The sequence below is a fragment of the Bradyrhizobium sp. genome, from assembly GCF_049586575.1.
In the GTDB taxonomy this organism is placed as follows: domain Bacteria; phylum Pseudomonadota; class Alphaproteobacteria; order Rhizobiales; family Xanthobacteraceae; genus Bradyrhizobium.
On the sequence record NZ_JBAVCF010000551.1, the window covers coordinates 1 to 46098 of the forward strand.

The following is a 46098-nucleotide window of genomic DNA, read 5'->3' on the forward strand; positions in this document are numbered from 1 at the left end:
CGATTCTCTCGGGCGGCGAACTCACCGTCACGGTGCGCGGCCAGGGGCGCGGCGGTCCCAACCAGGAATACGCGCTGGCGCTCGCCGAGTTCTTGAAAGAGACTTCAGGCATTTCCGCAATGGCCGCCGACACCGACGGCGCGGATGGAGGTGCCGGCAGCGCCAGCGATCCCGCAGGCGCCGTGATCGACCAGGGAACTTTCGCGAAAATGAAATCGCTCGGGCTCGATCCGAAGGCCTATCTCGCCAACAATGACGCGACCGCGTTCTTTGCCTTGACCGGCGATCTGCTCCTCACCGGCCCGACCCTGACCAACGTCAACGACGTCAGGGTAATTTTGGTGGATTGACGAAGGCGCTCAAAACTCGTCGGCAATCCTGGTCAGCATTGTAACCAGCGCGGCGCGGTTATTAGCGCCCAGCAGTTCATTGAGGCGCGCCTCGTGCTTGGCGGTGACGAGTTTCTTCGCTCGCGAAAGCACCGCCTTGCCCTTGTCGGTCAGAATGAGATGGTGCGAGCGCCGGTCGTTGACCGACCGCACCCGCGTACATAATTCGCGGCTCTCCAGGCCGTCGAGCATCGCCACGAAATTCGGACGGAGAATGCCAAGCGTATTGGCGATCTCGGTCTGGTTACGGCCGGGGTTGCGGTCGAGCAGGAGAAGCACGGAGAATTGCGCCGGCGTCAGTTGCAGCGGCGCCATGCAGCGCAAAAAATCCTCGAAAATTTTCAGTTGCGCGCGCTTCAGCGTATAGCCGAGCAAATCGGACAATTCGCCCAATTCGATTCGTGCGTCCTCAGCCTGCTTGCGGGCGGGACGCTGGGCCTTGACGGCGCCGGCGGCGGCTCTGGAAACGGTCATCGCTCGGTATTCGCGCTATGCTCGCAAAGCCGCGGCAGGGCGGCCAAGGCTTGAGGTTATATTTGATAATTGTTATCAAGTATATCAAACTAACCAGGCGGATTTCAACCGCCGTGACGCGAGGGATGAGGGAGCGGCCTGCTTGAACACGACCATCGTGCTGTTCCTGCTTCAGGATGGCATCACCAATGGCGCAATCTATGCCCTCCTCGGCTTGGCGCTGGTGCTGGTCTTCGCCGTGACGCGCGTCATTCTGATCCCGCAAGGGGAATTCGTGACCTTTGGCGCGCTGACCTATGCCACGCTCGCCTCCGGCCAGGTGCCCGGCACCGCGCGGCTCGCGCTCGCCATGGGCGTCGTGGCCTTCGGCCTTGATCTCTTCATGCGAAGGCGAAGCCTGCGGCCCGCTCTGGTCGGGCGGAGCCTGGCGATCAACGTCCTGTTGCCGGCGGCGATCCTGGCGCTGACCTTGACGCTTGCCGGCAAGCAGACGCCGATCGCAGTCGACATCGCGCTTTCGCTTTTGATCGTCGGCGCCATCGGCCTTTATCTCTATCGCATCGCCTTTGCCCCGATCGCGCACACCTCCGTGCTGGTGTTGCTGATCGCAGCGGTTGGCTGCCATCTGGCGCTGCAAGGCATCGGCCTGGTCTTCTTCGGCGCCGAGGGCCAGCGTGGGCCGCCGCTGTCCAATGCCGCCTTCACCATTGCTCCCCTGCGTTTCACCGGCCAGAGCATTGCCGTCTATGCGGTGACGCTGATCCTGATCGCCGCGCTTTGGCTGCTGTTCAGTTTCACGCTGTACGGCAAGGCGCTCCGCGCCACGGCCGTCAACCGGCTGGGCGCGCGCCTGGTCGGCATTCGGACTGCGTTGTCGGGACAAATCGCGTTCCTGCTCGCGGCCGTGATTGGCGCCATTTCCGGCATCCTGATCGTGCCGATCACCACGCTTTATTACGACACCGGTTTTCTGATCGGCCTCAAGGGCTTTGTCGCCGCCATCATCGGCGGCCTCGTGAGCTATCCCTTGACGGCGGTCGCCGCGCTTCTGGTCGGCGGCGTGGAAGCCTTTTCTTCGTTCTACGCGAGCAACTTCAAGGAAGTGATCGTGTTCGCGCTGATCATTCCGGTGTTGCTGCTGCGATCGCTGGCCACGCCCACGGTCGACGAGGAAGAGGATTGACCGGTGTGGCGGTTCAATAGTTCGCAAGAGAGGGGCCGCAAAATGATACGAACCTCGGAATCGGGACACTGGTGATGGGACAGCGGCTGCCGGTTGTGCTGTTCGCGCTGGCGATGGCGGCCGTTCCGTTCGTCCCTCGCATGCCGCCATTCTGGATCGTGCTGTTGGACAATATCGGCCTTTCGGCGCTGGTCGCGATGGGGCTCGTGCTGCTCACCGGCGTCGGCGGCCTGACGTCGTTCGGCCAGGCCGCGTTTTGCGGATTCGGCGCTTACACCACGGCGGTGCTGACGACCACTTACGGCCTTTCGCCCTGGCTGACGCTGCCGCTTTCCCTGCTGGTGAGCGGCATCCTGGCGGTGGCGCTCGGCATCGTTACCGTGCGGCTATCCGGCCACTACCTGCCGCTCGGCACCATCGCCTGGGGGCTCGGGCTTTTTTATCTCTTCAGCAAGCTTGAATTTCTCGGCCGCAACGACGGCATTTCCGGCATTCCGCCGCTCGCTATCGGCTCGTTGAAAATGCTCAGCCCGGGCACGATCTATTTCGCGATCTGGGCCGCGGTCATCCTTTGCGCGTGGCTCACGATGAACCTGCTGGATTCCCGCACCGGCCGGGCGATCCGCGCGCTGCGGCGCGGCCACGTCGCGGCCGAGGCGTTTGGCATCAAGCCGCCACAGGCAAAACTTCTGGTTTTCATCTATGCCGCCGTGCTCGCCGGATTGTCGGGCTGGCTCTATGCCCATTTCGAACGCGCCGTTAATCCAACCCCGTTCGGCGTCCAGGCCAGCATGGAATATCTCTTTGTCGCCGTGATCGGCGGCGCCGGCTATGTCTGGGGCGGCGTGCTTGGCGCGGCGATCGTGATCATCCTGAAAGAGATTCTTCAGGGCTATCTGCCTTATCTGCTTCACAGCGAGGGCCAGCTGGAGACGATCGTCTTCGGCATGATGCTGGTGATATTGCTCCAGCTCGCACCCGGCGGCGTCTGGCCCTGGCTGATCCGGCGCTTGCCGCTAAAGCGGGAACGCAAAGTCACTGACCCGTCGCTGGTCTTGCCGCCGCGCCCAAGGCCGGCCCTGACCGGTGACGTCTTGTTGCGGGTCGATCACGCGCGCAAGCAATTCGGCGGCGTGATCGCGGTCAACGACGTCTCCTTCGAGGTCGGAACCCGCGAGATCGTTGCCCTGATCGGTCCCAACGGCGCCGGCAAGAGCACGACGTTCAATCTCATCACTGGCGTTCTTTCGTCTTCGGCCGGCACGATTTCCGTCCTCGGCCGCGCGATCGACCGCGCAAGACCGCAGGACATCACCCAACTCGGGGTCGCCCGGACCTTTCAGCACGTCAAGCTCGTCGCCGACATGACCGTTCTCGAGAACGTCGCAATCGGCGCGCATCTGCGCGGAAAAGCGGGCGCATTGGCCAGCATGCTCCGCTTCGACCGGGGCGACGAGTCGCGATTGCTGGCCGAGGCCGCGCGGCAGATCGAACGCGTCGGCCTCTCCGCACAAGCCCATACCCTGGCCGGAAACCTCTCGCTCGGCCAGCAGCGCATTGTCGAGATCGCGCGCGCCTTGTGCGCCGATCCGACGCTGCTGCTGCTCGACGAACCCGCAGCCGGCCTTCGCCACCTCGAAAAAGTGCGGCTTGCAAAGCTGCTGCGCGAGCTTTGCGACGGCGGCATGTCGGTGCTGCTGGTGGAACACGATATGGGATTCGTGATGGGTCTCGCCGATCGCGTCGTGGTCCTCGACTTCGGCACCAAGATCGCCGAAGGCACGCCCGAGGCGATCAAGACCAATCCCGATGTCATCCGCGCCTATCTCGGGGCTGTGGCATGAGCAGCGGCGCGCTTCTTCGGATCGCCGATGCCCATATCGCCTATGGCAAGGTCGAGGCGGTTCGCGGCGTCACGCTTGATGTTGCCGAGAACGAGATTGTCACCATCATTGGCGCCAACGGCGCCGGCAAGACCACGCTATTGAACGCCATCATGGGCATTTTGCCGCTCAGGGGACGCGCCACCTTCGCCGGGGCCGATATCCAGCGGCTCGAGATCGAGGACCGCGTCGCGGCGGGATTGAGTCTCGTGCCGGAGCATCGCGAACTGTTTGCCGCGATGAATGTCGAAGACAATTTGCGGCTGGGGGCCTTTCGGATCGCCAAGACCCTCGCGGCGCAATCGCTGGAACGCGTCTATACGCTGTTCCCGCGGCTGAAGGAGCGGCGGCGCCAGTTGGCCGGAACGTTGTCCGGCGGCGAGCAGCAAATGCTGGCGATGGGGCGCGCGCTGATGGGCGCGCCGAAATTGCTGATGCTGGACGAACCGAGCCTGGGGCTCGCACCCATCGTCGTCGCCGATATCTTTCGCACCGTCGGCGAATTGCGCGCCAGCGGCGTGTCGGTGTTGCTGGTCGAGCAGAACGCGCAAGCCGCGCTGCAGATCGCCGACCGCGCCTATGTCATGGAGCTTGGCGAATTCGTCTTGCAGGGAACGGCCAAGGACGTCGCCGGCGATGCCCGGGTCGCCGCGAGCTATCTCGGCTTCTAGGGGGTCTTCCAGCGATTTACCCCCGGTTCCGAACTCCCGCGGCGATGTCCTTAATGAAACCTTAGCCGTTAAAGCTTATTTTGGCCGGATAAGTACCAATTTTCATTGCGATTTTCACAAGGGCTGCCCGAATGTGTCGAAGCCCTAGAGGTGCCTTGTGGTGGCGACATCGGCGGCGTTACTGTCTGAACTGGACGCGATTGATGGATGGCCCCCCGAACGGTGGGCGGAAATCCTGCATCGGGTTACCAAGTTTTTCCTGAGTCACGCCGAGCGACTGACAGCCCACCAAATAGCCCTTTTCGACGACGTCTTTGTCCGGCTGATGGACCGCGCCGACAGCGAGTTGTTGGCGCAAATAAGCCAGCAGCTCACGGAAGCAAAATGCACGTTGCCCAAGGCAACCCGGCGGCTTGCCTTGCACGAAGACGAATCGGTTTCACTGCCTATCCTGAAATCCGGTCATCTGGAGCCGGCACTCCTGATCGAAGCGGCTCAATCCTGCGGCAACAAGCAACGCCTGGCGATCGCGTGCAGGCACGACGTCCTCCCCCCCGTAAGCGAAGCACTCGTGCGATGCGGGGACCAGGCCGTTCACCGCGCGCTCGCGGAGAACAAGGGCGCCAAGCTGTCTGAGGATAGTTGGGCCCGGCTGGTCAAACTTGGTGAAAGCGACCAGGGCCTCGCGGAAAGGCTCGATCGAAGAAGGAACATTCCGCTTCCGCTCAAACGCCAGCTTCATGCCAAGCTGGAAGACACACGCATGCGTGCACTCAATGCGATGCCGGGCGTCATGCGAGATCAAATTGAAAATACGATCGCTACGACCGCAATTTCGGGGAATTCGGATCTACCCGACTATACAACCGCGCACGCCAACATGGTGGAGCTCGCTCGCAAGGGCAAGTTGAAGGACTCCACCATCAACCGCTTTGTCGTCAACGGCGAATACACCAACGTCATCGCGGCGCTCGCCCTTCTGAGCGGCTCACCGGTAGAAATCATTCAACGCCTGATCGTCTGCGATAACGTGGACGGTCTCGTTGTCGCGTGCAAGGCGTCCAGGCTCGATTGGTCGACCGCCCGTGGCATCCTGAAGCATCGTCCCGGTCACCCGCCGATCTCTGCCGAAGAACTGGAAAACGCCAGGAAGACCTTCGAGACCTTTTCGCTGTCGGCCGCGCAACGGACCGTCCGATTCTGACGATGGCCGTCTCGTCCCTCCCCCGCAAGCGGGAGAGGGAGCGCACTACCGCTGCCGCCATCGTCTCACATCGCCGGAACGTATTTTCCGTTCTTCACCGTGAGGATGATGCGCGAGCGGTCGTCGAGGCCGGAGCGGTTCTTTTCCGTCCAGTTGTAGACGCCCTGGCTCGCCGCGATTTCATGCTCGCTCATCATGGCCTGGCGGATCGCTTCACGAAATTCCGGCGTACCGGGCTTGGCCGTCTTCAAGGCAACCGGGATCAAGCGCTTCAAGGCCTCGAACGCGTCGTAGGAATGGCCGGCGAACTGGCTGCGGCTGTTGGGGCCATATTTGGCTTCGTACGCCTTATCCAACGCAAGGCCCGGCTTTTTCGTCAGCGCGGAATCCGGCTGGCCCTCGGGATTCATCACCGGCCCCGACGCCATGATCACGCCTTCGGCCGCAGGGCCGGCGATCCGAATGAAATCCATGCTGGCGGCGCCGTGGGTCTGATAGATCAGGCCCTTGTAGCCGCGCTCGCGCAACGCCGTCTGCGGCAGGCCTGCAGCGGTGCCGGAGGCGCCGACCAGGACGGCATCCGGATTGGCGGCAACGAGCTTCAGCACCTGACCCGCCACCGACGTATCCGGCCGCGCAAAGCGCTCCTCGTCGACCAGCGTCATCCCCATCGGCACCGCCTGCTTGTTGAAATCCTTGAACCACAGGTCGCCGTAGGAATCGGAGTAGCCGATATAGCCGACAGTTTTGACGTTATGCGCCTTCATGTGTTCATAGAGCACCTTGCCCATGATCGGCACCGGCTGCGGCATCACTACGGACCATTTCGCGCGCTCCGGCGTCACCGGAAACGGCGCGAGGCCGAAATGCGGAATGCCGGCTTCGTTGGCGACATTGGAGACTGCAATCGTCGACGGCGTGGTCGACGATCCCATGATGATGTCGGCCTTGGATTCCGTGACAAAGCGACGTGCATTGGTCGTGGCGGTGGTTGGATCGCCACCATCGTCGAGAACGATGACCTTGAGCGGCACGCCGGCGATTTCCTTCGGCACGAAATCGAGGGCGTTGCGCTCGGGAACACCCAGCGCGGCCGCGGGGCCCGTGGTGGTAATCGAGATGCCGATGGTGATTTCGCTGGTTTGGGCGGCGGCGGGCACGGCCGGCAGCGCGAACGCGACGGCAGCGGCAACGAGAAGCATCTTGTTCATGAATTTCCTCCCCTTGAATCTTGCTATCTTAGCGCTTGGTTCTCACAGATCGAGCTATCCTTTGGTGAACTTTTCGGCCATCTCCTCGGGCATCGGCGCCGATTTCAGACGAGCGGGATCGTCGGGATGATGCCCGACCAGGACCCTGGTCTCGAACGCCTCGATCGCCAGCGCATCGCCCTTGAACACCTTGTGCGTGACTTCGAAGCTTGAGCGCTTGACGCTCTCGACCCGGCTTTCGATCGTGATCCAGTCGCCGTGGGTCGAGGCGATATAGAATTTCGCCCGCGTGTCCACCATCGGGATGCCGACCAGGCCGTACTTCCTGACGATATCCTGCTTGGAGAACCCGGCCGCCTCGAACATGATCGAGGTCGAGTCGTCGAACATTTCGAAATAGCGCGGATAATACACAATATTGGCGGGGTCGCAGTCGCCCCACTGGATCTGCACATCGCGCCGATGAACGAACATTGACTTAAAAACCTCGATAGCAGGACGACGGCAGCAGGCTCCCTCTCCCGTTGGGAGAGGGTTGGGGTGAGGAGTTACGGTCTATCGTTAGACCGATCCCCCGGCGCTTCGCGCCGACCACTCCCCACGGGAGAGGTGAGATCGAACTCGTGGCAAGCTCCAACCACATCTTATTTCGGCGCCATGCGCAGCGAGGCATCGAGCCGCACTACCTCACCGTTGAGATAAGGATTGTCGACCATATGCATCACCAGCGAGGCGAATTCCCCGGGATCGCCGAGACGGCGCGGAAAGGGAATGGCGGCGGCGAGCGAATCCTGCGCCTCCTGGGGCAACATGGCCAACAGCGGCGTCAGGAACAGTCCCGGCGCGATCGCCAGCACGCGAATGCCGAACTGCGCCAATTCGCGTGCGATTGGCAGCGTCATCGCAACGATGCCGCCCTTGGAGGCCGAGTAAGCGGATTGCCCGATCTGACCATCATAGGCGGCGACCGAGGCAGTGGAGACCACCACGCCGCGCTCGCCGGTCGCCAACGGTTCCAGCTTCGACATTTCGGTCGCCGCCAGCCGCAGCATGTTGAACGAGCCGATCAGGTTGACCTTGATCACGCGCTCGAAGTCGGCCAGAGGCATTGCCCCTTCGCGCCCGACCACCCGCTTGGCGACGCCGATGCCGGCGCAATTGATCAGGACCCGCGCCGGACCATGGGCCTTCGCCGCTGCTGCAATCGCCGCTTCCGCCGAAGCCGCATCGGCGACGTCGCACGTGACCGCCATACCGCCAATCTCGGTGGCGACGGTTTCCGCCAATTTGGTATTGAGGTCGCACACGGCAACCTTGGCGCCCTCCTTGGCGAGCCGTCGCGCGGTTGCCGCGCCCAGTCCCGACGCACCGCCGGTCACAATCGCGGCCTGATCCTTCAACTGCATGCTATCCTCCTGAAACTAGTTATTTGGCTTAAGGCGTTATCACGTTGGCGGCGGGTTGAGATGAATAAAGCATCTCGACAAGCTGGCTGCGGTGGTCGAGCACCGCGCGCTGGTTGATCGAGCCCTTGTCGGTGACTTCACCGCGATCGATCGAGAGCGGCATATCGAGTAACAGCGCGCGGGCGACCCTCGTCGAGGAGCCGGTCGCGGCCGATTGAAATGCCGCAAATCGTTGCTGTAAAGCGCTGCGCACCTGCTCGTCGCGCGCGCATGCAGCGATGTCGCTGGAACGCAGCGCCGGGTTGATCAGGCGGCAACCGTCGATGTCGAGCACGACCAGCGCGGTAATCTCGTCGCGGTTGATCCCGGCGATGACGACGTCGCGCACCAGCGGCGCACAGGCGGCGATGAAGCGGGCGCGCAGCGGACCGACACTGACCCAGGTTCCGCTTGCGAGCTTGAAATCTTCGGCGATGCGGCCATCGAAATCCAGTCCCGCTGTAAGATCGGCGGCATTGGCGGGCTTGGCGGCATCGCCGAATTTATAAAAGCCCTCATCGTCGAAGGCGGCAACGGTGAGCTGCGGCTCGCGCCAGTAACCTGGCGTGACGTTCGGTCCCTTCGCGCGAAGCTCGAGCTTGCCATTGCCCGGCACGAGCTTGACTTCGTTGCCGAGCACCGGAAGGCCGATATGGCCGGAGCGGCTGGTGCGCGGCGTCGCCAGCAGACACAGCGGCGCGGTCTCGGTCGCGCCCAACCCCGTCAAAATCGGCACCCGAAAGCCGGTCTCGCGCACCGACAATTCGTCGAGGCTGTTCCAGACAAAGGGCGACATCGCCGCGCCGGAAAAGAACATCGCCTGCAGCCTGTCGAAGAACATGTGCCGCAAATGCGCGTCGTCGCGCAGATAAGGCAGCAGCGATTCGTAGCCTTTTGGAACATTGAAATAGACCGTCGGCGAAATCTCGCGGAGATTCCGCACCGTCTCCTCGATACCGCCGGGCATCGGCTTTCCAGCGTCGAGATACATCGAGCCGCCGTTGAACAGCACGAGTCCGATATTGTGGTTGCCGCCAAAAGTGTGATTCCACGGCAGCCAGTCGACAATGACCGGCGGCTCGTCCTTCAGGAACGCCATGGTCTCCCGGATCATGACCTGATTGACGCAGAGCATCCGCTGCGTGTTCACGACCGCCTTGGGATTTCCGGTCGAGCCCGACGTCAGCAGAAATTTGGCGATGGTGTCCGGGCCGATCGCCTCGTGGGCTTCGTCGAGGCCGGGATGCAGCGGCGCCGCCATCACGTCGGCGAGCTTCGTTACCGCGCGGCCAGATAACACGCCGCGGGACACGGCAATTTCGACATCGGCGGGAACGTTAGCCTCAAGCGCGGCTGCGAATTGATCGGCGTCATCGACAAAGACAAGTCCCGGCGTCAGGAGCTTCATCAGGTAGGCGAGCTTGCCGTAGTCTTTCGAGACCAGCGAATAGGCCGGCGATACCGGACAGAACGGCACGCCCGCAAACATGGCGCCGAACGCAACCAGCGCGTGGTCGATCGAATTGCCGGAAAGGATGACGATCGGTCTTTCGGCCGAAAGACCACGCGCCAGCAACGACGAGGCGATGTGACGGCTCAGTCGCAGCAAGTCGGCGTAAGTAATCTTTCGCCATTCGCCGCCCGTACCACGCTCCGCCAGGAAGAGGCGGTCCGGCGCAACCGTCGCCCAGTAACGCAAGGAATCGGTCAGCCGGTCTGGATAGGCAGCGAGCGGTTGATCCGGCCTGAGATAGATTGTGCCGTCGGCGCGGCGCTCGATCGTGACCTTCGGATCACCGAACGAAATCGGCCGCAATGGATACGAGCTGCCGCCCGGTGACGGCAGGGCGTCGCTTGCTCGCAAGGACAGGTCGGCTTTCGCGCCCATATCCGATGTCGGTCTCCCTAATAGTTATGTATTATAACTAATTGGGGTGGAGTCAATCATGCGATCGGCGGTGCGTCCGCCACCCCTCCCCTTGCGGGGAGGTCACCTTACAGAACCTGATGTACGTCGATCACGACGCGGTCGGCGTGGCGCGCGGCGGAGGCGACGAACAGGCTTTGCATCAGCCACCGGTATTTCGCAGCTCCGGTTTCGAACCTCGGCATGGTGCGGAAATAGATTAGCGCGGGATCGACCGCCTCGCCACGGTTGAGCTTTTTCACCAGATCCGCCGGACCGCAACGAATTCCCCGGTTTTCGACGTAGATCACCGCCCCGTCGTCGCTCTCGATCGCGTATTTCGCCTCGAGATCGATCGAGGAGTCCGGACGGACAATCTGGAAATCCGCGCCGAACGCAAGCACCTTGCCATTGATGTCCTTGCCCCTCACCTCGCCGCCAACGATCGGAATGATGCGGCGCTCGCCCGTACCGATCTCGCCGGCCGAGGTGACGGCGCCGATGCGGGCCGTGATGGTGAAGACGTATCGGGTCGCAAGCACAGGTTCCATCGAAACACCCCGCGGCTCTGATCTCGCCAGGAATCGCCAGGAAAACCTAGCGGGCTATCATGTGCTGCGGCAACCATGTCGCCAGCAGCGGGAACGCAATCAGAATAATCAGACGAATGATATCGGTGAGAACGAAGGGAATCACCCCCTTGAAGATCGTCGTGAACGAAACGTCCTTGATCACGCTCTTGATGACAAAGACATTCATGCCGACCGGCGGATGAATCAGCCCAAGTTCGACCGTCATCACGATGATGACGCCAAACCAGATCGGATCAAAGCCGAGATGAGAGACGACGGGAAAGATGATCGGCACGGTGAGGATGATCATCGCCATCGCGTCCATCAGGCAGCCGAGCACCAGATACATCACCATGATGACCGCCAGCACACCGTAGCTGCCGAGGCCGAGCCCGGTGAGGAACTCCGTGACCTTTTGCGGAGTCTGCGTCACCGTGAGGAAATAACCGAAAATCAAGGCGCCGATCAGCACCGTGAATACGGCCGCCGCGGTCCGCGTCGCCTGCAGCAGCGAGGACAGGATTTTTTCCTTGTCCAGCCTGCCGGTAAAAACGCCGATCAGGAACGCGCCGGTGGCGCCGACGCCGCCGGCTTCGGTCGGCGTGAAGCGCGGCAAATATGGCAGGCCATAAAGGCCCCCGATGACGAAAATGAAGAGCAGAACCGGGGCCCAGATATCCCTAAGCGTGGTAAAACTCTCGCGCCATGATGTCTGTGTGCCCTTCGGCAGGAAGCCCGGCCTCAAATAGCCGATCAGGCCGATGGTGATCATGTACATCGTCATCGCCAGCAGGCCGGGGATGATGCCGGCGATGAAGAGCTTGCCGATGTCCTGTTCGGTGATGATGCCGTAGACCGCAAGCACCGTCGAAGGCGGCAGCATCGCGCCCAACGTGCCGCCGGCCGCGATCACGCCGGTGGCAAAGGATTGCGGATAGCCGAAGCGGCGCATCTCCGGATAGGCCACGGCGGAGAACGTCGCCGCGGTTGCGACCGACGAACCACAGATCGCGGCAAAGCCGCCGCACGCCGCAACCGTCGCTATCCCGAGACCGCCGCGCAAATGCCCGACAAAGCCATTGGCGGCGCGGAACAGGTCGCGGCTCATGCCGGAATGGCTGACGAAGCTCCCCATCAGAAGGAACATCGGAATCACGCCAAACGTATAATCGGTCACCGTGCGCATCGAGGTCTGGCCGACCAGCTTGAGCGCCGGCGTGCCGCCGACCAGGTAGCCAAAGCCGGAGACGCCGACGAGACCCATCGCCATGCCGACCGGCACGCGCAGCACCATCAGCACAAACAGCGCGACGAAACCCAGAATGGCGACGGCATCGGTACTCATGCCGCGCTCACTCCGTGCTTTTGAGTTTGGGATCGTGCATCTGTTCCGGATGGAAGATCAGCCGATAGGTGCGGATCGCGATCAGAAGCACCGCCGAGACATCGCCGATCCAGGCGACCGCGAAGAACGGCCAGGTCGGCATGTGCAGGTCGAAGGTAACGACGTGGTCCTGATAAGTGCCGCGCACCTTGTCGAACAGCGTCCAGGTTTGCACCGTCACCACGAACAACAGCACCAGCGTCGCAAATACGTCGATGATGCGCTGATATTTCGGGCCGACATTGCCCCAGATGAGATCGACGGTGATGTGGGTGCCGCGATAGCTGGTGGCGGCAATTCCCCAGAAAATCAGGATGCCGAGCATCATGCGCCCGATGTCGAATGAATCCGGAATCGCGTAGCTAAAGAGATTGCGCAAGAGAACCGAGACGAAAATATTGACGGCGACGATGCCGACGAAGCCGGCCGCAATCCATTCGATCGTGTCGATGAAACGATCCATGGCACTGCGCGTCATTTCCGCTCCCCTCGGTCTTGGCGATGGCAGGAAGGGCGCGGCAAACGCTAAGGCTGCCGCCGCCACGATGCGAGCGTGATTACGGCGTCAAGGCGTTGTACTTGGCCAATGACGCCCGCAGCTCGGAAAGCGCGGCATCGGGATCGGCGCTGGTCTTGCGGACGTTGTCAGCCCAGGTCTTGACCAGCGGCTCGGCCGCCTTCTTCCACAATACGGTCTGTTCCGGCGTGAGCGAATAGACTTCCTGGCCTGCTTCCGCCTTCACCTTGCCGAGACCTGCGTCTTCGAACTTGCCCCAGGGTTCGCCGATGCGCCCCGCGGCCTCGGTGTTGCAGTTGTCGTCGACCGCCTTCTTCTGCCGGTCCGACATTGCGTTGTATTTGTCCTTGTTCATGACAAGGACAAAGGTGGTGACGTAGAGCGGCGCGTCCATCTGGAATTTCGTCACCTTGTCGATCCCGAACAGCACCAGCGAGCCCCACGGGAAGGTGACGGCGTCCGCCACGCCGCGCTCGATGACGTCGCGGACTTCCGGTGCGGAGGATTGCACGTTGGTGCCGCCGAGCAGCGTGACGAAATTGGCGATCGTCGCGTCCGCCGGGCGGATCTTCATGCCCTTGATGTCGTCAGGGACGACGATTTTCTTGGTGCGGGAATGAAACGAAGAGGGCGCATGGATGAAGGCGAGGCAGAACTTGACGTCCTTCATCTCCTTCCCGGCATATTTGCGATACCAGGCGTCCAGGCCCATCGAGCCGCCCTTGGCATCCGACATCAGGAACGGGAGTTCGCCGGCGCCGATGATCGGGAAACGGCCGGGCTGATAGCCGGGGTTGACGTAGGTGACGTCGGCGATGCCGTCACGCGCCATATCGTAATGGTCGAAGGCCTTGCCAAGCTGCTGCGCCGGATAGACGTGGTATTTGATGGTGCCGCCGGAGGCCTTCTCGACCGCGGCTCCCCAATCCTCCAACGACTTTTGCAGCGGATGCGATGCGGGGACCCAGTGCGATATCTTGAGGTCGAAGGTCTTTTCCTGCGCGAAAGCGGGCGTCGCGCACGCCGCAAGCCACAATGCGAGCAAAGCTCTTTTCATCGTTCACTCCCTTTGGACAAGGCGCTCTTGATCAGCCGCTCTTTTATTTAACATGTTATATATGGTTTCGTTTCGGTTTCAATACGAGCTGCGAGCGAGCGAATATTCCGTGCGATATGCGAACACGAATCGTCCCCAGCCTCTTCGCACGACATCCGATTGAACTGCTGTCCTGTGCTTTTCCAAAAACGTTATATGATATAACTACCAGTGTCTAAAGGCGGCGGCCACAGACGCCGGCTTATACTATCGGGGAGGAGGAACGGAGTTGCGGACCAAAGTCGCGATCATTGGCGCGGGGCCCGCCGGTCTGCTGCTCGGGCAGTTGCTGCACACCTACGGCATCGACAACGTAATCCTGGAGCGTCACACGCCGGATTACGTGTTGGGGCGTATTCGTGCCGGCCTCCTTGAAGAAGGCACCGTCGCGTTGCTCGACGAACTCGGCGCCGGCGAGCGCGCGCACCACGAAGGCCTGGTCCACGAAGGCATCGAACTCGCCTTTGACGGGGAGCGGCACCGCATCGATTTGCATGCCTCTACCGGCAAGACGGTGATGATCTACGGCCAGACCGAAGTGACGCTCGACCTGATGAACGCACGGCGCGCGGCGGGCCTGACCAGCGTTTACGAGGCCGAACACGTCCAGCCGATCGATTTCGACACCGACCATCCCCGCCTCTCCTATGTGAAGGACGGCGTCACGCACGAAATCGATTGCGACTTCATCGCCGGTTGCGACGGCTTTCACGGTGTCAGCCGCGCCAGCGTCAAGCCTGCCGCGATCGAGACTTTTGAGCGCGTGTACCCATTCGGCTGGCTCGGCATTCTCTCCGAAACTCCGCCTGTCAGCCACGAACTGATCTACTCCAACCATGCGCGGGGATTTGCGCTCTGCACCATGCGCTCGACCAGGCGCAGCCGTTATTACGTGCAATGCCCGCTCGACGATCACATCGACCAGTGGCCGGACGACCGCTTCTGGGACGAGCTCAAGAGACGCCTAGATCAGAAGACGGCGGACGAGTTGGTCATCGGCCCTTCCATCGAGAAGAGCATTGCGCCGTTGCGCAGCTTCGTCGCCGAACCGATGCGGTTCGGCCGGATGTTTTTGGCCGGCGACGCCGCCCACATCGTGCCGCCGACCGGCGCCAAGGGGCTCAACCTCGCGGCCTCCGATGCGCACTACCTCGCGTTGGCGTTTCGCGAATACTACGACGAGAAATCCACAAGCGGCATTGACGCCTATTCCGCCAAGGCGCTGTGCCGGGTCTGGAAGGCCGTGCGCTTCTCCTGGTGGATGACGTCAATGTTGCACAAGTTTCCTGACAACGGCGCCTTCGGCGCCCGGATTCAGCTCGCCGAGCTCGACTATGTCGTGAATTCGAAGGCCGCCGCCGCTTCGCTGGCCGAAAATTATGTCGGGCTGCCTTATTAGGTGTCCGCGCTAGGTGTCCGCGAGCGCCGTTTTAAACACCGGCGCAAATTCCGTTTGAAACTTTGTAGGTGGTGATTTTCTTCCCGCACCGGTCTTCAATGGCGGCTCAGCAGAACGCGAGCCACCCATGATGCCGTCCGATATTCCCGAAGGTTTCGAACGCCAAACCCGGCCCAGCCCGCTCACCGATCCCTGGGAGCCGATCTATTCGAAGCAAACGCCTGACGCGATCATCCTCGGACTTCGACTGGCGACGGCGCATACCAACGCACGCGGCTTCGCCCATGGCGGGTTGATTGCCGCGATGGCCGACAAGGCCATGGGCCACAGTTGCGGCCACAAGATGCGCGGCGCTTATTCGCTGGTGACGGTCAGCATGTCGATCGATTTCATCAGCAGCGGCCAGATCGGCCAGTGGCTCGTGGTCGAGAGCGAAGTGATCAAAACCGGCGGCACGCTCTGTTTCGCGCAATGCCGCGTCACCGCCGACGGTGGGTTGATCGCACGCGCCAACGCGACGTTCCGCGTGGTCAAGAAAGACCCGCCACCCTAGCTGAAATGCCAGTCGCTGATTTCGACCACGAGATCGATGAAGGTGCGCACCTTGGCCGACAACAGCCGCGAGGTCGGATAGACGATATGAATCGGCAGCGGCGGCGGGCTGAATTTCGCCAGCACGACTTTGAGCCGGCCGCGCTTGATCGCATCTGCCGCCTGATAGGCCAACACCCGCGTCAGGCCACCGCCGGCTTCCGCATACTGGATTGCGGCGTCGGCGCTATTGGTCGACAGGCGTGGCGCGTAATTCAATCGGATCTCCGTCCCGCTCTCGACAAAACGCCAATCGGCCGAAACTGAGTTCGCGCCGAACTGGATGGTGTCGTGCGCGGCAATGTCTTGAGGCCTTTTGGGCTCGCCGCGGGATTTCAGATATCCGGGCGAGGCCACGACGATCCGGCGCATGTCGCCGACATGGCGGGCCACCAGGGAGGAATCCGCGAGATGGCCGATCCGCACCGCAAGATCGACCCCCTCCTCCACCAGATTGACCATGCGGTCTTCCAGCCTCAATTCCGCGGACACCTCGCGATGACGCTTGAGGTAGGCGTTCATGACTGGACTGACGTGAAGCCGCCCGAAACCGACCGGCGCGGAAATTACGAGCCGTCCGCTCGGGCGGGCACGCTCGCCCTCGGCCGCGACCTCGGCCTCCTCGACATCGGCGAGGATGCGCCTGGCGCGTTCGAGATAGCGCGCGCCAGCATCCGTCAACGTCACCGACCGCGTCGTCCGCTGCAACAGACGCGCGCCGAGACGATTTTCCAGTGCCGCAATCAGCCGCGTCACGCCGGAGGGCGAAAGGCCAAGCTTGCGCGCCGCGGGCGCGAACCCCTTGAGATCCGCAACCGTGACAAAGGCTTGCATGGCATCGAGGCGATCCATGGCATTATTTCATATATTGCAATTATCTGATGTCAATCTCGGCGATTGTTTTAAGGGAGGGATATGATCAGGTAGGTTGAACCGATTGAGGCAGAATGATCCAGGAGACTTCCGATGTCAGACGGCCGCCTTTATTCCAGCGACGTCGCGTTTACCCCGGCCGTGAGGGCGATCCAGTCCCGCAAGGGTTCGCGGATGATGTATGCCCATGTCGAAGACCGCGGCGGCTGGCGCACCGAGGTTGACGAGGGACTGGCCGCGTTTCTGGCGGAAGCCAACAGCTTCTATTTCGCGACCGCCTCGGCGGACGGCCAGCCCTATATCCAGCATCGCGGCGGCCCGAAGGGTTTTATCAAGGTTCTCGACAAGAACACGCTGGCCTTTGCCGATTACAAAGGCAACCAGCAATACATCACGCAAGGCAATCTGTCTGAAAACCCCAAGACCTATATCTTCGTGATGGACTATGCCCATCGCCGCAGGGTGAAGCTGTGGGGCGAGGCGCGCGTGGTCGAGGACGATGATGCGCTGCTGCAATCGTTGATGCCGAAAGGCTATAAGGCGCGCCCTGAGCAGGCGATCCTGTTTCGGATTGAAGCGTGGGACACCAATTGCCCGCAGCACATTCCGCAAAAGTTCGACGCTGCCGACGTGGCGGCGGCACTCGCCTCGCGCGACGCGCGCATCGTTGAGCTTGAGGCCGAGTTGGCTGCCTTGAAGGGGGAGCCTGCGCCGAAGAGCCTTGTCGAAACTCAGGCCGCCTCCAGCAGCGGCGTCCAGGCGAACTCCGGATAATATCGTCCCATCATGCGGTCGACATAGGCGACGAGATTGCCGAACTGCTGGGCTCGTTCGCGCAAAGGCGAAGCAAAGAACGGCGTCAGAATTCCGGCCACTACGCTGAACGCTGTGGCGTCCGCGCCGCAAGGCGTATCGCCCATCAGATAACGCTTGTCGCCAAGCTGGACCGACAGCGAAAGCAGCGAGCGGACCGCAAGATCGACATCCTCGTCCGGCGCATGCCGGCCAAGACCACTGATGAGATAATTTTCCGCGACACGAAACTGCGCGTCCTCGCGAAGTTTTTCGCGCATATGCGCCGGCGCGCTATCGAAGAAGTGCGCCGGTCCCTTGGCGAAATTCTCAGGATTCACCCAGCGCGCGCCGACCAGCGCCCAGTACATATGATGTTCGATCATGCGTTCGAACGCCCAGGCTTGCGCGCGCTGCTGCAAACTCAAAGGCGCGTCGAAATCGAAGCCGTACTTGCCCTCGATGTGCGCGCGAATGAAGGTGGAATCGGCAATCGCCTCGGCATCGTCCTCGATGTAAGGCAATTGTCCCTTGGGCGACGCGGTCGGCCTCGCTTTTTCCTTGCCGTAGGCAAGGCCCGCCATCCTGAGCTGAACTTCCGTCTTGGTCACGAACGGACTGATCTCCGGCAGGCCGAAACCGGGGCCAAAGCCAAAAAGCGTGATCAATGAAGCACTCCCTTTTCCCTGAGAACGCGCTTCAGATTAGCCATCCCCTGCTGCCACCGTGGTGTCAGCAGTGGCGAGATCGTGGTCCATAGGTCGAGGCCGTAAAGTATGATCATGGGACAAACCCCTCTCGATTCGAGTGTTGTCACCGTTATACTTGCCACCTGCTGCCAACATGGTGTCAGCATCGAATGTCGGGTTCTGAGATTCGTATCCCATCGCTACGGGTTCCAGTGCGGTTTCGGATTTGGCATTCGCTTGGAGAATTCGCGGCAATATCGAAGCGAATATCAAATCCACCGCATCAGCGGCGCCGTTCGAAAAAGATTGAGACCTCTCATGCGACGTGCCGATCGTCTTTTCCAGATCATTCAGGTGCTCCGGCGCACCCGCAAACCCCTGACCGCTGACGCCATCGCGGCCGAGCTGGAGACGTCGAAACGCACGATCTATCGCGATATCGCAACGCTCATGGAGCAGCGCGTGCCGATCCGTGGCGAGGCGGGCATGGGTTATATTCTCGAGAAGGGCTTTGACCTGCCGCCCCTGATGCTGACGCCCGACGAGATCGAGGCTGCGGTTTTGGGCGCACAGTGGGTCGCGAGCCACGCCGACGAAGCGCTGTCGCGTGCTGCCGCCGACCTGATCGCCAAGATCGCGGAAACCGTGCCGGAGCGGCTACGCCCGTTCGTGCTTGAACCGGCAAGCCGTGCACGCCCGAGCTGGCGCAAGGAGCCCGACCGCATCGACATGGTGAAGACGCGCACGCAGATTCACGAGGGACGGAAGATCACGCTGCGCTATCGGGACGAGCAGGGGCGCGACAGCGAGCGCACCGTCTGGCCGATCGCGATCGGCTATCTGGAGGCGGTGCGGCTGCTCGCCGCATGGTGCGAATTGCGCCGCGACTTTCGCAGCTTCCGCACCGACCGCGTCATCGATGCTGTCTATCTGGATGAGAAATACCCCGAGCGGCGCGATCTGCTTCGCGCAAAATGGCGAAGGAGCCTGGTCTGGGAAGCGCCGAGCGATATCTAGCCATGGAAACTCACCAGCCGCCTTCCGGATCCGAGAGCCCGTGCCAGTCCTGCGGCGCCTGCTGTGCCTATTCGCGAAGCTGGCCGCGTTTTTCGACCGAGGACGATGCCGCGCTCGATCTCATCCCCGCAAAATTCGTCAACGAGAAACAATCCGGCATGCGTTGCGATGGCGACCGCTGTTCAGCGCTGACGGGACAGGTCGGCGTGGAAACCTCGTGCAAGATCTATGCGGTGCGGCCCGAGGTGTGCCGCACCTGTATGCCGGGTGACGCCGAATGCGGTATGGCCCGGCGAAAATGGGGTTTGCTGCCTCTGGAAGACGCTGGAAGCTAACGGAAACGATCTACGCGGTGATCGCCCTGGCGAAGTCCGCGAAATCCTCGTCGTCGGGTTCGTCCTCCATCGGCGTCACCGCCGAGAGCGGCTTGGTCGACAACGTGATCGGCTTGCGGTTGCCGTAAGCCGATGACGGCGTGGTTCGCGCTGCCGGTTCGCGGGACAGTCCGTAAAGTGTCGAGCCAACGCGGCCGCCGACCTGAACCAATTCCTGTTCGCTGCAACTTGCCGCAATCGTCAGCGCCAGCGAATAAAGATGGCTGCGGCGATAGCAGAATAGCGCCAGCATCGCCCGGACATCGGGCGAGACACTGTCCACCAACTGCCGAAGGCCGTGTTCGCTCGCGCGATACATTTCGCCAAGCAATTCGTCCCGGACCGGGCAAAAGTCGTTCTCGAAAGCGTCGCGACTTGAAAACATTTGCATATCCCCTGACGCCGAGGATGCAATGCGACTCTCTAACGAAAGGTTAACCACCGCCACCGGTAGTGTTACGGACGGCTTGATTGAAGGTCGGAAGTCAGGGCCGCCGCTGATTCGAATCAGTTCGCGGCCATGAAGATGGACAGGCCGAAGTCGGTCAGATGATGCAGCGCCTGGTCGACGCCGATCAGCGTCCAGAACCAGGGATGCTGGTTTTCCTGGGTCACGCCCAGCCTCGAGGCAACCAGGCCCTTGCAGCGATCAACCGTGATGTGAACGGCAAAATCGATCAGCGCCACGAACCAGAACCGCGGAGCCACGGCCAGGATCACGGCAAGCATGACCGCGAAGTGCACGCCGCAATGGGCGAGCAGCGGCAGAAACCAACCGGTTCTCTGATCCTTGCCGATCGCCATCCAGGACGTTTGCAGTACAAAGTCCGCGATGACGTGCTTGACGGTCAGCAACACCATCCATCCGATCAGCGCACCTACCGGAACCGACGCGGACATGGGAGGAAACGACAAGCGGAAGCCCTCGGACGTGAATGATGCGGGTGGTTTTTCTAGAGGCTTCGACGCGCTTTCTTCTTGCACCCCGACACTTCAGGTCCGGGTTCCCCATTTTATGACATCTCCCGGTTTGGAATGCACCACTGCCATCTTCGAAAAACACAGGGTGTGGCCGAAGGGTAAATGCGGGCAATTGGCCCAGGCCTTGCCCCCGGGGGTGCGGAGGAAGGACTGATCGGCCCAGGGGTAAGGTTACCTTTAGGGGCTGGTTTGCAATCCTTGGCCCAGCGGATATCATCCGAGCTTATAAAATTATCGTTCTTTTTTAGGCATTTAGGACGCAGTTCGGGCGGTTTTCGGCGCAATTAACGTGGCGCCGCCGCCCTTAGAAGTTGCGGATAAGGGCCATGAGCGCTGAAGTCCCAACGCCACCATCCGGCACACGGCGCTCGCGCCCGTCATTTCTCAACAGCAACCGCAGGCAAGTGATCCTGTTTGCGGTGCTGACGCTGCTGCTGACGGGTGCAACCGTATGGGGCAGCCGCATCTGGCTCAGGAATTCCGAAACGCTGACCTTTGCCGTCGGTGAGGCCAACGGACCGCAAGCCCGTTTCGCCACCAAGCTTGCCGCCATGCTCAGGGCTACCTCCTCGCGGCTTCGGCTCAAGATCATTCCCAACGCCGACAACACCAGGGCGCTTGCCCAGTTCGACCGGAAATTGGCCGACCTCGCCGTGCTGCGAACCGATGCAAAGATCCCGCCACGCGCCCGCTCGATCGCGATCCTGGAACACGATGTATTGATGCTGATCAGCCCCGGCGACAAGAAGATCAAATCGCTCGCCGAGTTGAAGAAAAAGAAAATCGCGCTGCTGACGAGTTCCACCAATAATCTCACCTTTGCCCGCAAGGTTCTCGAAATTCCCGAAGGGTCGGACACCAGTGCGCGCCTGCAACTGGCCCCCGCTAATTCGACGCTCGACAAGTTGTTTACCTCCGGCGGTTATGGCTCCGTCATCGTGATTGACCATGCCTCCGCGATCGTCAGGGACAAGGGCTTCGAACAATCCGCCAGACGAGCGCCATTCACGGTGAACGCCATCGACGAATCGACTGCGTTGACCCGGCGCTATCCCGGCATTTCGGAGGAAACGCTAGCCACCGGCCTGTTGTCCTCGACGCCGCAAATTCCCGATGACGACCTGGATACGGTGGGATTGCACTGGCTGCTGGTGGGGCAGGCCGCGATTGCCGCGAACACCGCAGGCGAGTTAGCGCGTACGATCTATGAGAACAAGGCGGAGCTTGCGCTCGACGACGGCTTCGCCTCCAAGATCGAGCCGGCCGATGTCGACAAGAGCGCCTTTGTCGCGGCGCATCAGGGCGTCGCCGAATATATCAATGACACGTCCAAATCCTTCCTGGAGCGCTATAGTGACTTGCTATACTTGGCCGTGGCCGCGCTCAGCGTCATCGGATCGATCTTTGTCGGGCTCTACACCAAGGTCACCCGGGTCGCACCGGAAAAGGCCAGCGAACTCGCAACCGCGATCCTCGATATTGGCGAGCGGATCGCCAATGCCCAGACGATGGAGGCGCTGGAAGGCTTGCAGGACGAACTCGAAGGGGTGCTTCGCGGCGCGGTGATTGGCCTGCGCGACGGCACCATTTCCAGCGACGGGCTGGACACGTTCAAGCTCGGATATGAATTCGTGCGCGACGAAATCGGCATGCGGCGCGAGAGCCTGAAGCGGCAGGGCGGCCACGAAGACAATGTGGTGGTCGTCAAGACCGCACAAAGCGCCTGAGAGGCGACCGGCGCGCTATGTCCAAGTCCTCCGACGTTTCAGCCTTCCAGCAGTTTGCAACCGCCACGGCCACCGGCCGCAATATGACCAAGGCCGCCTACCTTGCGGTCACCTGCGGCGTTGTGGCGATCGTGCTGCTGACAGTCGATCCGGCCTATGCCGCCTTGCACCATGTCATCGATGCGCTGCTGTGGGCCTGTCTCGCCTATTTTGTGTTCGAATGGGTGGTCCGACTGCGTCACGCTTTTCGTATCGACCGCCGATGGGCCTACACGTCCTCCTTACGCGGCATCGTGGACGCGGCTTCCGCGCTCGCGGTCCCTATTGCACTGGCCGCAGGCGTAACACCCAAATCCGCCTGGCTGCTTGGCATGTTCTGGGTGCTGAAAGTCGTGCCGGGGATTCGGGGCTTGCGGCAATTGCGCCGGGTGCTGGTGGTGGAATCCGGACCGCTGTTGAGCGTGCTCGTGATTTTCCTGATGGTCCTCTTTATGGCCTCTGTGGCGGAATTCTTCCTCGAGCGCGATATTCAGCCGGCGAGCTTCGGCAGCATACCGGCGGCTTTATGGTGGGCGGTAGCGACACTGACCACGACCGGCTACGGCGATGTGGTGCCGATCACCCCGCTGGGACGGATCATCGCCGCCGCCGTCATGATCTGCGGGCTTGGCGTGTTCGGATTGTGGGCCGGTATTCTCGCCACGGGCTTTGCCGCAGAAACCCGTCGTGACAATTTCCTGCGGACCTGGGAGCACGTGAGCAAGGTGCCGTTCTTCGCTTCGCTCGGACCCGCGGCAATCGCCGACGTCACCCAGATACTGCGCACGATTGATCTTCCGCCGCGCACCACCATCATCCGCAAGGACCAGATCGGCGACTGCATGTACTTCATTGCCAGCGGCGAAGTCGAGGTCGATTTGCCGGGCAAGAAAGTCGCGCTTGGCGAAGGCGCTTTTTTCGGCGAAATGGCGCTACTCGGCAACAACCTGCGCTCGGCCAACATCACGACGACACGGGTATCGCAGCTTCTGGTGCTGGATCTCGTCGACTTTCGCGTGCTGATGGCTCGCCACCCCGACCTGGCCGAGACGATCGATGCCGAAGCCCAGCGGCGCGCGCTGGAGAATAAATAGCGGAGAAAACAATGTCGGAAACCGACGCAAGCCCGCCGGTACTCGAACGGCACGGCGCACGCGCCACCATTCGCCTCAATCGCCCAAAACATCTCAACCGCTTGCAGGCCGACGATCTGGACGTGTTGTTGGGCCAGTTCGCGGAAATCGAGGCCGACGCCGCCGTTCGCGTTCTGGTGCTTACCGGGACCGGCCGCGCTTTCAGCGCCGGCTACGATCTCAATTCGGTCGCCGAACGCGCGACCAGCGCGGTGGAACAGCGAAGCGCCGGATCCGCTTTCGAGGCTGTGGTCAACCGGCTCGAGGATCTCGGCATTCCCACCATCTGCCGGCTTAATGGCGGGGTCTATGGCGGCTCGACCGACCTTGCGCTCGCCTGCGATTTCCGCATCGGCGTCGACAGCTGCGAAATGTTCATGCCGGCGGCGCGGCTTGGTCTGCACTACTACAAGAGCGGTATCGCGCGCTACGTGACGCGGCTCGGGCTCGACAATGCCAAGCGGCTGTTTCTGACATCCGAGAAAATCGGCGCCATGGAAATGTTGCGGATCGGCTATCTGACGTCAGCGGTTCCTGCCGAAGCCCTGGACGAGGAGGTCGACCGGCTGGCAACCGTTCTTGCCGGCAACGCACCGATTGCCATGCGCGGCATGAAGCAGACCATCCACGAGATCGCGCGCGGCAAACTCGATGAAGAGGGGGCCGACCGCCGGCACCGCGACAGCATGCGCAGCGACGAAATCAAGGAAGGCATCAAGGCCTTCTCCGAGAAACGCCCGCCGAGGTTTTAAGCCGAGGCTCATCTATCCATCAACAAAGACCGCCGCATCGGACACGCTTGCTCGTGAGGTGCGGTAGCCATTGATACGGTGATCACGGTCCGCGTAGCCGAAAGATATCCCGCACACCACGCGCCGGTCGTCGCCGAGCTTGAAATGCCGCCGGATCAGGCCGGACTGGTGAGCGAGCGCGGCCTGCGGAATGGTGCCAAGGCCGAGCGCCTGCGCCGCCAGCATGAAATTGCTGACATAGGCGCCGCAATCGATCGCGCCGTAGACACCGAGCGCCTCGTCCGTATGAATAATGGCGACATGCGGCGCGCCAAAGAAATTGAAATTCTCCAGCGCCTGCTTGGCGTAGGCCGCCCTGTCGCCACGTGGAATGCCGAGTGCATTGTAGAGCTGAAAGCCGCTTTCGCGCCGGCGTTCCAAATAGACGCCGCGATATTCCCTTGGAAATGGAAAATCGCCATCATCTTTGCCCGAAGTTGCTGCCGCATAGATCTCCTCGCGGAATTTTTCGCGTGCCTCGCCGCTTACAATCACGACCTGCCACGGCTGGCTGTTGCACCAAGACGCGGTGCGCTGCGCCACCTTGAGGATTCGCTCGATGAGCGAACGCGGCACGGAATCGGGCTTGAAAGCCCGGCAGGAAAAGCGCTCGTCAAGCAACTCCTCCAGAATGCCGATGCGCTCCTCGGTGCTGTGTCGGCTTCCGGATGAATCGCTCGCGGTCGTTGGCATATCTTATCGTCCCTTGGTCGGGATTTGGTTGAACGGCACATCCTTGTCGACGCGGATGTCGCCGGGCAGACCCAGCACGCGCTCGGCGATGATGTTGCGCAGGATTTCGTCGGTACCGCCGGCAATCCGGATCGATGGCGACGACAGCAGCATGGCCTGAAACTGGCCGGCAGCTTCCGCGGTCGCCGGATCGTTCAGCACGCCGCTGGCGCCTTGCAGGTCCATCGCGTAGGTCGCGATATCCTGAAGCATCGCGCCTGACACCAGCTTGCCGATCGAGTTTTCCGGGCCCGGCCGCTCGCCTCTGGACAACGCCGAGATGGTTCGCATGCTGGTATATTTAAGACCGCTGTTTTTGACCGCCCATGATGCAAGCTTCGAACGCGTGGCGCGATCGTCGATCGCAAGTCCATCTTCGGTCATCAGGTTGCAGCAAAAGTCGAACAGCTCGTTGAAGCCGGTAGCAAGCCGAGAGCCGATCGACATGCGTTCGTTCATCAACGTGGTCAGCGACACGCTCCAGCCGTCGCCGATCGCGCCCAACCGCTGCGAGTCGGGTACGCGCAAATTGGTGAAAAACACTTCGTTGAATTCCTGCATGCCGTTGGCCTGCTTGATCGGCCTGACCTCGACGCCCGGGCTCTTCATGTCGATGAAGAACATCGTCAGGCCCTTGTGCTTGGGCACGGTCGGATCGGTGCGGGTGATGAGCAGACCGTAGTCGGCATAGTGCGCCCCCGAGGTCCAGATTTTCTGGCCATTGATGATCCAGTGATCGCCATCGCGTTCGGCGCGGGTGCGCAGGCCCGCCACGTCGGAGCCGCCTGCGGGCTCGGAGAACAACTGGCACCAGATTTCCTCGCCCGAGGCGATCTTCGGCAGATAGCGCCGCTTGTCGGCTTCACTGCCGAAAGCCATCAGCGTCGGCCCGCACATGCCCTCGCCGATCTGGAACGGGCTTGTAAGCTTGAAGTAAATCCCTTCTTCCTGCTGCCAGATCACGCGCTCGACGGGTGAAGCGCCGCGGCCGCCATATTCCTTGGGCCAGTGCAGACACACCCATCCGCTGTCAGACTTCTTCTTCTGCCAGGCCTTGGCGACCTCGACGATGTCGTGCTTTTGCAGCCTGATCCGCCCCAACGAAGCCTTCGCAAGCTCTGCCTCGAATTCGCGGGGCGCATTGGCATCGACCCACGCCTTCGCCTCGGCGCGGAAGGCGGCTTCTTGCGGAGTGTCATCGAAATTCATCGGAGCAATCTCCTTGCGTGGGCCTCACTTCGCCTCTCCTTTCGAAAGCAAGACAGCTGGAAAAGAGGCCTTCGCGATCAGTTTCTACCCTTTGTCGGGATCTGGCTGAACGGCACATCCTTGTCGACACGGATATCGCCGGGCAAACCGAGCACGCGCTCGGCGATGATGTTGCGCATGATCTCGTCGGTGCCGCCTTCGATGCGGGTTCCGGGCGCTCGCAGCAGCATCGCCTGGAACTTGCCGGCCACTTCCGCTTCCTCGGGGCCGGAGAACACGCCGGCCGCGCCCTGCAAATCCATTGCATAGGCCGAGATGTCCTGGATCATCGATCCCGCGACCAGCTTGCCGATCGAATTTTCCGGTCCTGGACGCTCGCCTTTCGACAGGGCGGAGATCGCACGCATGTTGGTATATCTAAGCCCGCTGGCGCGCACCGCCCAATGAGCGAGCTTCGAGCGGACGCTCGCATCATCGATCGCCGGCCCATCTTCCAGCATCAGGTTGCTGCAAAATTCGAACAGCTCGGGGAAGCCGGTCGCAATCCCCGCGCCGATCGACATGCGTTCGTTCATCAGCGTGGTCAGCGAGACGTTCCAGCCGTCGTTGACGGCGCCGAGCCGCTGGGAATCGGGAATCTTCACATCGGTGAAATAGACTTCGTTGAAGTCGGAGTTGCCGTTGGCCTGCTTGATCGGCCTGATTTCAATGCCCGGGCTTTTCATGCTCAGGAAGAACATGGTGAGCCCCTTGTGCTTGGGCACGGTGGGGTCGGTGCGCGTCAGCAGGATTCCATAGTCGGAATAATGCGCCCCCGAGGTCCAGATTTTCTGGCCGTTGATGATCCAGTCGTCGCCACGCTTCTCCGCGCGCGTGCGCAAGCCCGCAACGTCGGAGCCGCCGGCGGGTTCTGAAAACAACTGGCACCAGATATCCTCGCCTGACGCGAGGGGCGGCAAATAGCGACGCTTATGCTCCTCGCCCGCATAAGCCATCATGGTTGGACCGCACATGCCGTGGCCGATGATGAAGGTGAAGGAGAGCTTGCCGAAGGCGCCTTCTTCCTGTTGCCAGATCACGCGCTCGATCGGGGACGCGCCGCGGCCGCCATATTCCTTCGGCCAGTGCAGGCAGGCCCAGCCGGCATCAGCCTTCTTCTTCTGCCACGCCTTCGCGACATCGAGAACATTGGCGCCCTTGAGGGCGGTGCGGCCGAGCGAGGACCTTTTCAATTCCTCCTCATATTGCTTCGGCGCGTTCGCGGCGATCCAGGCTTTCGCCTCGGCCCTAAAGGCAGCCTCTTGCGGGGTGTCATCGAAATTCATGCGCAATTTCCCGTTGTCATCGTCGAAACGCCGGCCTGCATCAGGCCGCATTCCTTTTCCGCATCCGGTCGATCAGAGCATCTTCCCAATACGACATCGAGCCGAGCGACAGCGCCGTCGCATTCGCGCGCCGGTAATAGAGATGGCAGTCGAACTCCCAGGTGAACCCCATGCCGCCATGGACCTGGATGTTGTTCTTGGCGCAATGCTGAAACGCCTGGGTCGCGCTGATCCGCGCTGCCGCAGCGGCCTCCGGCAATTCGCCGGCATTGGTCGAGAGCGCCCAGGCGCCGTAATAGCAGTTGGAGCGCGCCAGCGTCGCCGAAACATACATGTCGGCCAGCATGTGCTTGATCGCCTGAAACGACCCGATCGGCCGGCCGAAGGCGATGCGGTCGAGCGCATAATCGCGGCCCATTTCGAGCGCGCGGTCGGCGCCGCCGACCTGTTCGAAGGCGAGCAGCACCGCGGCCCGATCGAGCACCTGCGAGACAATGCTCCAGCCTTCGCCGCTGGCGCCCAGCGGCTCCGCCTTGCAATTTTTGAAAATAACCTCCGCCTGGTTGCGCGACGGATCGACGTTGGCGAGCGCCTTGGCTTCGACCCCTTCGGCCTTCATATCCACCAGAAACAGCGAGATGTCGGTCTCGCGGCCGGTCGAGCCGGTGCGCGCGGCCACGATCGCAAAATCCGCAATCGCGCCGTCGGCGACCGGCTTCTTCACGCCATCGAGCTTGCCGCCGGACGCCGCGAGCTTGATCGCCTGCGGCGATGGATTACCCTTGCCTTCGAACAGAGCGAGCGTCCCGATGGCATCGCCGGAGGCGATCACCGGGAGCCATTTTTGCTTCTGCGCCTCGCTTCCAGCAGCAAGCAACGCTTCGGCGGCGAGATAGACGGTTGAGGAAAACGGCACCGGCGCGAGCGCGCGGCCCATCTCCTCGGCGATCACACAAAGCTCCAGTTGGCCGGCGCCGGAGCCGCCATAGGCCTCCGGAATCGCGACGCCGAGAAAGCCCATCTCGGCGAGGCCTTTCCACAGATCGCGGTCATAGGGCGCCTTGCCGTCGATGACGGCGCGCACCGCCTTGGGCGGACACTTCTCCACAAGAAATTTCCGCGCGGTGTCGCGCAACTGTTTTTGTTCGTCGGAAAAATCGAAATTCATGCCGCTACTCTCCAGTGCAAGGCGGATTGTCTCGTCATCGCGGCGCCATGCGGATCGCGCCGTCGAGACGGATGGTTTCTCCGTTGAGCATCGCGTTCTCGACGATGTGGACCACGAGGTTGCCGTATTCGGCGGCATCGCCCAGGCGCGCGGGATGCGGCACCTGCGCACCAAGGCTTTGGCGGGCTTCCTCGCTCAATCCCATCAATAGCGGGGTGAAGAAAAGACCTGGCGCAATGGTATTGACGCGAATCTTGTGCTGGGCGAGATCGCGCGCGGCAGGCAGCGTGAGGCCGACCACGCCGCCTTTGGAGGCCGAATAGGCGATCTGGCCGATCTGCCCCTCATAGGCCGCGACGCTCGCGGTATTGATGATGACGCCGCGCTCTTCGCCCACCGGCTGCTCGGTCAACAGCCGTTCGGCGAACAGCCGCAGCACATTGAAGGTGCCGACCAGATTGACATTGATGATGCGCGCGAACTTGGCGAGCGGATAGACGCCGTCCTTGCCGACGATACGCTGCGATCCGCCGATCCCGGCGCAATTCACCAGCACACGCGCAATGCCGTGGACGCTCTCACCTTTCGCGATGGCGGCCTTGACCTGCTCCTCGTCGGTCACGTCGGCCGGGACCGCGATACCTTTCACCTCGGCCGCAACCTTCTCGGCATTCTCCCTGCTTTGATCCAGCACGGCGATTTTGGCACCTTTGGCCGCCATGGCGCGCGCGGTCGCAGCTCCAAGGCCGGAACCGCCGCCGGTGATCAGGACCGCAACGTCTTTTAATTGCATGGTGGCGTCTCTCCTGCATTTCTTCGCTCTTGCATGCACGCTAACCCCATGGCGCGGGCCGCCTCAAGCCTTAATTGATTGACTAAATCCGGCCGCGCTATTCTAATTCGTGCAACCATCCAAAAATTCCGCCCAACAAAATTAGGGGAGAACGCCCATGGCCGAGGCCTATATCGTCGCTGCCGCACGCACTGCCGGTGGCCGCAAGGGAGGTCGCCTTGCGGGCTGGCATCCAGCCGATCTCGCGGCCTCCGTACTCAATGCACTTGTGGAACGCTCCGGCGCCGCACCGGACCAGATCGAAGACGTGATCATGGGTTGCGTCATGCAAGTCGGCGAGCAATCGAACAATATCGCGCGCAACGCCATCATGGCGTCCAGGCTGCCGGAGAGCGTGCCTGGCACCTCGATCGACCGGCAATGCGGTTCCTCGCAACAAGCGCTGCACTTTGCCGCCCAAGCCGTGATGTCCGGCAGCATGGACGTCGTGATCGCGGCCGGCGTCGAGGCGATGACGCGGGTGCCGATGGGGCTTGCCTCGCAACTGCCGGCAAAAAACGGATTCGGCCATTACAAGAGCCCGAATATCGAACAGCGTTACCCGAACATCGTGTTCAGCCAGTTCACCGGCGCGGAAATGATGGCCGAGAAATACGGCCTCTCCAAGAACGATCTGGACGAATATTCCTACAACAGCCACCAGCGCGCGATCGCGGCGACGCAAGCGGGCCGCTTCAAGGACGAAATCGTGCCGCTGCCGATCACGCGCGCCGACGGCTCAAAGGATGTTCACGCGATCGATGAAGGAATTCGTTTCGACGTCAGCCTGGACGGCATCAGGAACGTCAAACTGATCGCGGAGAACGGGAAGCTGACCGCCGCTTCCGCCAGCCAGATCTGCGACGGCGCCTCCGGCGTGATGGTCGTCAATGAAAAAGGCTTGAAGTCGCTCGGCGTCACGCCGATGGCGCGGGTGCACCACATGACCATGATGGGCGGAGATCCCGTGATCATGCTGGACGCACCGCTGCATGCGACGGAACGGGCGCTGAAAAAGGCCGGCATGAAGGTCGACGACATCGACCTGTTCGAAGTGAACGAGGCCTTTGCGTCGGTGCCAACCGCGTGGCTCAAGACTACCGGCGCCGACCCCGAGAGGCTCAACGTCCACGGCGGCGCCATCGCGCTCGGCCATCCGCTCGGCGGCTCCGGCACCAAGCTGATGACGACGCTGGTCAACGCGCTCAAACAGCGCAACAAGCGCTATGGCCTGCAGACCATGTGCGAAGGCGGCGGCATGGCCAACGTGACCATCGTCGAGCGATTGTGACGTGCAAGCAGGGTCGTCGTCGTCCCGGCCAAGTAAGCAAGGTGAACGCGAGCCTGGATCCAGAACCACCGGCGGCAAGGATGTTGCGGGAGCCAACTCCGCGTTAGGTTCCCGCTTTCGCGGGAACGACCAGATTGTTGGTGACTAAACTATGCACACCCTCCCCGACATCCCGCTCCCCGCAGGCGTCCGCTCGCGGTTTATCGAAGACATCAACGGCCTCACCATGCACGTGCTGGAGGCGGGCTTTGAAAGCGGCGGCCGTCCTTGCGTGTTGCTGTTGCACGGCTTCCCGGAGCTCGCTTTCAGCTGGCGCAAGGTGATGCCGCTGCTGGCGAAGGCCGGCTACCACGTGATCGCGCCGGACCAGCGCGGTTACGGCCGCACCACCGGTTGGGACGCGAACTATGACGGCGATCTTCGTCCGTTCCGCCTGACAAACCTGGTGCGCGATGCGCTAGGCGTCGTTGCCGCGTTCGGTCATCGCTCAGCCGCCGTGGTCGGACATGACTTCGGCAGCTCCGTCGCCGCCTGGTGCGGCGTGATGCGGCCCGACGTGTTCCGCTCGGTGACGCTGATGAGTGCACCGTTCCCAGGGCCGCCGAAGATGGCCTTCAATACAGCGGACAAGCCGTTGCCGCCGAAACGCGTCGATCCGATACACCACGAACTGGCCGCCTTGCCGCGCCCACGCAAGCATTATCACTGGTACTATTCGACGCGTGAAGCCAACGACGACATGTGGCGCGCACCACAAGGCGTGCATGATTTCCTGCGCGCCTATTACCATCACAAGAGCGCAGACTGGAAAGGCAACCGGCCTCATCCGCTCAAATCATGGTCCGCGGGCGAACTCGCCAGGCTGCCGACCTATTATGTGATGGATCTTGCGAACACGATGCCCGGGACGGTCGCGGAAGAAATGCCATCGAAGGCGGCGATCGCGGCCAACGCGTGGCTTCCCGACGACGAACTCGCGGTCTACAGCGCCGAATATCAACGAACCGGCTTCCAGGGCGGCTTGCAGTGGTATCGCTGCGGCACATCGGGCGCGTTCACGGCGGAACTCGAGACCTGGTCTGGCAGAAGCATTGACGTGCCCTCCTGCTTCATCTCGGGTCTGCAAGACTGGGGGACCTATCAGCGTCCCGGCGTGTTCGAGACGATGCAGACAACGGCCTGCACGCGCATGCTCGACGTTCATCTGGTCGATGGCGCCGGGCATTGGGTCCAGCAGGAACAGCCCGACGAAGTCAGCCAGTTGCTGTTGCGCTTCTTGAAAGCGGCCGCCGGATAGGTGGATCGCGTTTCCGCCTTTGGTCGAACGCAATTTTTCGCGGGAACAATCCGAAAAAGCCGGCGTTGCCGCTGACGGGTCGTATAACCCGATGACTGAACTGAAGGAGGGACTATGCAGAAGACGATCACCGGACTATTGGGCGCGATGGCAGCGCTTGGAGCCCTCGGCGTGGCCCAGGCCGCACCAACGCCCGATCCGAATGAAGCTTTGAAGGCGAATTCTTTTGCCGAACTGCTGGAGCCGATTCCCAACGCGCCAGCACTCCTGAAGGCAATGGATGAAAAACCGGCGGCGGAAAACACCGTCCAGGTGGCTCAATATTACCACCACCACCATCATCACCACCATCACCGTTACTGGCGGCGCTATCACCATCATCACCATCACCATCACCACCATCAATATTGGCGGTAAACGAAAATCAAACAGGACCCCTTGCGGTCCTGTTTTTTTGCGATTTCCCATCAACGCTATTGCTCGCGCGCTTTCTCCTTCGCCGCTCGGTGCAGGTGCCGGTAGGTCCCGTCAAATACGGTCTCCGTTGAAGAGGTCCACGCGGTGCCGGCCGACAGATTTGGCCGGTTATTGTAAATGCGGCGCGACTGAAGCTCGCGCTCGGCAAATTCTTCAGCCGTCATCGGCTCAAGCTCGAAATTGGCCTCTTCGGGGATCACGATGATCTGGGCGAAAGGCTCATTCGGCCTGAAAATATGCGTGCGGCCTTCGGCAGGCGCCTTGAAAACGCAGAAGAACATCATTGGCCACCAGTTTCGGATCAGGGCCGGGACTGCGATAGGAACGCTATCGCTGGGATCCGTGTAGAAGCGCGGATGCGGCTCGGTGCGGATTGCCATGCCCGGCTCGACCTTGAGATCAAGCAGTATCTGGTAGGTGTAGAAGGTGTCGCCGAAACTCCGGAACGGCGGCCACTGCAGACCGCTATCGGGCGGATCACCCCAGTCACTCTCCAGAACAAGCTGCCCGTCTTTTGTGCTGACATGCAGCTCGTTGTCGTAGGGATAGAACAGTTCGATCCCGTATTGAGCCCCTTCCGAAAACGGAACGCAGTGCCACACCTGCTCGCGTGAACCATTCGCGCGCGGCTCGCGCTTTCCGGCCCATCCTGGAATTTCAAGTTTGGTCCGGCGCGGCGCCAGCCGCGGGTCGTTCAGGCGATATTTGACCTTTTGCATCAATGCTCCCCTGCTATGTCCCAAGGAGCGAAACGAACGCGAACCGCATCGGTTCCCCCGGCCCGCGAACATCGGGAAGCGGGTGATTTGACGTTCAAGCGGGCCCCGGTTATATCAATTTAGAATCATTCTAAGCGATGTCCAGGGGCCGTACCGTGAAGAAATTTGCCGATTTGACCGAGCGCGAAGTGCTGGCGGTGGCGATATCAGCCGAAGAGGAAGACAGCCGCGTCTATATGAGCTTCGCGGAAGACCTTGCGGAACGTTACCCGGAATCGGCCAAGATATTCGAGGAGATGGCCGAGGAGGAAAAGGGCCATCGTCACCGGTTGCTGGAGATTTACGAAAAACGCTTCGGTCAAAATCTGCCGCCGATCCGGCGCGACAACGTCAAAGGCTTCTTACGCCGCCGCCCGATCTGGCTGACGAAGAACCTGTCGCTCGATGCGATCCGCAAGGAAGCGGCAACGATGGAGTTCGAAGCCGAGCGATTCTACATCAAGGCGGCGGAGCAGACCCAGGATGTCGGCGTCCGCCGGCTGCTCGCCGATCTTGCGGAAGCCGAAAAAGGCCATGAGCACATCGCCGCCAAACTGACCGACGAACTCCTTACCCCCGACGTGCGTGCGGCAGAAGACAAGACGCGGCGCCGCGTATTCGTGCTGCAATATGTGCAGCCCGGCCTTGCCGGACTGATGGACGGATCGGTCTCGACGCTGGCCCCTTTGTTCGCCGCAGCCTTCGCCACGCATCATAACTGGCAAACGTTCCTTGTGGGTCTTGCCGCCTCGATCGGCGCCGGCATCAGCATGGGCTTTGCGGAAGCGCTGTCCGACGATGGCTCGCTCACGGGACGCGGCTCGCCCTGGTTACGCGGCGCGGCAAGCGGCGTGATGACGGCGCTCGGCGGCCTCGGTCACACCATGCCTTATCTCGTGCCCGACCGCTGGGCCAACGCCTTCTGGATTGCGACCGCCATCGCGGGCGTCGTGGTGTTCTTCGAACTCTGGGCGATCGCCTATATCCGCGCGCGCTACATGGACACACCATTCCTGCACGCCGTGTTCCAGATCGTGCTCGGCGGCGTCATCGTGCTCGGCGTCGGTATTCTTATCGGCGCGGCGTAGGAATCTTGGCGCAAAACGAACCCATCCCCCGATGATGAAACCATCTGATAGATGAGAACTGAATGACCAACCGCCTCCAGTATGGAACGACCGCGAAGACATTTCACTGGCTGATCGTTGCCTTGCTCTTCGTGCAATACCCGATCGGATGGCTGATGCCAGACGTCCATCCGAGTGACACGCCCGGCTCCCCCATGACGTTTCATGTCTCGTTCGGAATCGTCATCCTCGTCCTGATCGTCCTGCGTTTTGCCTGGCGGCTGACCCACCCGGTCGCACCGGAAAGTTCGCTGCCCGCTTGGCAGCGATTAACCTCGGAGTTCGTCCATTGGGCACTCTACGCGCTGGTGCTGGCAACAACCCTTAGCGGTTGGCTGTTTGCGTCCTTTCGCGGCTGGTCCTTGTCCTTCTTTTACATCGTACCCCTGCCGATGCTGGCGTCCGCCAATCCGGCGGCCAACAAATTCATCGATGGCTGGCACCAAATAGCCGAATGGACGCTGCTAGCCTTCATCGGCATTCACTTCGCAGCCGCGATGGTCCATCTTTTCATCTATCGCGACCGGATCATGCAGCGGATGCTGCCGGGATAATTCGTCAACATCAATCCCGATCTGGCGGCAGTCATTTTCGCCGAGATTCTTCCAGCCGAAGCGAATGATTATGAAGCGGCCAACTCAGCCGCCTCGGCCATGCCGAGCGCGCGTTCGTCGAGCAGGGCGTCCGTGATCGCGCGCTGCGCACCGGCGTCGGCAAGTCGGAATGGATCAGCCGAAGCCAGCCGGTGATCGATCACGAGCCGCGACAACAGCAATCGCCGCGCGTCGCCACGCATCTCGTGGATGCGCCCGGCTTCCCATGCCAGCGCGACGGCGCTTGCGGCGTGATAAAGCAGGCTGGTGGCGCGGCGCGCTTCGGTCTCGTTTTCGCGCTGGCCGGCGACCTTGCGCGCGAATTCGATCGCCGAATCGGCAAGCCGCCGCAACCGGTCGCGGAAGGTGTTCGGTATCCCGGCGCTGTCGTCGAGCCTCGCATGCAGATCGGCTGCGAGCGCGCTATCTGCACCATGACGGCCGATCGCCCGCGCCAGCGCATCGATGGCAACGATATTGCCGGTGCCTTCCCAGATCGAGCCAAGATGCGCATCGCGCAATAATCTGGCGGTGGCGAATTCCTCGATGTAGCCGATGCCGCCGCGCATCTCCATCGCATCGCCGCATACCTTGCGCGCATCACGCGTGGCACGGAACTTCAACGTCGGCGTCAGTATCCGCAACAGGAGCGCCGCGTCCTGACTACCGGCCTCCGCGCGATCGAGCGCATCGGCTGTTAGAAAACTCATCGACAGCGCCTGCTCGGTCGCAAGCATGATTTTCATCAACTGCCGTCGCGCCAACGGCAGATCGATGATGCGGCTGCCGAACACCACGCGGCTTTTTGCGACCGTCATCGCGTCGTGATAGGCGCGCCGCATGAGGGCGGTGGATTTGACGCCGTTGGAGAGCCGCGACGAGTTGACCATCTCGGCCATCTGCACGAAGCCCCGATCGAGCCTGCCGACGGCATAGGCGGTCGCGCCTTCGAGCTTGATTTCACCTGACGCCATTGAACGGGTACCGAGCTTGTCCTTCAGACGCACGATCCGGTAGGCGTTGGGCGAGCCGTCATCCAGCGTCCGCGGCATCAGGAACAGGCCGACGCCGCGGGTGCCGGGCCCGGCGCCTTCGGGGCGCGCGAGCAGCATCACGACTTTGGCGTCGGCGTTCGAGCAGAACCACTTCTCGCCATGAAGCCGCCAGTGATCCCCCTCCTCGACCGCGGTCGTGGTCAGCGAGCCGACGTCGGAGCCGCCCTCTTTCTCGGTCATGAACTGGCCGCCCTGGGTCAGTTTGTTCATATCGGTTTGGGTGAGGCCGTCGAGATATTTCTGCTTCAACGCCTCGCTGCCGAAATTCGCCAGCAGCTTGGCGCAGCCATCGGTGACATTGATCGGGCAGCCGAGTCCGAACTCAGCCTGATTGAACAGAAACGTAAAGGCGTGCTTGGCGGCGACAGGATATTTGTCAGGCCAGCCCATGATGCCCTTGCGAAGCGACATCGCATGAATGCCGAATTCCCCGAATGCCGCGCGCTCGAGTTCACGGTAGGCCGGGTGATATTCGATCCACTGCACATCGCGGCCAAAGCGGTCGCGCTGATGCAGCACCGGCACATGCCGGTCGGCGAGCCTGGCGCATTCGTCGAGGTAGCCACCTGCAAGCCCGCCGAGACGGTCGAGATACGGTTCGATGTGGCGAAACAAGGCATCGGGCAGATGGATGCGAAGCAGATCCGAAAGCGCAGGATCGGCACGGTAGAAATTCATGCCTGAGGTGTCCGGCGCGAGCAGCGCCGACCGAGGATCCGAATTTGCAAGGCGATTTTGCGAATGCTCCTGCATTGAATTCCCTCGTTCGCTTCCTCATCTGTTGAGGCGAACTATCGCACATCCCTCCCCGGATAGAACAAGGAACATCCGATGGAAGCTCCAAAATACAGGAATGCCCTGATTGTAGGGGCGGGCGAAGGCCTGAGTGCCTCGCTGGCACGGCTGTTCGCGCGCGAAGGACTTCGCGTCGCGCTCGCCGCCCGCAGCATCGAAAAGCTGGGCGCACTCTGCGCGGAGACCAGGGCCAACGCCTATGCCTGCAACGCTACCGAGCCGGACGGGGTCGAACGCCTGTTCGGCCTGGTCGAGCGCGAGACCGGGACGCCCGATCTCGTGGTCTACAATGCCAGCGCGCGGGCGCGCGGTCCCATCGTCGACCTCGTGCCGGCGGAGGTCGCGCAAGCGATCGCCGTCAGCGCGTTCGGTGGCTTCCTTGTGGCCCAGCAGGCCGCCAAACGCATGCTGCCGAACAAACGCGGTGCGATCTTGTTCACCGGCGCCTCTGCCAGCGTCAAGGGCTACGCGCAATCCGCCTCCTTTGCGATGGGGAAATTTGCGTTGCGCGGACTTGCCCAGAGCATGGCGCGCGAATTATCGCCGCAAGGCGTCCACATTGCCCATTTCGTGATCGACGGCGGCATTAAAAGCGCAACGCGACCCGATCCTGCCGACCGGCCGGATTCCATGCTCGATCCCGACGCGATTGCGCTGAGTTATTGGAACGTGTTGCAACAGCCGAGGAGCGCCTGGACCTGGGAGCTGGAATTACGGCCCTGGGTGGAGAAGTTTTGAGGCAGCACCGCGCTCTTCCCTTGTCGTCGTTCCGGGGCGCGAGTGAAGCGAGCGAACTATGGCGCGCAATTGCGCACCTGAGAATCCATTTCTCCGAGCGTTCATGCGGCGCCATGGATTCCGGGCCTGCGCCTTACGGCGCATCGCGGAGTGACGAACACACTGGATCGCTAACGCTCGCAACGATGCCTAAACTGCGCTCTTACACCACAGCCTCCGCCATGCGCCGCTCCGCCGCACGCTTCCAGCTCGCGCAGGGAATCTCCTGATGCACCGGATCGATCGGTTTTTCGAAGCGCACCAACTTCCAGTCGTCGGGATGACGACCGAAGGCAAAGCCAAGCTTGCGTGCCAAACCGATCATCGCTGCGTTGGAGCGCAGGGTGTCGCCGAATATCCTGGTCGCGCCCAACGCGGCCGCACGGCATCCCAGATTGCGGAGCAGCGCAGCGCCGACGCCCCGTCTCTGCCAGCGGTCGTCGATGGAAATGCCAAACTCGAAACTCGCGCTCGCCGCCTCAAACCCGTAGCGCGCCTCGCCCACGATAATCTCGTGACCTTCGATCATCATCACCGCGATCACGCTGAACCTGTCGTTCTCGCCGGCGTGAACGAAGCGATCGAGTTCGCCTGCCGGCAGTTCACTCATCGCGCCCAGAAAGCGATTGTGGCGCGAGACCATCGAAAGCTTGCGGAAGTAACGCTGCAACACCTCGCCATCGTCGGGCGCGACAAGGCGAACCGTCAGGGTACCGCCATCGCGCAGCCTCAAATGTTCGATGTGGTGTGGATGGTCGGAGAGACGAAGTGCGGTCAAGGCGGCCTCCCGCCGGATTGAAAGATTTCCGCCGGCGCCCCTTCGGAAAGGCGGCGCCGGCCTTGGCTGCATTCAAGCCCGCCAGAACGGCTTCTCGGCCTCGCTGACGACGTCGCTCCACGACAATCCGACGTCATGCAGGTCCCGGTCCGACCAATGGGTCAGCTCGTGACGCTGACGCCAGCGGTCCACCCAGAGATGAAGACGGTCATTCAACCGGGTGAAAACACTCATATCATGACTATTTGTCACATTATTGGATAAGCACAGGGACATGATGTCCTCCATAATTCTATTATTTACAGCAATTATCGGCAGACTTTGCGGTTGCAGCAAACGACACTTTGAGCCATAATACATGAGATAAATTCATGCATCTGGAATCATGGTCGCCCGCCTTCCCTCGCTCAACGGATTACGCGCCTTCGAGGCCGCTGCCCGGCACCTGAGTTTTACGGCGGCCGCGGCCGAATTGAACGTCACCCAGACCGCGATCAGCCATCAGATCCGGCGGCTGGAAGCCGAGCTCGGGATTCGCTTGTTTGTCCGGCAGAACCGCACCCTGGCGCTGACGACAGAGGCCAGGGAATACCTTCCCGGGATTCGCGCCGCCTTCAACGACCTGCGGCTCGCCACCGACCGGCTGTTGCGCAAGGACGGCGACCGCGTGCTGACGGTATCCACCTTGGCATCGTTCGCGGCGAAGTGGCTGTTGCCGCGGCTGTCCACCTTCCAGCAGGCCCATCCCGATATCGACGTCCGCATCACCTCCTCGACCAGCCTTGTCGATTTCCGCCGCGATGACGTCGATGCCGCGATCCGCTATGGCCGCGGACACTGGTCCGGTCTGCGCGCCGACTGGCTGACGGCCGACGAATTGTTTCCAGTGTGCAGCCCGGAGCTGTTGAAAGGCGACAACCCGCTGCGGTCCCCGCAAGACCTTGCCCGCCATACGCTGCTGCACAGCAGCGGCGGCTATGACGACGACTGGCGGCTGTGGCTGACCGCGGCCGGTCAGCCATCGGATATATCGAAACTACCCGGCCTGAGCTTCGACCTGATTCTGATGACGGTGCAGGCCGCCATCGACGGACTCGGCGTCGCGATGGGCCGCACCTCCTATGTGGAAGGCGATATCGCCAAGGGCCGGCTGGTGGTGCCGTTCAAGATCGCGCTGCCCGCTGACGCCGGTTTTTATCTGGTTTCGCCGCAAGCGCGCGCCGAGTCGGCCAAATTATCGGCGTTTCGACAGTGGCTGCTCACCTCGATCCAGCGCGGCGCAAAAATCGCCTGATTTGCAGTTGGTCGGGCGACTGCGACGTGGCAGATTGGCCCAACAAGACAACCTCGCTCGAAATGGGCGGATACCGCGCGTGATACAGGGAGAAACCGATAATGACGCCATCGTCCAGTTCGCCACCTGCTCAGATCAAATCGCGAATTGGCGCCATTCTCCGCGCGACCAGCGGCAATTTCCTCGAGCAGTTCGACTTCTTCCTTTTCGGTTTCTACGCCCGCTACATCGCCGCCGCGTTCTTTCCTTCCCACGATGAAACCGCTGCCCTTCTCAACACGTTCGGCGTTTTCTGGCTCGGCGCCTTGATGCGTCCGGTCGGCGCCATTGTGCTCGGCGCCTATATCGACAAGATCGGCCGCCGCAAGGGCCTGATCGTTACATTGACGATCATGGCGGTGGGCACAGTAACGATCGCGCTCTGCCCGACTTATGCGGCCATCGGCGTCGCCGCTCCCCTTATCGTTCTGGTCGGTCGCTTGTTGCAAGGCTTTTCGGCCGGCGTCGAACTCGGCGGTGTGTCGGTCTATCTCTCCGAAATCGCAACGCCGGGCAACAAGGGCTTCTATACCTCCTTCCAGTCCGCGAGCCAGCAGGTTGCGATTTTCGTAGCCGCGACCATTGGATTCATCCTCAACGAAGTTATCACGGGCGATACCGTGGCGTTCCTCGGTGGGATCGAATTCGCCAAATGGCGAATCCCCTTTTTCATCGGCTGCATGATCATTCCCTTCATCTTCTTCCTGCGGCGGACGCTGGAAGAAACGCCGGAATTCTTGGCGATGAAGAAGCATCCGACAACCAGGGAAGTCTTCAGTTCGGCGGCGGCAAACTGGAAGATCATCGTGCTCGGCATGATGATCGCGGTGTTGACCACCACGACCTTCTACTTCGTCACCGTCTACACCCCGACCTTCGGCCGGACGGTGCTGAAGCTCACCTCGCGCGACGCGTTGCTGGTCACGCTGCTGGTCGCGGTGACGAATTTCATCTGGAATCCGGTTGGCGGCGCGCTGTCGGATCGCATCGGCCGAAAGCCGGTGTTGCTGGGGATCGCTTGCCTGTCACTGGTGACGGCCTACCCCGCTTTGCATTGGCTGGTCGACGCGCCAACGTTCGGCAAGATGCTGGCGGTCGAGATGATGTTCTCGTTCTATTTCGGCGTTTACAGCGGCACCATGCTGGGCGCGCTGGTAGAAGTGGTGCCGTCGCATGTCCGTACCACCTGCTTCTCGATGGCGTTTGCGCTGGCCGCGGGCCTGTTTGGCACCTTTACCCCCTTCGCATCGACGCTGCTGATCAATCACACCGGCGACAAAGCCTCTCCTGCGTTTTGGCTGATGTGCGCCGCTGTTCTCGGCATCTTCGCGGCGCTTGTGGTCTATCGCGATAGCGAGGCGGGCGCGAAGCGGCACGTTGTAACCGCCGGATAACGGTCTCGATCATGCTCCAGGAAGGTATCGCCCTGCACCGATGCCAGTTCTGATTAACATGCAGACAATATAACAAAGAGCATGGTCGACCTGACCCGGAAATACGACGTGCTGGTGATCGGCGGCGGCAACGCCGCGCTTTGCGCCGCGATCAGCGCAGCCCGCGACGGCGCGTCCGTACTGGTGCTCGAAGGCGCCCCGAAATTCTATCGCGGCGGTAATACCCGGCACACCCGCAACATGCGCTGCGCCCATGATGCGGCGACCGACATCCTCACCGGTCCCTATACGGAAGAGGAATTCTGGGAAGATCTGCTCCGCGTCACCGGCGGCCAGACCGACGAGGAGCTGGCGCGCCACATGATCCGCGAGTCCAAGGACATCCTGCATTGGATCGTGCAGCAGGGCATACGCTGGCAACCTTCGCTCGGCGGCACGCTCAGCCTGGGGCGAACGAACTCGTTTTTCCTCGGCGGCGGCCGGGCGATGCTGAACGCGCTTTATCTGACCGCCGAGCAGCTTGGCATCGACATTCTCTACGATGCCGAAGTGATCGATCTCGACATCACCGAGGGGATGTTCCTGTCCGCCATCTTCAAGCGCGGCGACGGGAGAGCGACCGTCTCGGCCTCGGCGCTGGTCGCCGCCGCGGGCGGTTTCGAAGCCAACATCGAGTGGTTGAAGCAGTACTGGGGCGAGGTCGCCGACAATTTCCTGATTCGCGGCACGCCTTATAACCGCGGCGCGGTCCTGAAGGTACTGCTTGACAAGGGCGTGCAGGAGATCGGCGATCCCACGCAATGCCATGCGGTGGCGATCGACGCGCGCGCGCCGAAATTCGACGGCGGCATCATCACCCGCCATGATTCCGTGGTGTTCGGTATCGTCGTCAACCGGGACGCCCAGCGCTTCTACGACGAGGGCGAGGATATCTGGCCGAAGCGCTATGCGATCTGGGGACGCCTCGTCGCCGCCCAGCCCGGCCAGATCGCCTACATCATCTTCGATGCGAGCTCGCGCAACAGCTTTATGCCGACGTTGTTTCCGCCGATCGAGTCCGGCAGCATCGCGGGCCTTGCCGAAAAGCTGACGCTCGATCCCACAGCGCTGGAAAAGACCGTCGCCGACTTCAACGCGGCGGTGCGGCCCGGCACCTTCGACCATACCATTCTTGACGATTGCCGCACCGAAGGCCTGACGCCACCGAAGACCCATTGGGCGCGACGGATCGAGACAGCGCCGTTTTATGCCTATCCCGTGCGGCCCGGCATCACCTTCACCTATCTCGGCACGCGCGTGAACAAGCAGGCGCGGATGCTGATGAAGGACGGGAAACCTTCGGCGAACATGTTCGCCGCCGGCGAGATCATGTCCGGTAACGTGCTCGGCAAGGGTTACGCCGCCGGCATCGGCATGACCATCGGCAGTGTGTTCGGCCGGATCGCGGGCCGGGAGGCAGCGAAGAATGCAAGGAACTAGCGCCGCGCTGGTTTGACTTCGCCCCGCGCGGGACGAGGAAAAAGTGGAGGATGAGCCATGTCACGATCGATTTTCGCAGCGGCGGCGGCAACCCTTATGTCGGCGGCCTCCGTGCAGGCCGCCGAGCCCATCTCGCTGCGCGACATGGGCTCGTTCCATGTTGGCGGCCGGCTGGTCGAGATCAGCGGCAAGCCGATCAAGGAAGTCACGTTCACGCCGGGCGGCGTGCCGGCGAAGGTCGATCCGAACGGCGTCTATCAGGTCGAGCAGATGTACGTGCAATATTTCCTGCCTGCCAACGAGCACGGCGCGTTTCCGCTTCTGATGTGGCACGGCGGCGGACTGACCGGCGTCACCTGGGAGACCACGCCGGACGGCCGCGAGGGCTGGCTGAACTATTTCCTGCGCAAGGGCTGGAGCGTCTACAATTCGGACGCGGTCGAACGCGGGCGCGCCGGCTGGGCGCAATATCCCGATATCTTCAAGAGCGAGCCGGTGTTTTTGACCACCGCCAATCCGTTCGAGCGCTTTCGCATCGGCGATGGACCGAACTCCTACGATCCGGATCCGGCGAAACGCAAGATGATGCCGGGCAGCCAGTTTCCGGCCGAAGGCTACGACAATTTCGTCAAGCAAGGCGTGCCGCGCTGGACCACCAACGATGACGCGACGATCGCGGCCTATATTGCGGAGATCGATCGCGTCGGCCCCTGCATTATCATGGTGCATAGCCAGGCCGGCACGTTCGGATTCAAGGTGGCGCAAGCACGGCCTGACAAGGTCAAGGCGCTGATCGCGATCGAGCCGGCTGGCGTCGGCGATCCCGCCAAGATCGATGCGCTGAAGAATATTCCGACACTGATCGTCTATGGTGACTATATCGACCGCGATTCGCGCTGGCCGAAGATGCGCGCAAGCGGCCTAGCCTTCGCCGACGGCATCAAGGCCGCGGGCGGCAGCGTTGACGTCATCGACCTGCCGAAGATCGGCATCAAGGGCAATTCGCACATGGTCATGATGGATAAGAACAACGCCGAGGTCGCGGGCCTGATCCAGAGCTGGCTGCAGCGCAGGGGCCTTACGAAGTGAAGCACATAGCGTTTTCAAGCGAACTAGGTACCGGTTCGCGTGAAAAAAACGCGTCAGGAATAAAGGTCGAGTAGCGCAGCATGCATGGCACCCAAACTCTCAAGGAAGCCGACCGCCTGATGACGGTCTGCAATTCCTGCCGCTACTGCGAGGGCCTCTGCGCGGTGTTTCCGGCGATGGAAATGCGCCGGGCCTTTTCCGATGGCGACCTCAACTACTTTGCCAATCTCTGCCACGCCTGCGGCGCCTGTTACACCGACTGCCAGTTCTCGCCGCCGCATGAATTCGATGTCAATGTGCCGAAAAATCTCGCCGCCGCGCGCGCCGAATCCTGGGCCGCATATGCCTGGCCGCGCGCGTTCTCCGGCCTGTTCGCCCGCAACGGTCTCGCCATCAGCATCATCTGCGCCTTAAGCGTCGCGGCGTTCATTTTCGGTTTCGCCGCATTGACCGATCATGCGGTTCTGACGGGCGTTCATACCGGCCCCGGCGCGTTCTATGCGCTGATGCCGCACAATACGATGGCAGCGTTGTTCGGCGCCGCGTTTCTCTACGCAATCCTCGCGCTCGCGATGGGCCTTCGTGCTTTCTGGCGCGATATCGGCGAGCCCTTCGGCACGCTTGCCGAGCCACCATCGCTTTGGCAAGCGATGAAAGATGCCGGGCGGCTGCGTTATCTCGATGGCGGCGGCGTCGGCTGCTTCAACGAAGACGAACGCCCGACCGATCACCGCCGGATCTACCACCACCTGACGTTTTACGGTTTCCTGCTGTGCTTTGCGTCGACTTCGGTGGCAACGCTCTATCACTACCTGCTGGCTCGCGAAGCGCCCTATCCCTGGTGGGATCTGCCGGTCGTACTGGGTACGCTGGGCGGCATCGGGCTCGTGATTGGACCGATCGGGTTGCTCACAGAAAGGTCCAAGCGTGATGCCGCGCTCGTCGACGCCAACAGCTCCGGCATGGATGCGGCTTTTACCCTGATGCTGTTCCTGACCGGCGTCACCGGGCTTGCGCTTTTGCTGTGGCGTGAGACCTCGGCGATGGGGCCGTTGCTGGCGCTACACCTCGGCGTGGTGTTCGCTTTGTTCATCACGCTTCCCTATGGAAAATTCGTACACGGCCTTTATCGTTATGCCGCGCTGGTGCGTTACGCGCGCGAACGGCGCACGATGGGGCATGTGTGAAGGGCGCTTACAGATCCACCACGACGTAGTCGCTTTCCACCGACACTTTGAGTGTCTCCGCTACATATGGCCCCTTCACCAGGCTCGTGCCCGGCTCGACGTTGACGGCATAGGCGCGGGTACGAAACCGCTTCGGGTCGCAATATGATTGGCCGGTACGGATATCGAATTCCCAGCCGTGCCAGGGGCAGCGGATGATCTCGCCGCGCCGCGTGTATTCGACCTCGCCGGGATCGGAAGATTGCGCAAGACCAATCAATGCGCCTTCGCACAGCGCCGCGCCCTGATGCGGGCAGCGATTCAACAGGCCGAAGAATTCGCCGTTGACGTTGAAGACCGCAATCGGGCGCTCGTCGATGGTGAGAAACTTGCGCGTACCCGGCGGCAATTCATCGACCGGCGCGACGACGTGCCTTGTCATTTCGATTACGCCAGCCCGTACAGCTTCTTCGCATTACCCAGATAAAAAGCCTCACGCTTGGCATCGCTGACGCCGGGCGGCAGCACGCGTGACGGCTCGTCGAAATCCCAGTGCGGGTAGTCGGTGGCGAACAACAATTTGTCCCAGCCGACCCACTCCACCACGTCAAACAGGTGGTCCCGCCGCTCGGGATCCTCCATCGGCTGCGTGGTCCACCAGATGTGTTCGCGGATGGTTTCCGAAGGCAGCCGCTTCACGTGCGGCACCTCGCTCTTGAGCCGCTTCCAGTTCTTGTCGAGCCGCCACGACAGCGACGGCGCCCAGCCGAAGCCGGCCTCGATCATGATCATCTTGAACCGGGGATAGCGGTCGAACACGCCCTCCAGCACGAGACTTGAGAGCACGGCCTGCTGGCATTGGGAGTGGCCGACCATCTCTTCGATGTAAAAGCTCGGCCAGCCCGAGGCCGTGATCGGATTGCCCCCGAAGCCGAAGGCATGCACACCCACCGGCAGCCCGACTTCCTCGGCTGCTTCATAAATCGGCCAATAGCGGCGCTGGCCGAGCGGTTCGACGGTGCGGCTCAAGACCAGCACCTGGGCGAAATTTTTGTCGCCGCCGCGCTTGCGGATTTCAGCAG

The 46098-nt window shown here is 61.7% G+C and carries 49 protein-coding genes; 24 read left to right on the forward strand and 25 right to left on the reverse strand.

Going from position 1 to position 46098, the window contains the following annotated elements:
* The coding region (locus WB528_RS20620) for an MOFRL family protein (protein WP_423890258.1) at positions 1–350 on the forward strand (350 nt) is incomplete at its 5' end.
* Positions 351–359: 9 nt separating this feature from the next.
* Here WB528_RS20620 and WB528_RS20625 read toward each other — a convergent pair.
* Complete coding sequence (locus tag WB528_RS20625; protein ID WP_423890259.1) at positions 360–863, reverse strand: MarR family winged helix-turn-helix transcriptional regulator; 504 nt, start codon at positions 861–863, stop codon at positions 360–362.
* 142 nt (positions 864–1005) lie between these two features.
* On the opposite strand from WB528_RS20625, the gene WB528_RS20630 reads away from it, so the two are divergent.
* The 3 genes from WB528_RS20630 (at position 1006) to WB528_RS20640 (ending at position 4600) form a co-directional block, all read left to right on the forward strand.
* Positions 1006–2046, forward strand: a complete 1041-nt coding sequence (locus WB528_RS20630; RefSeq protein WP_423890260.1) for a branched-chain amino acid ABC transporter permease — start codon at positions 1006–1008, stop codon at positions 2044–2046.
* A 74-nt stretch (positions 2047–2120) separates the two neighbouring features.
* Positions 2121–3890: an ABC transporter permease subunit gene (locus WB528_RS20635; RefSeq protein ID WP_423890261.1), complete on the forward strand. Its 1770-nt coding sequence runs from the start codon at positions 2121–2123 to the stop codon at positions 3888–3890.
* A complete protein-coding gene (locus WB528_RS20640; protein WP_423890262.1) occupies positions 3887–4600 on the forward strand; it encodes an ABC transporter ATP-binding protein in 714 nt (237 codons plus the stop codon). Before WB528_RS20635 ends, WB528_RS20640 begins: the two co-directional genes overlap by 4 nt.
* Before the next feature lie 178 nt (positions 4601–4778).
* On the opposite strand, the gene WB528_RS20645 is transcribed toward WB528_RS20640, so the two are convergent.
* Positions 4779–5024, reverse strand: coding sequence for a hypothetical protein (locus WB528_RS20645; protein WP_423890306.1), 246 nt, complete (start codon positions 5022–5024; stop codon positions 4779–4781).
* On the opposite strand from WB528_RS20645, the gene WB528_RS20650 reads away from it, so the two are divergent.
* Entirely contained in the window at positions 4926–5804 is an 879-nt protein-coding gene (locus WB528_RS20650; protein WP_423890303.1) for a DUF2336 domain-containing protein, read from the forward strand. The two genes, WB528_RS20645 and WB528_RS20650, sit on opposite strands and share 99 nt — an antisense overlap.
* A 65-nt stretch (positions 5805–5869) precedes the next feature.
* Here the strand turns inward: WB528_RS20650 and WB528_RS20655 are convergent, their stop codons facing one another.
* The 8 genes from WB528_RS20655 to WB528_RS20690 form a co-directional block, all read right to left on the reverse strand.
* A complete protein-coding gene (locus WB528_RS20655; RefSeq protein WP_423890263.1) occupies positions 5870–7015 on the reverse strand; it encodes an ABC transporter substrate-binding protein in 1146 nt (381 codons plus the stop codon).
* 54 nt (positions 7016–7069) lie between these two features.
* Positions 7070–7489, reverse strand: coding sequence for an acyl-CoA thioesterase (locus WB528_RS20660; protein WP_423890264.1), 420 nt, complete (start codon positions 7487–7489; stop codon positions 7070–7072).
* 170 nt (positions 7490–7659) lie between these two features.
* The gene (locus tag WB528_RS20665) at positions 7660–8421 is read right to left on the reverse strand and encodes an SDR family NAD(P)-dependent oxidoreductase (RefSeq protein ID WP_423890265.1); all 762 of its coding nucleotides are present in this window, start codon (positions 8419–8421) and stop codon (positions 7660–7662) included.
* 28 nt (positions 8422–8449) lie between these two features.
* On the reverse strand, positions 8450–10348 hold the full coding sequence (locus WB528_RS20670; protein WP_423890266.1) for a feruloyl-CoA synthase: 1899 nt from the start codon (positions 10346–10348) through the stop codon (positions 8450–8452).
* A 107-nt stretch (positions 10349–10455) separates the two neighbouring features.
* Positions 10456–10917, reverse strand: coding sequence for a DUF3237 domain-containing protein (locus tag WB528_RS20675; RefSeq protein WP_423890267.1), 462 nt, complete (start codon positions 10915–10917; stop codon positions 10456–10458).
* Between the two features lie 46 nt (positions 10918–10963).
* Positions 10964–12283, reverse strand: a complete 1320-nt coding sequence (locus WB528_RS20680; protein ID WP_423890268.1) for a TRAP transporter large permease — start codon at positions 12281–12283, stop codon at positions 10964–10966.
* A 7-nt stretch (positions 12284–12290) separates the two neighbouring features.
* On the reverse strand, positions 12291–12800 hold the full coding sequence (locus WB528_RS20685; RefSeq protein ID WP_423890269.1) for a TRAP transporter small permease: 510 nt from the start codon (positions 12798–12800) through the stop codon (positions 12291–12293).
* Between the two features lie 79 nt (positions 12801–12879).
* Complete coding sequence (locus WB528_RS20690) at positions 12880–13896, reverse strand: TRAP transporter substrate-binding protein (protein WP_423890270.1); 1017 nt, start codon at positions 13894–13896, stop codon at positions 12880–12882.
* Positions 13897–14164: 268 nt separating this feature from the next.
* Here WB528_RS20690 and pobA point away from each other — a divergent pair, with 268 nt between their 5' ends.
* Both pobA and WB528_RS20700 read left to right on the forward strand, forming a co-directional pair.
* A complete protein-coding gene (gene pobA / locus WB528_RS20695; protein ID WP_423890271.1) occupies positions 14165–15334 on the forward strand; it encodes a 4-hydroxybenzoate 3-monooxygenase in 1170 nt (389 codons plus the stop codon).
* A gap of 127 nt (positions 15335–15461) precedes the next feature.
* On the forward strand, positions 15462–15887 hold the full coding sequence (locus WB528_RS20700) for a PaaI family thioesterase (RefSeq protein WP_423890272.1): 426 nt from the start codon (positions 15462–15464) through the stop codon (positions 15885–15887).
* Here the strand turns inward: WB528_RS20700 and WB528_RS20705 are convergent.
* A complete protein-coding gene (locus tag WB528_RS20705) occupies positions 15884–16777 on the reverse strand; it encodes a LysR family transcriptional regulator (RefSeq protein ID WP_423890273.1) in 894 nt (297 codons plus the stop codon). The genes WB528_RS20700 and WB528_RS20705 overlap by 4 nt on opposite strands.
* Before the next feature lie 114 nt (positions 16778–16891).
* Here WB528_RS20705 and WB528_RS20710 point away from each other — a divergent pair, with 114 nt between their 5' ends.
* The gene (locus WB528_RS20710; RefSeq protein WP_423890274.1) at positions 16892–17572 is read left to right on the forward strand and encodes a pyridoxamine 5'-phosphate oxidase family protein; all 681 of its coding nucleotides are present in this window, start codon (positions 16892–16894) and stop codon (positions 17570–17572) included.
* On the opposite strand, the gene WB528_RS20715 is transcribed toward WB528_RS20710, so the two are convergent.
* The gene (locus WB528_RS20715; RefSeq protein ID WP_423890275.1) at positions 17530–18258 is read right to left on the reverse strand and encodes a glutathione S-transferase family protein; all 729 of its coding nucleotides are present in this window, start codon (positions 18256–18258) and stop codon (positions 17530–17532) included. The genes WB528_RS20710 and WB528_RS20715 overlap by 43 nt on opposite strands.
* A gap of 339 nt (positions 18259–18597) precedes the next feature.
* On the opposite strand from WB528_RS20715, the gene WB528_RS20720 reads away from it, so the two are divergent.
* Together WB528_RS20720 and WB528_RS20725 are read left to right on the forward strand one after the other, a co-directional pair.
* A complete protein-coding gene (locus tag WB528_RS20720) occupies positions 18598–19296 on the forward strand; it encodes a helix-turn-helix transcriptional regulator (protein ID WP_423890276.1) in 699 nt (232 codons plus the stop codon).
* A 2-nt stretch (positions 19297–19298) separates the two neighbouring features.
* On the forward strand, positions 19299–19631 hold the full coding sequence (locus WB528_RS20725) for a YkgJ family cysteine cluster protein (RefSeq protein WP_423890277.1): 333 nt from the start codon (positions 19299–19301) through the stop codon (positions 19629–19631).
* A gap of 10 nt (positions 19632–19641) precedes the next feature.
* Here WB528_RS20725 and WB528_RS20730 read toward each other — a convergent pair whose 3' ends face one another.
* Positions 19642–20055 (reverse strand): hypothetical protein, encoded by a 414-nt coding sequence (locus WB528_RS20730; protein WP_423890278.1) that lies wholly within the window; start codon positions 20053–20055, stop codon positions 19642–19644.
* A gap of 122 nt (positions 20056–20177) precedes the next feature.
* The gene (locus WB528_RS20735; RefSeq protein ID WP_423890304.1) at positions 20178–20531 is read right to left on the reverse strand and encodes a DUF3307 domain-containing protein; all 354 of its coding nucleotides are present in this window, start codon (positions 20529–20531) and stop codon (positions 20178–20180) included.
* 446 nt (positions 20532–20977) lie between these two features.
* Here WB528_RS20735 and WB528_RS20740 point away from each other — a divergent pair, with 446 nt between their 5' ends.
* From WB528_RS20740 to WB528_RS20750, 3 genes are read left to right on the forward strand one after another with little or no spacing between them, the layout of a single operon-like run.
* A complete protein-coding gene (locus tag WB528_RS20740; protein ID WP_423890279.1) occupies positions 20978–22378 on the forward strand; it encodes a TAXI family TRAP transporter solute-binding subunit in 1401 nt (466 codons plus the stop codon).
* A gap of 17 nt (positions 22379–22395) precedes the next feature.
* Positions 22396–23511: a cyclic nucleotide-gated ion channel gene (locus WB528_RS20745; protein ID WP_423890280.1), complete on the forward strand. Its 1116-nt coding sequence runs from the start codon at positions 22396–22398 to the stop codon at positions 23509–23511.
* Positions 23512–23522: 11 nt separating this feature from the next.
* Complete coding sequence (locus WB528_RS20750; RefSeq protein ID WP_423890281.1) at positions 23523–24302, forward strand: enoyl-CoA hydratase/isomerase family protein; 780 nt, start codon at positions 23523–23525, stop codon at positions 24300–24302.
* A 12-nt stretch (positions 24303–24314) separates the two neighbouring features.
* On the opposite strand, the gene WB528_RS20755 is transcribed toward WB528_RS20750, so the two are convergent.
* From WB528_RS20755 to WB528_RS20775, 5 genes are all read right to left on the reverse strand, one after another.
* Positions 24315–25034, reverse strand: coding sequence for a nitroreductase (locus WB528_RS20755; protein WP_423890282.1), 720 nt, complete (start codon positions 25032–25034; stop codon positions 24315–24317).
* A gap of 3 nt (positions 25035–25037) precedes the next feature.
* Positions 25038–26282: an acyl-CoA dehydrogenase gene (locus WB528_RS20760; RefSeq protein WP_423890283.1), complete on the reverse strand. Its 1245-nt coding sequence runs from the start codon at positions 26280–26282 to the stop codon at positions 25038–25040.
* 77 nt (positions 26283–26359) lie between these two features.
* On the reverse strand, positions 26360–27607 hold the full coding sequence (locus WB528_RS20765; protein WP_423890284.1) for an acyl-CoA dehydrogenase: 1248 nt from the start codon (positions 27605–27607) through the stop codon (positions 26360–26362).
* A 40-nt stretch (positions 27608–27647) separates the two neighbouring features.
* A complete protein-coding gene (locus WB528_RS20770) occupies positions 27648–28775 on the reverse strand; it encodes an acyl-CoA dehydrogenase family protein (RefSeq protein WP_423890285.1) in 1128 nt (375 codons plus the stop codon).
* Between the two features lie 34 nt (positions 28776–28809).
* Positions 28810–29568 (reverse strand): SDR family NAD(P)-dependent oxidoreductase, encoded by a 759-nt coding sequence (locus WB528_RS20775; RefSeq protein WP_423890286.1) that lies wholly within the window; start codon positions 29566–29568, stop codon positions 28810–28812.
* 157 nt (positions 29569–29725) lie between these two features.
* Here WB528_RS20775 and WB528_RS20780 point away from each other — a divergent pair, with 157 nt between their 5' ends.
* The 3 genes from WB528_RS20780 to WB528_RS20790 all read left to right on the forward strand — a co-directional run bounded on the left by WB528_RS20780 (position 29726) and on the right by WB528_RS20790 (position 32612).
* Positions 29726–30898 carry an acetyl-CoA C-acetyltransferase gene (locus tag WB528_RS20780; protein ID WP_423890287.1) on the forward strand — a complete coding sequence of 391 codons (1173 nt, stop codon included), beginning with the start codon at positions 29726–29728 and terminating at the stop codon, positions 30896–30898.
* 151 nt (positions 30899–31049) lie between these two features.
* A complete protein-coding gene (locus tag WB528_RS20785; RefSeq protein ID WP_423890288.1) occupies positions 31050–32195 on the forward strand; it encodes an alpha/beta fold hydrolase in 1146 nt (381 codons plus the stop codon).
* 114 nt (positions 32196–32309) lie between these two features.
* On the forward strand, positions 32310–32612 hold the full coding sequence (locus WB528_RS20790) for a hypothetical protein (RefSeq protein ID WP_423890289.1): 303 nt from the start codon (positions 32310–32312) through the stop codon (positions 32610–32612).
* A gap of 56 nt (positions 32613–32668) precedes the next feature.
* Here WB528_RS20790 and WB528_RS20795 read toward each other — a convergent pair whose 3' ends face one another.
* Positions 32669–33391, reverse strand: a complete 723-nt coding sequence (locus WB528_RS20795) for a hypothetical protein (protein WP_423890290.1) — start codon at positions 33389–33391, stop codon at positions 32669–32671.
* A gap of 155 nt (positions 33392–33546) precedes the next feature.
* Here WB528_RS20795 and mbfA point away from each other — a divergent pair, with 155 nt between their 5' ends.
* Together mbfA and WB528_RS20805 are read left to right on the forward strand one after the other, a co-directional pair.
* Positions 33547–34518 (forward strand): iron exporter MbfA, encoded by a 972-nt coding sequence (gene mbfA / locus WB528_RS20800; RefSeq protein ID WP_423890291.1) that lies wholly within the window; start codon positions 33547–33549, stop codon positions 34516–34518.
* A 62-nt stretch (positions 34519–34580) separates the two neighbouring features.
* A complete protein-coding gene (locus tag WB528_RS20805; protein WP_423890292.1) occupies positions 34581–35111 on the forward strand; it encodes a cytochrome b in 531 nt (176 codons plus the stop codon).
* Between the two features lie 68 nt (positions 35112–35179).
* On the opposite strand, the gene WB528_RS20810 is transcribed toward WB528_RS20805, so the two are convergent.
* Entirely contained in the window at positions 35180–36958 is a 1779-nt protein-coding gene (locus WB528_RS20810; RefSeq protein ID WP_423890293.1) for an acyl-CoA dehydrogenase family protein, read from the reverse strand.
* A gap of 78 nt (positions 36959–37036) precedes the next feature.
* On the opposite strand from WB528_RS20810, the gene WB528_RS20815 reads away from it, so the two are divergent.
* The gene (locus WB528_RS20815; RefSeq protein ID WP_423890294.1) at positions 37037–37738 is read left to right on the forward strand and encodes an SDR family NAD(P)-dependent oxidoreductase; all 702 of its coding nucleotides are present in this window, start codon (positions 37037–37039) and stop codon (positions 37736–37738) included.
* Between the two features lie 202 nt (positions 37739–37940).
* Here the strand turns inward: WB528_RS20815 and WB528_RS20820 are convergent, their stop codons facing one another.
* A complete protein-coding gene (locus WB528_RS20820) occupies positions 37941–38555 on the reverse strand; it encodes an N-acetyltransferase family protein (RefSeq protein WP_423890295.1) in 615 nt (204 codons plus the stop codon).
* Positions 38556–38627: 72 nt separating this feature from the next.
* Entirely contained in the window at positions 38628–38789 is a 162-nt protein-coding gene (locus tag WB528_RS20825; protein WP_423890296.1) for a DUF1127 domain-containing protein, read from the reverse strand.
* 151 nt (positions 38790–38940) lie between these two features.
* Between WB528_RS20825 and WB528_RS20830 the strand changes: the two genes are divergently transcribed.
* The 5 genes from WB528_RS20830 (at position 38941) to tcuB (ending at position 45037) form a co-directional block, all read left to right on the forward strand.
* Positions 38941–39849 (forward strand): transcriptional regulator GcvA, encoded by a 909-nt coding sequence (locus WB528_RS20830; RefSeq protein ID WP_423890297.1) that lies wholly within the window; start codon positions 38941–38943, stop codon positions 39847–39849.
* A 101-nt stretch (positions 39850–39950) separates the two neighbouring features.
* The gene (locus tag WB528_RS20835; RefSeq protein ID WP_423890298.1) at positions 39951–41282 is read left to right on the forward strand and encodes an MFS transporter; all 1332 of its coding nucleotides are present in this window, start codon (positions 39951–39953) and stop codon (positions 41280–41282) included.
* 90 nt (positions 41283–41372) lie between these two features.
* On the forward strand, positions 41373–42761 hold the full coding sequence (tcuA, locus tag WB528_RS20840; RefSeq protein ID WP_423890305.1) for an FAD-dependent tricarballylate dehydrogenase TcuA: 1389 nt from the start codon (positions 41373–41375) through the stop codon (positions 42759–42761).
* 57 nt (positions 42762–42818) lie between these two features.
* Positions 42819–43850: an esterase gene (locus WB528_RS20845; RefSeq protein WP_423890299.1), complete on the forward strand. Its 1032-nt coding sequence runs from the start codon at positions 42819–42821 to the stop codon at positions 43848–43850.
* Between the two features lie 80 nt (positions 43851–43930).
* Positions 43931–45037: a tricarballylate utilization 4Fe-4S protein TcuB gene (tcuB, locus tag WB528_RS20850; protein WP_423890300.1), complete on the forward strand. Its 1107-nt coding sequence runs from the start codon at positions 43931–43933 to the stop codon at positions 45035–45037.
* Between the two features lie 7 nt (positions 45038–45044).
* On the opposite strand, the gene WB528_RS20855 is transcribed toward tcuB, so the two are convergent.
* Positions 45045–45458, reverse strand: a complete 414-nt coding sequence (locus WB528_RS20855; RefSeq protein ID WP_423890301.1) for a Rieske (2Fe-2S) protein — start codon at positions 45456–45458, stop codon at positions 45045–45047.
* Between the two features lie 5 nt (positions 45459–45463).
* A partial coding sequence (locus tag WB528_RS20860; protein WP_423890302.1) for an amidohydrolase family protein occupies positions 45464–46098 on the reverse strand: 635 nt, incomplete at its 5' end.

What these genes read in the sequence shown, in the direction of transcription:
- WB528_RS20625 (WP_423890259.1), bottom strand. Translation starts at nt 863, where the DNA reads ATGACCGTTTCCAGAGCCGCCGCCGGCGCCGTCAAGGCCCAGCGTCCC.
- WB528_RS20635 (WP_423890261.1), top strand. Translation starts at nt 2,121, where the DNA reads ATGGGACAGCGGCTGCCGGTTGTGCTGTTCGCGCTGGCGATGGCGGCC.
- WB528_RS20640 (WP_423890262.1), top strand. Translation starts at nt 3,887, where the DNA reads ATGAGCAGCGGCGCGCTTCTTCGGATCGCCGATGCCCATATCGCCTAT.
- WB528_RS20650 (WP_423890303.1), top strand. Translation starts at nt 4,926, where the DNA reads ATGGACCGCGCCGACAGCGAGTTGTTGGCGCAAATAAGCCAGCAGCTC.
- WB528_RS20655 (WP_423890263.1), bottom strand. Translation starts at nt 7,015, where the DNA reads ATGAACAAGATGCTTCTCGTTGCCGCTGCCGTCGCGTTCGCGCTGCCG.
- WB528_RS20660 (WP_423890264.1), bottom strand. Translation starts at nt 7,489, where the DNA reads ATGTTCGTTCATCGGCGCGATGTGCAGATCCAGTGGGGCGACTGCGAC.
- WB528_RS20665 (WP_423890265.1), bottom strand. Translation starts at nt 8,421, where the DNA reads ATGCAGTTGAAGGATCAGGCCGCGATTGTGACCGGCGGTGCGTCGGGA.
- WB528_RS20670 (WP_423890266.1), bottom strand. Translation starts at nt 10,348, where the DNA reads ATGGGCGCGAAAGCCGACCTGTCCTTGCGAGCAAGCGACGCCCTGCCG.
- WB528_RS20675 (WP_423890267.1), bottom strand. Translation starts at nt 10,917, where the DNA reads ATGGAACCTGTGCTTGCGACCCGATACGTCTTCACCATCACGGCCCGC.
- WB528_RS20680 (WP_423890268.1), bottom strand. Translation starts at nt 12,283, where the DNA reads ATGAGTACCGATGCCGTCGCCATTCTGGGTTTCGTCGCGCTGTTTGTG.
- WB528_RS20685 (WP_423890269.1), bottom strand. Translation starts at nt 12,800, where the DNA reads ATGACGCGCAGTGCCATGGATCGTTTCATCGACACGATCGAATGGATT.
- WB528_RS20690 (WP_423890270.1), bottom strand. Translation starts at nt 13,896, where the DNA reads ATGAAAAGAGCTTTGCTCGCATTGTGGCTTGCGGCGTGCGCGACGCCC.
- WB528_RS20700 (WP_423890272.1), top strand. Translation starts at nt 15,462, where the DNA reads ATGATGCCGTCCGATATTCCCGAAGGTTTCGAACGCCAAACCCGGCCC.
- WB528_RS20705 (WP_423890273.1), bottom strand. Translation starts at nt 16,777, where the DNA reads ATGGATCGCCTCGATGCCATGCAAGCCTTTGTCACGGTTGCGGATCTC.
- WB528_RS20710 (WP_423890274.1), top strand. Translation starts at nt 16,892, where the DNA reads ATGTCAGACGGCCGCCTTTATTCCAGCGACGTCGCGTTTACCCCGGCC.
- WB528_RS20720 (WP_423890276.1), top strand. Translation starts at nt 18,598, where the DNA reads ATGCGACGTGCCGATCGTCTTTTCCAGATCATTCAGGTGCTCCGGCGC.
- WB528_RS20725 (WP_423890277.1), top strand. Translation starts at nt 19,299, where the DNA reads ATGGAAACTCACCAGCCGCCTTCCGGATCCGAGAGCCCGTGCCAGTCC.
- WB528_RS20730 (WP_423890278.1), bottom strand. Translation starts at nt 20,055, where the DNA reads ATGTTTTCAAGTCGCGACGCTTTCGAGAACGACTTTTGCCCGGTCCGG.
- WB528_RS20735 (WP_423890304.1), bottom strand. Translation starts at nt 20,531, where the DNA reads ATGGTGTTGCTGACCGTCAAGCACGTCATCGCGGACTTTGTACTGCAA.
- WB528_RS20740 (WP_423890279.1), top strand. Translation starts at nt 20,978, where the DNA reads ATGAGCGCTGAAGTCCCAACGCCACCATCCGGCACACGGCGCTCGCGC.
- WB528_RS20745 (WP_423890280.1), top strand. Translation starts at nt 22,396, where the DNA reads ATGTCCAAGTCCTCCGACGTTTCAGCCTTCCAGCAGTTTGCAACCGCC.
- WB528_RS20750 (WP_423890281.1), top strand. Translation starts at nt 23,523, where the DNA reads ATGTCGGAAACCGACGCAAGCCCGCCGGTACTCGAACGGCACGGCGCA.
- WB528_RS20755 (WP_423890282.1), bottom strand. Translation starts at nt 25,034, where the DNA reads ATGCCAACGACCGCGAGCGATTCATCCGGAAGCCGACACAGCACCGAG.
- WB528_RS20760 (WP_423890283.1), bottom strand. Translation starts at nt 26,282, where the DNA reads ATGAATTTCGATGACACTCCGCAAGAAGCCGCCTTCCGCGCCGAGGCG.
- WB528_RS20765 (WP_423890284.1), bottom strand. Translation starts at nt 27,607, where the DNA reads ATGAATTTCGATGACACCCCGCAAGAGGCTGCCTTTAGGGCCGAGGCG.
- WB528_RS20770 (WP_423890285.1), bottom strand. Translation starts at nt 28,775, where the DNA reads ATGAATTTCGATTTTTCCGACGAACAAAAACAGTTGCGCGACACCGCG.
- WB528_RS20775 (WP_423890286.1), bottom strand. Translation starts at nt 29,568, where the DNA reads ATGCAATTAAAAGACGTTGCGGTCCTGATCACCGGCGGCGGTTCCGGC.
- WB528_RS20780 (WP_423890287.1), top strand. Translation starts at nt 29,726, where the DNA reads ATGGCCGAGGCCTATATCGTCGCTGCCGCACGCACTGCCGGTGGCCGC.
- WB528_RS20785 (WP_423890288.1), top strand. Translation starts at nt 31,050, where the DNA reads ATGCACACCCTCCCCGACATCCCGCTCCCCGCAGGCGTCCGCTCGCGG.
- WB528_RS20790 (WP_423890289.1), top strand. Translation starts at nt 32,310, where the DNA reads ATGCAGAAGACGATCACCGGACTATTGGGCGCGATGGCAGCGCTTGGA.
- WB528_RS20795 (WP_423890290.1), bottom strand. Translation starts at nt 33,391, where the DNA reads ATGCAAAAGGTCAAATATCGCCTGAACGACCCGCGGCTGGCGCCGCGC.
- WB528_RS20805 (WP_423890292.1), top strand. Translation starts at nt 34,581, where the DNA reads ATGACCAACCGCCTCCAGTATGGAACGACCGCGAAGACATTTCACTGG.
- WB528_RS20810 (WP_423890293.1), bottom strand. Translation starts at nt 36,958, where the DNA reads ATGCAGGAGCATTCGCAAAATCGCCTTGCAAATTCGGATCCTCGGTCG.
- WB528_RS20815 (WP_423890294.1), top strand. Translation starts at nt 37,037, where the DNA reads ATGGAAGCTCCAAAATACAGGAATGCCCTGATTGTAGGGGCGGGCGAA.
- WB528_RS20825 (WP_423890296.1), bottom strand. Translation starts at nt 38,789, where the DNA reads ATGAGTGTTTTCACCCGGTTGAATGACCGTCTTCATCTCTGGGTGGAC.
- WB528_RS20830 (WP_423890297.1), top strand. Translation starts at nt 38,941, where the DNA reads ATGGTCGCCCGCCTTCCCTCGCTCAACGGATTACGCGCCTTCGAGGCC.
- WB528_RS20835 (WP_423890298.1), top strand. Translation starts at nt 39,951, where the DNA reads ATGACGCCATCGTCCAGTTCGCCACCTGCTCAGATCAAATCGCGAATT.
- WB528_RS20845 (WP_423890299.1), top strand. Translation starts at nt 42,819, where the DNA reads ATGTCACGATCGATTTTCGCAGCGGCGGCGGCAACCCTTATGTCGGCG.
- tcuB (WP_423890300.1), top strand. Translation starts at nt 43,931, where the DNA reads ATGCATGGCACCCAAACTCTCAAGGAAGCCGACCGCCTGATGACGGTC.
- WB528_RS20855 (WP_423890301.1), bottom strand. Translation starts at nt 45,458, where the DNA reads ATGACAAGGCACGTCGTCGCGCCGGTCGATGAATTGCCGCCGGGTACG.